Annotated in this window: 48 protein-coding genes (2 of these 48 running past the window's edge); 21 read left to right on the top strand and 27 right to left on the bottom strand. The window is 73.2% G+C overall.

The window, feature by feature from the left end; all coding sequences use genetic code 11:
• On the bottom strand, positions 1-1,429 hold the 5' portion of the coding sequence (locus tag DB32_RS01180; RefSeq protein ID WP_053230567.1) for a serine/threonine-protein kinase. The gene continues 212 nt to the left of window position 1, outside the view; the window shows 1,429 of its 1,641 coding nt (coding positions 1-1,429); its start codon is at positions 1,427-1,429; the stop codon falls past the left edge of the window.
• Positions 1,430-1,702: 273 nt separating this feature from the next.
• Between DB32_RS01180 and DB32_RS01175 the strand changes: the two genes are divergently transcribed.
• Entirely contained in the window at positions 1,703-2,794 is a 1,092-nt protein-coding gene (locus tag DB32_RS01175) for a trypsin-like serine protease (protein WP_169791288.1), read from the top strand.
• A gap of 68 nt (positions 2,795-2,862) precedes the next feature.
• Here DB32_RS01175 and DB32_RS01170 read toward each other — a convergent pair whose 3' ends face one another.
• Both DB32_RS01170 and DB32_RS01165 read right to left on the bottom strand, forming a co-directional pair.
• Positions 2,863-4,539 carry a putative metal-binding motif-containing protein gene (locus DB32_RS01170; RefSeq protein ID WP_169791287.1) on the bottom strand — a complete coding sequence of 559 codons (1,677 nt, stop codon included), beginning with the start codon at positions 4,537-4,539 and terminating at the stop codon, positions 2,863-2,865.
• Positions 4,540-4,598: 59 nt separating this feature from the next.
• Positions 4,599-4,970, bottom strand: coding sequence for a thioredoxin family protein (locus tag DB32_RS01165; RefSeq protein ID WP_053230564.1), 372 nt, complete (start codon positions 4,968-4,970; stop codon positions 4,599-4,601).
• Between the two features lie 119 nt (positions 4,971-5,089).
• Between DB32_RS01165 and DB32_RS01160 the strand changes: the two genes are divergently transcribed.
• Positions 5,090-6,511: an FAD-binding oxidoreductase gene (locus tag DB32_RS01160; protein ID WP_083458446.1), complete on the top strand. Its 1,422-nt coding sequence runs from the start codon at positions 5,090-5,092 to the stop codon at positions 6,509-6,511.
• A gap of 24 nt (positions 6,512-6,535) precedes the next feature.
• Here DB32_RS01160 and DB32_RS01155 read toward each other — a convergent pair whose 3' ends face one another.
• From DB32_RS01155 to DB32_RS01145, 3 genes are all read right to left on the bottom strand, one after another.
• Entirely contained in the window at positions 6,536-7,021 is a 486-nt protein-coding gene (locus tag DB32_RS01155; RefSeq protein WP_157068575.1) for a hypothetical protein, read from the bottom strand.
• A 122-nt stretch (positions 7,022-7,143) separates the two neighbouring features.
• Entirely contained in the window at positions 7,144-8,175 is a 1,032-nt protein-coding gene (locus tag DB32_RS01150) for a pirin family protein (RefSeq protein WP_157070402.1), read from the bottom strand.
• Between the two features lie 68 nt (positions 8,176-8,243).
• Entirely contained in the window at positions 8,244-9,341 is a 1,098-nt protein-coding gene (locus tag DB32_RS01145) for an NADPH:quinone oxidoreductase family protein (protein ID WP_053230561.1), read from the bottom strand.
• 65 nt (positions 9,342-9,406) lie between these two features.
• Between DB32_RS01145 and DB32_RS01140 the strand changes: the two genes are divergently transcribed.
• Positions 9,407-10,909, top strand: coding sequence for a DUF2254 family protein (locus DB32_RS01140; RefSeq protein ID WP_053230560.1), 1,503 nt, complete (start codon positions 9,407-9,409; stop codon positions 10,907-10,909).
• 4 nt (positions 10,910-10,913) lie between these two features.
• On the opposite strand, the gene DB32_RS01135 is transcribed toward DB32_RS01140, so the two are convergent.
• Both DB32_RS01135 and DB32_RS01130 read right to left on the bottom strand, forming a co-directional pair.
• Complete coding sequence (locus DB32_RS01135; RefSeq protein WP_053230559.1) at positions 10,914-12,854, bottom strand: hybrid sensor histidine kinase/response regulator; 1,941 nt, start codon at positions 12,852-12,854, stop codon at positions 10,914-10,916.
• 44 nt (positions 12,855-12,898) lie between these two features.
• A complete protein-coding gene (locus DB32_RS01130) occupies positions 12,899-13,423 on the bottom strand; it encodes a limonene-1,2-epoxide hydrolase family protein (protein ID WP_053230558.1) in 525 nt (174 codons plus the stop codon).
• 107 nt (positions 13,424-13,530) lie between these two features.
• Here DB32_RS01130 and DB32_RS01125 point away from each other — a divergent pair, with 107 nt between their 5' ends.
• Entirely contained in the window at positions 13,531-14,289 is a 759-nt protein-coding gene (locus DB32_RS01125) for a helix-turn-helix domain-containing protein (protein WP_157068574.1), read from the top strand.
• Positions 14,290-14,313: 24 nt separating this feature from the next.
• Positions 14,314-14,787 carry a DoxX family protein gene (locus DB32_RS01120; RefSeq protein WP_053230556.1) on the top strand — a complete coding sequence of 158 codons (474 nt, stop codon included), beginning with the start codon at positions 14,314-14,316 and terminating at the stop codon, positions 14,785-14,787.
• Position 14,788: 1 nt separating this feature from the next.
• Here DB32_RS01120 and DB32_RS01115 read toward each other — a convergent pair whose 3' ends face one another.
• Both DB32_RS01115 and DB32_RS46210 read right to left on the bottom strand, forming a co-directional pair.
• Entirely contained in the window at positions 14,789-16,057 is a 1,269-nt protein-coding gene (locus DB32_RS01115) for a serpin family protein (protein ID WP_053230555.1), read from the bottom strand.
• Between the two features lie 44 nt (positions 16,058-16,101).
• On the bottom strand, positions 16,102-16,812 hold the full coding sequence (locus DB32_RS46210; protein WP_053230554.1) for a hypothetical protein: 711 nt from the start codon (positions 16,810-16,812) through the stop codon (positions 16,102-16,104).
• A 20-nt stretch (positions 16,813-16,832) separates the two neighbouring features.
• Here DB32_RS46210 and DB32_RS01105 point away from each other — a divergent pair, with 20 nt between their 5' ends.
• The 4 genes from DB32_RS01105 to DB32_RS01090 all read left to right on the top strand — a co-directional run bounded on the left by DB32_RS01105 (position 16,833) and on the right by DB32_RS01090 (position 27,555).
• Positions 16,833-21,626 carry a sigma 54-interacting transcriptional regulator gene (locus tag DB32_RS01105; protein ID WP_169791286.1) on the top strand — a complete coding sequence of 1,598 codons (4,794 nt, stop codon included), beginning with the start codon at positions 16,833-16,835 and terminating at the stop codon, positions 21,624-21,626.
• Positions 21,627-21,992: 366 nt separating this feature from the next.
• Positions 21,993-23,750 (top strand): M66 family metalloprotease, encoded by a 1,758-nt coding sequence (locus DB32_RS01100; RefSeq protein WP_169791285.1) that lies wholly within the window; start codon positions 21,993-21,995, stop codon positions 23,748-23,750.
• Between the two features lie 202 nt (positions 23,751-23,952).
• On the top strand, positions 23,953-25,005 hold the full coding sequence (locus DB32_RS01095) for a hypothetical protein (RefSeq protein WP_053230551.1): 1,053 nt from the start codon (positions 23,953-23,955) through the stop codon (positions 25,003-25,005).
• Between the two features lie 66 nt (positions 25,006-25,071).
• Positions 25,072-27,555 carry a hybrid sensor histidine kinase/response regulator gene (locus DB32_RS01090; protein ID WP_053230550.1) on the top strand — a complete coding sequence of 828 codons (2,484 nt, stop codon included), beginning with the start codon at positions 25,072-25,074 and terminating at the stop codon, positions 27,553-27,555.
• Positions 27,556-27,559: 4 nt separating this feature from the next.
• Here DB32_RS01090 and DB32_RS01085 read toward each other — a convergent pair whose 3' ends face one another.
• The gene (locus tag DB32_RS01085; RefSeq protein ID WP_053230549.1) at positions 27,560-28,333 is read right to left on the bottom strand and encodes an SDR family oxidoreductase; all 774 of its coding nucleotides are present in this window, start codon (positions 28,331-28,333) and stop codon (positions 27,560-27,562) included.
• A 130-nt stretch (positions 28,334-28,463) separates the two neighbouring features.
• Between DB32_RS01085 and DB32_RS01080 the strand changes: the two genes are divergently transcribed.
• Positions 28,464-29,108, top strand: coding sequence for a hypothetical protein (locus DB32_RS01080; RefSeq protein WP_157068571.1), 645 nt, complete (start codon positions 28,464-28,466; stop codon positions 29,106-29,108).
• 118 nt (positions 29,109-29,226) lie between these two features.
• Positions 29,227-29,832: a hypothetical protein gene (locus tag DB32_RS01075; protein WP_157068570.1), complete on the top strand. Its 606-nt coding sequence runs from the start codon at positions 29,227-29,229 to the stop codon at positions 29,830-29,832.
• On the opposite strand, the gene fghA is transcribed toward DB32_RS01075, so the two are convergent.
• From fghA to DB32_RS01050, 5 genes are all read right to left on the bottom strand, one after another.
• A complete protein-coding gene (fghA, locus tag DB32_RS01070; RefSeq protein WP_053230546.1) occupies positions 29,833-30,687 on the bottom strand; it encodes an S-formylglutathione hydrolase in 855 nt (284 codons plus the stop codon).
• A 4-nt stretch (positions 30,688-30,691) separates the two neighbouring features.
• Positions 30,692-31,804, bottom strand: a complete 1,113-nt coding sequence (locus DB32_RS01065) for an S-(hydroxymethyl)glutathione dehydrogenase/class III alcohol dehydrogenase (protein ID WP_053230545.1) — start codon at positions 31,802-31,804, stop codon at positions 30,692-30,694.
• Between the two features lie 280 nt (positions 31,805-32,084).
• Positions 32,085-33,113: a vWA domain-containing protein gene (locus DB32_RS01060; RefSeq protein ID WP_053230544.1), complete on the bottom strand. Its 1,029-nt coding sequence runs from the start codon at positions 33,111-33,113 to the stop codon at positions 32,085-32,087.
• Positions 33,110-34,540, bottom strand: a complete 1,431-nt coding sequence (locus DB32_RS01055; RefSeq protein ID WP_053230543.1) for a DUF1552 domain-containing protein — start codon at positions 34,538-34,540, stop codon at positions 33,110-33,112. The genes DB32_RS01060 and DB32_RS01055 overlap by 4 nt, the downstream gene beginning before the upstream one ends.
• Before the next feature lie 3 nt (positions 34,541-34,543).
• Positions 34,544-36,190, bottom strand: a complete 1,647-nt coding sequence (locus DB32_RS01050) for a DUF1592 domain-containing protein (protein ID WP_053230542.1) — start codon at positions 36,188-36,190, stop codon at positions 34,544-34,546.
• 115 nt (positions 36,191-36,305) lie between these two features.
• Here DB32_RS01050 and DB32_RS01045 point away from each other — a divergent pair, with 115 nt between their 5' ends.
• The 4 genes from DB32_RS01045 (at position 36,306) to DB32_RS01030 (ending at position 40,329) form a co-directional block, all read left to right on the top strand.
• Complete coding sequence (locus DB32_RS01045; protein WP_053230541.1) at positions 36,306-36,509, top strand: hypothetical protein; 204 nt, start codon at positions 36,306-36,308, stop codon at positions 36,507-36,509.
• A gap of 110 nt (positions 36,510-36,619) precedes the next feature.
• Entirely contained in the window at positions 36,620-37,474 is an 855-nt protein-coding gene (locus DB32_RS01040; RefSeq protein WP_240481143.1) for a helix-turn-helix domain-containing protein, read from the top strand.
• Positions 37,475-37,504: 30 nt separating this feature from the next.
• Positions 37,505-37,966, top strand: coding sequence for a hypothetical protein (locus tag DB32_RS01035; protein WP_053230539.1), 462 nt, complete (start codon positions 37,505-37,507; stop codon positions 37,964-37,966).
• Positions 37,963-40,329 (top strand): helicase-related protein, encoded by a 2,367-nt coding sequence (locus tag DB32_RS01030; RefSeq protein WP_053230538.1) that lies wholly within the window; start codon positions 37,963-37,965, stop codon positions 40,327-40,329. The genes DB32_RS01035 and DB32_RS01030 overlap by 4 nt, the downstream gene beginning before the upstream one ends.
• A 1-nt stretch (position 40,330) precedes the next feature.
• Here the strand turns inward: DB32_RS01030 and DB32_RS01025 are convergent, their stop codons facing one another.
• Both DB32_RS01025 and DB32_RS01020 read right to left on the bottom strand, forming a co-directional pair.
• Entirely contained in the window at positions 40,331-40,726 is a 396-nt protein-coding gene (locus DB32_RS01025; RefSeq protein WP_083458445.1) for a DUF3703 domain-containing protein, read from the bottom strand.
• An 18-nt stretch (positions 40,727-40,744) separates the two neighbouring features.
• Entirely contained in the window at positions 40,745-41,506 is a 762-nt protein-coding gene (locus tag DB32_RS01020) for a helix-turn-helix transcriptional regulator (protein ID WP_053230536.1), read from the bottom strand.
• Between the two features lie 70 nt (positions 41,507-41,576).
• Here DB32_RS01020 and DB32_RS01015 point away from each other — a divergent pair, with 70 nt between their 5' ends.
• From DB32_RS01015 to DB32_RS01005, 3 genes are all read left to right on the top strand, one after another.
• The gene (locus tag DB32_RS01015; protein WP_083458444.1) at positions 41,577-42,476 is read left to right on the top strand and encodes a sterol desaturase family protein; all 900 of its coding nucleotides are present in this window, start codon (positions 41,577-41,579) and stop codon (positions 42,474-42,476) included.
• Complete coding sequence (locus DB32_RS01010; RefSeq protein ID WP_053230534.1) at positions 42,473-43,513, top strand: methyltransferase; 1,041 nt, start codon at positions 42,473-42,475, stop codon at positions 43,511-43,513. The genes DB32_RS01015 and DB32_RS01010 overlap by 4 nt, the downstream gene beginning before the upstream one ends.
• Before the next feature lie 153 nt (positions 43,514-43,666).
• Positions 43,667-44,434, top strand: coding sequence for a hypothetical protein (locus tag DB32_RS01005; RefSeq protein WP_169791284.1), 768 nt, complete (start codon positions 43,667-43,669; stop codon positions 44,432-44,434).
• A gap of 16 nt (positions 44,435-44,450) precedes the next feature.
• Here DB32_RS01005 and iolE read toward each other — a convergent pair whose 3' ends face one another.
• The 4 genes from iolE to DB32_RS00985 are packed head-to-tail and all read right to left on the bottom strand — an operon-like array spanning position 44,451 to position 49,228.
• Positions 44,451-45,458: a myo-inosose-2 dehydratase gene (gene iolE, locus DB32_RS01000; protein WP_075097421.1), complete on the bottom strand. Its 1,008-nt coding sequence runs from the start codon at positions 45,456-45,458 to the stop codon at positions 44,451-44,453.
• Between the two features lie 37 nt (positions 45,459-45,495).
• Positions 45,496-47,313 (bottom strand): 3D-(3,5/4)-trihydroxycyclohexane-1,2-dione acylhydrolase (decyclizing), encoded by a 1,818-nt coding sequence (gene iolD / locus DB32_RS00995; protein ID WP_053230532.1) that lies wholly within the window; start codon positions 47,311-47,313, stop codon positions 45,496-45,498.
• A 14-nt stretch (positions 47,314-47,327) separates the two neighbouring features.
• Entirely contained in the window at positions 47,328-48,425 is a 1,098-nt protein-coding gene (locus DB32_RS00990) for a transaldolase family protein (RefSeq protein ID WP_053230531.1), read from the bottom strand.
• Positions 48,422-49,228 (bottom strand): 5-deoxy-glucuronate isomerase, encoded by an 807-nt coding sequence (locus DB32_RS00985; protein WP_053230530.1) that lies wholly within the window; start codon positions 49,226-49,228, stop codon positions 48,422-48,424. Before DB32_RS00985 ends, DB32_RS00990 begins: the two co-directional genes overlap by 4 nt.
• Before the next feature lie 86 nt (positions 49,229-49,314).
• On the opposite strand from DB32_RS00985, the gene DB32_RS00980 reads away from it, so the two are divergent.
• Genes DB32_RS00980 through DB32_RS00970 form a run of 3 tightly spaced genes read left to right on the top strand, consistent with a single transcriptional unit; the run spans position 49,315 to position 52,704 of the window.
• Positions 49,315-50,217 (top strand): hypothetical protein, encoded by a 903-nt coding sequence (locus tag DB32_RS00980; protein ID WP_157068569.1) that lies wholly within the window; start codon positions 49,315-49,317, stop codon positions 50,215-50,217.
• Complete coding sequence (locus DB32_RS00975) at positions 50,214-50,981, top strand: class I SAM-dependent methyltransferase (RefSeq protein ID WP_053230528.1); 768 nt, start codon at positions 50,214-50,216, stop codon at positions 50,979-50,981. The genes DB32_RS00980 and DB32_RS00975 overlap by 4 nt, the downstream gene beginning before the upstream one ends.
• A 16-nt stretch (positions 50,982-50,997) precedes the next feature.
• Positions 50,998-52,704 (top strand): outer membrane protein assembly factor BamB family protein, encoded by a 1,707-nt coding sequence (locus DB32_RS00970; RefSeq protein ID WP_053230527.1) that lies wholly within the window; start codon positions 50,998-51,000, stop codon positions 52,702-52,704.
• Positions 52,705-52,738: 34 nt separating this feature from the next.
• On the opposite strand, the gene DB32_RS00965 is transcribed toward DB32_RS00970, so the two are convergent.
• The 5 genes from DB32_RS00965 to DB32_RS00945 form a co-directional block, all read right to left on the bottom strand.
• Positions 52,739-53,326, bottom strand: coding sequence for a hypothetical protein (locus tag DB32_RS00965; protein ID WP_157068568.1), 588 nt, complete (start codon positions 53,324-53,326; stop codon positions 52,739-52,741).
• Between the two features lie 46 nt (positions 53,327-53,372).
• Positions 53,373-54,134: a hypothetical protein gene (locus tag DB32_RS00960; RefSeq protein ID WP_157068567.1), complete on the bottom strand. Its 762-nt coding sequence runs from the start codon at positions 54,132-54,134 to the stop codon at positions 53,373-53,375.
• Positions 54,115-54,747, bottom strand: coding sequence for a hypothetical protein (locus tag DB32_RS00955; RefSeq protein ID WP_053230524.1), 633 nt, complete (start codon positions 54,745-54,747; stop codon positions 54,115-54,117). Before DB32_RS00955 ends, DB32_RS00960 begins: the two co-directional genes overlap by 20 nt.
• Complete coding sequence (locus DB32_RS00950; RefSeq protein WP_053230523.1) at positions 54,744-55,511, bottom strand: endonuclease/exonuclease/phosphatase family protein; 768 nt, start codon at positions 55,509-55,511, stop codon at positions 54,744-54,746. The genes DB32_RS00955 and DB32_RS00950 overlap by 4 nt, the downstream gene beginning before the upstream one ends.
• A gap of 63 nt (positions 55,512-55,574) precedes the next feature.
• Positions 55,575-56,949, bottom strand: partial view of a sensor histidine kinase gene (locus tag DB32_RS00945; RefSeq protein ID WP_157068566.1) — the 3' portion only. The gene runs 62 nt beyond the window's last position; 1,375 of the gene's 1,437 nt are visible here — the last part of the coding sequence; its start codon lies beyond the right edge, outside the window — the gene reads right to left on this strand; its stop codon occupies positions 55,575-55,577.

The following is a 56,949-nucleotide window of genomic DNA, read 5'->3' as shown; positions in this document are numbered from 1 at the left end:
ACGCGCGGTACGCGCGCTCGTAGCTCTGGATCGCCGCGGTGAGCGAGCGCTCCTGACGCTGCGAGTACGCGAGCAAGAGGTGCGGTCGCGCGTCCCACGGCTGCTCGCGGATCATGCGCGTCAGGGTGCGGCGCTCGGGCGCGCGCAGCGTCTCGCCGGCCGCGAGCTGCGTGCGGATCGCAGCGAGCTCGGGAGGAAGAGGCGGCGCCCACACGTCGCCGGGCGCCGGACGCTCGCCGGTGGGAGGACCGAGCAGCGGCGTGTCGTGCTCGATCTGGAACGAGGGCGCGGGCAACGTCGCGACCGGCGGCGGCTCGGGCTCGTCGTGCGAGCGCGACCACGCCCAGCCGGCGATCACGCCCGCGATCGTGATCAGCCCGAGCGCTGCGGCGCCGATCACCGCGGCGATGATCGGGAGGGACGGCATCGGCGGCGCGCGCCGCGCGGGCGGGCTCGGCGCGGGCGCAGCGCTCACGCGCGGCGCAGGAAGGAACGGCTCGAGCGCGCGCATCATCTCCAGCGCCGACTCGAAGCGCTGCGCGGGATCTTTCGCGAGCCCGCGCGCGAGGATCGGATCGAGCGCGGGCGCGAGCGGCAGATCGGGGCGTAGCGTGACGAGCGAGGGCGGCGGCTCGATCAGCGTCGCGCGCAGCTCGTGCACGGTGTCGGGGTCCTGGAACGGGCGTCGCCCCGCGAGCATCTCGAAGAGCAGCACGCTCGCCGCGTAGAGATCGACGCGGCCGTCGATCGTCGACGAGCCGAGCTGCTCGGGCGCGATGTAGCCCGCGGTGCCGAACGCGGTCCCGTGCGCGGTGAGCTCGTTGCCCGCTTTGTTCTCGAGCGCGCCGAAGAACTTCGCGAACCCGAAGTCGAGCAGCTTCGCGTGGTCGTCGTCGCCGAGGCGCTGCACCAGCACGTTCGCGGGCTTCAGATCGCGATGGACGATCCCGTGCTCGTGCGCGTACGCGAGCGCCTTGAGGATCTGCACCACGAGCGCGAGCGCGCGCTCCGCGGTGAGCTCGCGCTGATCGAGCATCGCGCGGAGGCTGCGCCCCTCGACGAGCTCCATCACGAGGTAGGGCACGCCCTCGCTCACGCCGAAGTCGGTGACCCCGACGATGTGCGGATGCGAGAGCGCGGCGAGCATCGACGACTCGCGATCGAAGCGCGCGCGCTCGACCGGGTCGGCATGGGCGGCGCTCTGCAGGATCTTCACCGCGACGTCGCGCCCGAGGATCAGGTGCTTCGCGCGGAAGACGAACCCGAAGCCGCCTTCGCCGATCGGCTCGGACAGTCGATATCGCGCGTCGAGCACGCGGCCGATCCACTCGCGCGGCTTCGCCTCGGCGTCCCGGATCTCCACCTCGCTCAGATCGTGGATCGCACGCGTGGGATCGGGCGCGCTGGTCGGGGGTACATCCTCGCCCATCGCGGTGAGGGTACCGCGATGCGACGCGCGATCGACGTCGATCCCACGCGCCGACGCGGGCGAGGTGCGCGCCGATCGCCGTGCATCTCACCTCGCGGCACTTGGCCGTTCATCGTGTCAGCGCAACGAAAGCGGACGTGTGCACGACGCGCGAGCGAATCGTTGCGAGCGAGCACGAATTCGCCTCGCACGAGTGATCGCTCCGGGCGCGACGCGCCCTCTTGTCCGCGGCACGAGCGAGGACGAGCGCGCGTGCTGATGGAGGTGGATGCGTTGATCCGGAAGCTTCTCTCGATGCTCGCGGTGACGACGGCGCTCGCTGGTTGCGCGCCCGCCGACGAGCCTGGCCTCGACTCCGATCTCGACACGAAGACCGACGCGATCGTCGGCGGCAGCGCGTTCAGCGGCGTGCCCGCGGTCGGCGCGCTCGCGTCCGGCGGCTCGCCGTTCTGCACCGGCACGCTGATCACGCCGACGCGCGTGGTCACGGCGGCCCACTGCGTCGCGGGCACGAGCGCGTCGCAGATCACGTTCATCACCGGCCCGTCGGCGTCGCAGGTCCAGACGCGCACGCGCGTGGTCCGCGCGGTCCCGCACCCCGGCTACAACTCGCGCGCGCTGACGAACGACATCGCCTATCTCGATCTCGCGTCGCAGCCCGCGGGCGTGCAGCCGATCGGCGTGCTGCCGGCGAACAGCATGACGTCGTCGTGGGTCGGTCGTGAGCTGCTGCACGTCGGCTACGGCGTGAGCGATGGCCGGACCCAGAGCGGGTCGGGCATCAAGCGCGCGGTGAACATCCCGATCACGCAGGTGTCGAGCACGCAGTTCCGCTACGGCGCGGCCGGTCGCAACACGTGCAACGGCGACTCGGGCGGTCCCGCGCTGCACCGCGACGCGAGCGGTGCGTACCTCGTCGCCGGCGTGACGTCGTACGGAGACGCGTACTGCACGCAGTACGGTGTCGACACGCGCGTCGACGCGTACCTCGACTTCCTCGGCGTGAGCGGCGGTGGTCCCGTCGATCCGCCGGACGACGGTGGTGGTGGTGGCGGCGCGGAGCCCGAGACGATCCGCCAGTCGGGCTCGCTCGCGCAGGGTCGCGCGCAGTTCTTCGACGCACTGCCGGTCGCGGCGGGCTCGCCGTTCCGCGCGGCGCTCAGCGGCACCGGCGATGCGGATCTCTACGTGCGCTTCGATGCGCGCCCGACGAGCTCCACCTACGCGTGCCGCCCTTACGCGGGCGACTCGAACGAGCTCTGCGAGCTCACCGTGCCCGCGGGCGCGACCGAGGCGTACGTGGCGGTCAACGGCTACACCGCGAGCGAGTTCACGCTGACGATCACGTACACGCCGGCGGAGTGATCACGGCGCGAGCGCGACGACGAGAACGGCGCGTCCTCTTCTCAAGAGAGGGCGCGCCGCTTCGTTCTTCACGGCGCCCAGACGTACCCGAGGCGCGCCGCGATCGTGCCTCCGCGCGCGCTGCATTCGCTCTCGCGCGTCGTGAGGAAGTAGTCGAGCCCACCGCTCGCCGGCGTCCACTCACACTCGACCAGCGCGAGCGGCGCGAGGCCCGGCGGCGCGATCGGAGTGGTCGCGACGAAGCCGAGATCGAGCGGCGCACCAGCGGTGTACCCGAGCGGCGGAGTCGACGTGGTGGTGTAGCGGTTGCGCGCGCTGCCCGGCTCGTTCCAGTGGTAGAGCCTCACGAGCGACGCGAGCGCGCCTTCCTGGCGGCGGTACGTCGTGAAGCACGCACCCGGCGTCGCGCACTCCGCGGTCCAACAGCTCGTTCCGCCGCACGTCGTGAGCGCGCAGCCGTTCGACGAGCAGCCCGCGGCGCGCGAGGAGGGCAGCGGCGCGCAGTACGGTCCCAGGTCCTCGATGTGGCTCGTCCAGTGGTGCTCGGTGCACTCGACGTAGCGCGCTGCACGCACGCGGCAGCCCTCGTCGACGGCGCCCGTGTCGCAGTCGTTGTCGACGAAGTCGCAGAGCTCGGGCGCGCCGGGGAACACGTCGGCGCGCGTGTCGTCGCAGTCGACGATCGCGCAGGTCGCGCCCACGCCCGCGCCGTCTCCGTCGGCGTCGGTGCAGCAGCTCGTCGGCGCGCTGCACGCGCCCCACGCGCATGCGGTGCTGCACGTCTCGACCCCGCTGCCGCACGCGCTCGCGCACGGTCGCGTCGCGCCGCGCACGCAGGTGAAGGTCTCGTCGCGTGCGCCGTCGCAGTCGTCGTCGGCACCGTTGCACGACTCCGCGGGCGGCGCGCACGTGCCGGGTCCACACGTCGCCTCGCACGTGGCGGTGCCCGTGGTGCCGCACGACGTGGTGCACGGCCCGGTCGTGCCCGGCGTACACGCCCCTTCGCCCTCGCACGCGCCGCTCGGCGACCACCCGCACGACGTCGTGCACTGCGCCGCGAGCGTCCCGCAGCGTCCGCACGCGACGCGCCCCGTGGTGCCCGGCGTGCACTCGCCCTCGTCGCCGCACGGCCCGTACGCCCACACGCGCTCGGCGGTGCAGAAGCGCTCGCGCGTGCCGCACGCGCCGCAGGGCACGTCCTCGCGCGCACCGGGCGTGGTGCACGGATCCGCTTCGCACTCGCCCGCCGGCTCGTAGGCACACGCGGCGCTGCACGCGAGCTCGCGGGTCTGACCGCTGGGGCAGTCGCTCGCCGCGCGAAGGATCGTGCCGGGCGTGCACTCGCCCTCGTCCTCGCACGCCGCGTCGGAGATCCACTCGCACGTCGCAGCGCAGCGCTCCACGCGCATGCCGCAGTCTCCGCACGTCGCGTCGCGTGACGTGCCGGGCGTGCACTCGCCTTCGTCCTCGCACGGACCGTAGGCCCACACGCGATCCGCGGTGCAGAAGCGATCCGTCGTGCCGCAGCGCCCGCATGCCACTTCCTCGATCGCGCCGGGGCTCTCGCATGGCTCGGGCACGTACGCGTCGGGCGCGCTCGCGTCGATCGCGCCCGCGTCGTCGGGTGACTCGCTCGCGTCGAAGAGATCCCCGGCGTCGACGACATCGTCGTCGGGCGACCCGCCGCACGCGAGCGCGAGGGATGCGAACCAGAGGATCGTGGAGATCGAGAGCGCGCGACGCATGGTTCGGACCTCGGCCGCAGCGACGTACGAGCGCACGCGAGCGCTTCTCCCTTCGGGCATCAGCCCCCCAGCTCGGCCTCGATCATCTGCTCGAACCACTCGACGGGCCGCCACCCGGTCTGCCGTCCGAGCTCCTCGCCGTCCTTCACGACGATCAGCGTCGGCGTCGCGCGCACGTCGAGCTTCGCGAGCAGGCGCGGATCGCAGTCCGCGGTGCCGATCTCCACGACGCGCACGCGATCGGCGTAGCGCGTCGCGACCTCGATCAGCACCGGCTCGAGCTTCTTGCACGGCGCGCACGTCGCGCTCCACACGTCGACGATCACCGGGCGCTCCGAGCGCACCACGAGCCGCTCGTACGCATCGACGTCGCGCACCCGCTCGGGGATCACCTTCTCGCGCGCACCGAAGAGCCGATCGAGGAGCCTCATGCGAGCGCCCGTGTACCGCGCTTCGTTCCTGCTCGCGAGGCGACTACGTCGTGCCGTGTGAGAGGGAGCGCGCGATGAAGAACGACGGACTCACGTTGGTGAGGCTCGAAGGGCGGCCGATGCGCGTGGATCGCCCCGCGATCGAGGCGCTCGCGAGCTCGATGCAGGGCTCGCTGATCGAGAAGGACGCACCGGGGTACGACGCCGCACGCCAGGTGTGGAACGCGATGGTCGATCGCCGTCCGGCGCTGATCGCGCGCTGCGCCACGCCCGACGACGTCGTCCGCTGCGTGGAGTTCGCGCGCCGGAACCGCGCGCTCACGTCGATCCGCGGCGGCGGGCACCACATCGCGGGCAACGCGCTGTGCGAGGGCGGGCTCACGATCGATCTGAGCGGGATGCGCGGCGTGCGCATGACGAGCGGGAGCACGCGCGTGGTGGTCGAAGCGGGCGCGACGCTCGCGGACCTGGACGCGATGACGCAGAAGCGCGCGCTCGCGGTGCCCGTCGGGATCAACTCGACGACCGGCGTCGCGGGCCTGACCCTCGGCGCCGGGTTCGGGTGGATCTCGCGCAAGCACGGGCTGACCGTCGATCGTCTGGTGTCGGCCGAGGTCGTCACCGCGAGCGGCGATCGAGTGCACGCGAGCGAGCGCGAGAACGCGGATCTCTTCTGGGCGCTGCGCGGCGGCGGTGGGAACTTCGGCGTGGTCACGTCGTTCGAGTTCGACGCGGTGCCGCTCGGGCCGGAGGTGATCGCGGGGCTGATCGTGCACCCGCTCGAGCACGGCGACGACGTGCTCGACTTCTACTCGCGGGTGACCCAGAGCGCGCCCGACGAGCTCACGGTCTGGGCGGTGCTGCGCGGCGCGCCGCCGCTGCCGTTCCTGCCCGCCGAGGTGCACGGCAAGCCGTCGATCATCCTCGCGGTGTGCTGGGTCGGCGATCCGAAGGACGGTGAAGCGGTGATCGCGCCGCTGCGCGAGCACGGTCGCCCCTACGGCGTGCACGTCGGGCCGATGCCGTACGTCGCGTGGCAGCAAGCGTTCGATCCGCTGCTCACGCCGGGCGCGAGGAATTACTGGAAGACGCACTACTTCCAGGCGCTCTCGCGCGGGCTCTGGGACGTGCTCGTCGATCACGCGAAGCGCATGCCCTCGCCGCTCTGCGAGGTGTTCGTCGGTCAGCTCGGCGGCGCGGTCGCGCGCATCCCGAAGGACGCGACGGCGTACGCGTATCGCTCGGTCGGGTACGCGATGAACGTGCACACGCGCTGGGAGCGCGCGGAGGACGACGCGCGGTGCATCGCGTGGGCGCGCAGCCTGTTCCAGGGCGCGGCGCCGTTCGCCACGGGCGGCGGGTACCTCAACTTCATGCCGGAGGACGACATGGGCCGCGTGAGCGCGGCGTATGGCGAGCACCTCCCGCGGCTCGCGCAGATCAAGGCGAAGTACGATCCCGAGAACCTCTTCCGGGTGAACGTGAACATCACGCCCGCGAAGACGGCACGGCGCGAGGCCGCACCGCCGCCCCGTCCGTGATCGAGCGGAGCACACGGCGCGCGATCACTCGTCGTCGTCGTCGCGCCGTGCTCGGCGCGCGGACTCCACCGCGTCGTCGATCTCCGACTGCGCCTTGCCGTCGCGCGGCCGGTCGCGGGTGAACACGCCGAGACGCGGGTCGCTGCCCGCGAGCCACCGATCCCAACGCGGCCCCGGCTTCGTCTCGGGCGGCGCGGTCCTGCCGTCGCCGTCGTCGATCGCGTTGAGCAGCACGACCTGTCGCACCGGCACGACGCGCGCGGCTGCGTCGAAGAGCGTCGGCGCCATCTCGTCGAAGAGCTGGCGATCGTCGTGCTCGATCGGCGCGACCGCCCACTCCTTCCACCAGAGCCATGGGCTCCACGACATGCGCGCGCCCGAGTCGCCGAGCTCCGCCTCGGCCGCCTCGACGATCGCGAGGCGCTCGGCGGGAGTGGGGGCACGCTCGAAGAGGATCTCGAACGCGTGCTCGCGGTCTTCACAGTCGCCCATCAAGAACAGCGTCTTCACGCGCGCGAGCATGCCACGAGCGCGATCCGCGGCCGCGAAATCCGTGCTCTGAGCACACATCTGCCGACCGTCATCGCCACGAGCAGGGCCACACGGTTCCAGCGATTCCCGGTGCTCGACGATCAGGTGCGCGGCCGCTCGACGCGGCCGTCCGCGTGTCGCGCGAAGCGTCCTTCTTCGCGCGCATGCACCGGCGCTTCGCTCGGCCAGGGCCAGCCGCCGAACCGCGTGCGCTGATAGTCCTCGAACGCCTTCACCAGCTCGTCGCGACGGTTCATCACGAACGGACCGTGCTGCGCGACCGGCTCGCCGATCGGGCGCCCCTGGAGCATCAGCACCTCGCAGCGCTCGGCGCCCGCCTCGAGACGCACCTCGCGATCGCTGCGCACGACCAGCGCGGCCGCGCCGCGCTGCAGGTGATCGTCGACGCGCAGCACGTCGCCGCGGAAGAAGTAGAGGACGCGGTTCGTGCGCGCCCCGTGCGCGCGCGGCAGCGTGCACGACGCGCCGGGCTCGAGATCGATCGTCCAGATCGCGACGTCGGCGTCGGCGCGCGCGGCCCACGAGTGCGGCGGAGGCGGCTGCGGGCGGTGCTCGCCGAGCGCGCCCGCGACGATCGTGATCTCCGCGGCGCGACCCTGCGCGTCGACCTCGCGCGCCCGCGGCACCTGCTCGCTCCACGACATCGAGAAGTGCGGCGGCGCCATCTTCTCGGTGCTCGGCAGGTTCAGCCAGATCTGGAAGAGCTCGAGCGGGTTCGGCGCGTCGGGCCTCACCAGCGGGAACATCTCGGAGTGCACGATGCCCGCGCCCGCGGTGAGCCACTGCACGTCGCCCGCGCCGAAGCGCGCGGCGGCGCCGAGCGAGTCCGAGTGATCGATCAGGCCGCGGCGCACGATCGTGACCGTCTCGAACCCGCGGTGCGGATGACCAGGAAAACCGGGCACCACGTCGCCGTGGTACATGCGCCAGCCGTCCTTGCCGGCGAAGTCCTGACCGATGTCGCGCCCTGCGAGCGACGCCGCGGGGCCGAGCTGATCGTTGCCCGCGGGATAGGCATCGAGGTGGTGGACGCAGAAGAGGAACGGGTCCGCGGTCACCCACGGGAACCCGAGCGGCGCGACTTGGAGGACGGTCTGGCTCACGCGCGCGATCCTGGGGCTTCGCGCGTGAGGCGTCGATGGGTCGCGCCCTGAGCGGGCGAGCCGACTTGGACACTCGCTCAGGGGCGCAGCACGCAGCCGCCGATCACCTCGCCGCGCCACTTGGCGCGCATCGCGGTCTGCACCTCCGCGAGCGCGAAGCCGTGCGAGACGTGCGGGCGCATCTTCCCCTCGCGCGCCCACGCGAGGATCTGCGCGAGGCGCGGCGGGCGGATCGACGGATCGTGCGCGGTCGTGATCGCGGTCGGGCACCCGAGCACGTCGAGGCCCTTCATCATGATCAGGTTCGTCGGCAGCACGTTCGCGTTGGGCGCGCCGCGACCGCCCTTCCCCTTCGCGACGTCGGGCGTCGAGGCCCAGCCGACGATCAGGAACCGCGCGCCGAACTTCACGCAGCGCAGGCTCTCGATCGAGATCTCGCCGCCGACTCCGTCGTACACGACATCGACGCCCCGCCCGTTCGTCAGCTCCTTCACGCGATCGCGCAGCGTGCCGGGCTCGACGGAGATCACGTGATCGGCGCCCTGCGCCTTCACCGCGTCGAGCTTCGCGCGCGAGCGTCCGGTCGCGATCACGGTCGCGCCGAGCAGCTTCGCGAGGTGCACCGCGGCGAGCCCCGTCGAGCCCGAGGCGCCGTGGATCAGCACGGTCTCGCCCTCGCGCAGGCGACCGCGCGCGACGAGGCAGTGGTACGCGGTCTCGTAGTTGCCGAGGAGGTTGCACGCCTCGTCGAACGAGAGCCCGCCGGGGATCCGGATCACCGCGCCTTCGGGCGCGACCGCGTAGCTCGCCCAACCACCCCAGCGCTGGTAGCTGCCCAGCGATCGCGGGCCCGCGAGGAACGGATCGACGAGCACCGCGTCGCCGAGCGCGACGTGATCGCCGACCTCGCTGCCCTTCCACGCGACGACGCCGGCGTACTCGAGGCCCGGCGTGTACGGCGGCTTCGGCATGTGCTGGTACTGCCCGCTCGTCATCAGCAGATCGACCCAGCCCACCGACGCGCTCTTCACCGCGATCACGACGTCGCGCGGCGAGAGCGACGCGACGTCGGGTGGATCCATCGCGACGAGCGAGACGTGCTTCTCGATCGCGTCGGTCGGCGACTCGGCGAGCTCGGAGACGACGACGCGATGACCGGGCGCGAGGGTGCTCATGCGGCGGGGATCATAGACGTGACGGACCGGCGACGCGCGCGTGTCGTGCGTACTAGGATCGCGGCGTGCACCGGACGTTCTTCCGCACCCTCGCGCTCGTCGTCGTCGGATCCGCGATCTTCTTCGCCGCAGAGCTCGCGTTCGAGTGGTGGCGGCTCGGCATGCCCGGCCACGACGCGACGAGCTGGGAGGGCGTGAACAACGCGAAGCTCGTCGACCTGATGAGCCCGCTCGCGCGCGCCTACAACAACATCCTCGCGATGCTGATCGCGACGATCGGCCTCGCGATCCCGCTCACGGCGAACATGCACACGCCGAAGCTGATCGACATGTTCCTGCGCGATCGGCTGAACCAGGCGGTGCTCTTCCTGATGGCGTTCTCCGCGGCGAACACGCTGTGGGTCGCGTACATGGTCGGGCCCGAGTTCGCGCCGATGTGGGCGGTGCGCTTCGCGGTGTTCGGTGCGCTGCTCGGCTGGGCGATCCTGGTGCCGTACTTCTTCTACGTGGTGCGCTTCCTCGATCCGTCGAACATCCTCGCGCGCCTCGAGAAGGACGTGGAGGACGCGATCGAGCGGGTGCGCACCGGCGCGCTCGATCCCGACGCGGGCCAGACGATCGTGCACGAGCGGCTGCACCAGATCGGCACGATCGTGATCAAGTCGCTCGACCGCACCGATCGCGGCGTCGCGCTCGAGGGGATCTGGTTCCTGAAGCGCCTCCTCGACTTCCACGGGCAGCGCAAGAAGGACATGCCGGCGCGCTGGTTCGTCGTCGATCGCGCGGACTTCGTCGGGCTCAGCGCGGAGGCGATCGCGCTCGTCCAGGACGAGAAGCTCTTCTTCGAGCGAAAGGTGCTGCACCAGCTCTACCTCTCGTACCAGCACGCGGTGAGCAAGGCGTCGGACGTGGTGTCGAGCATCAGCGACGCGAACCGCGTGGTCGCGATCGCGGCGGCGCAGCGCGGCGACGAGGCCGCGCTCCAGCTCTCGATCCGCTACTTCAACAACTTCCTCCGCGAGTCGGTGAAGTCGAAGCACGTCCACAGCATCTACGACGTGTTCCATCAGTACCGACTGCTCGCGACCGCGCTCACCGGGCGCTCCGACGTGGTGCGCGACGTGACCGGCTACCTGCTCGGCTACGCGGAGGCCGCGCGCGCGGCGGGGCTCGCGTTCGTGCCCTGCTTCGCGGCGTTCGATCTCGCGTCGATCGCGCTCGAGGCGCGGCGCGCGAACGAGCCCGCGGCGCGCGAGATCGTGCAGCGCGTGCTCTCGCTCCCGCATCGACGCAGCGGCACGATCGAGATGATGGTCCTCGAGGCGAAGCTGAAGCTCGGCGCGTCGCTCGCCGCCGACGGCGCCGAGGAAGCGTCGCTGGTGCGCGAGGCGATCGCCGATTGCAGCGCCGACGAGGTCCGGAGCGCGCGCGACGGGCTCCTGCGCGCGCCGCGCACGTTCCACGAGGTCACCGATCGTCAGGTCGACTTCCGCTGGGTGCCGGCGGAGCAACGTCCGGCGCTCGAGTCGTTCGTCGCGTCGATCGTGCCGTCCTCCGCGGCGGCGTGATCGTTCACGGCGCGGGCGCGGCGAGCGCGGCGTCGACGGCGGCGAGGAGCTCGCTCGACGTCGACGGCTTCGGCAGGAACGACACCGTCTTGCCGCGCATCCCCTCGAGCACCTCGCGCACGTCGAAGCCGCTCGTGAGCAGCACGCGCACGTGGGGCTCGATCGCGCGGATCGCGGTGAACGCCTCGCGACCGTCGAGCTTCGGCATGTGCAGATCGAGCAGCACGAGCGCGACGACGTCGGCGTGGCGCTGGAACACGTCGACGGCCTCCGCGCCGTCGGCGGCCTCGAGCACGCGGTAGCCCGCGGACACCAGCACGCCGCGCGTCGCGCGACGCAGCGCCGGCTCGTCGTCGGCGATCAGCACGACCGCGCCCTCGCGACGCGGCGCGGGCGCGACCGACGGCGGCCGCGCGGGCCCTTCGATGCGATCGGCGACCGGGAAGTACACGCGGAACGTCGTGCCCGCGCCGGGCGCGGTGGTGATCGCGAGCCCGGCGCCGTGGCTGCGCAGGATGCCGAGCATCGCCGAGAGGCCGAGGCCGCGCCCGTGCGCCTTCGTCGAGAAGAACGGATCGAACATGCGGGCGCGCGTGCTCTCGTCCATGCCGCAGCCGGTGTCGCGCACCTCGAGCTCGAGGTAGCGGCCCGCGGGCAGCGTCGCCTGCGTCGTCGCGGCGTCGACCGCGCCCGCCGCGAGCTCGACCGCGCGCGTGCGCACCGCGATCGTGCCCGGCTCGTCGCCGATCGCCTCGCTCGCGTTGGTGAGCAGGTTCAGCACGAGCTGCTCGATCTGCGAGCGATCGGCCGCGAGCTGCGGGAGCTCTCCCGCGAGCGAGAGCTCGAGCGCGACCTTCTTCGAGAACGAGCTCGACGCGAGCTGCGCGATGCCGCGCACCACCTCGTCGAGCGAGAGCGGCGCGATCATGCGCGCGCTGCGTCCCGAGTAGACGAGCATCTGGCGCGTGAGATCCGCCGCGCGCCGCGACGCGTGCTCGACCTCGCGCAGCGCGCCGTACGCGGGCGACTCGGGATCGATGTGCCGCTGCGCGACCCCGGTGAACGCGAGCACGATCGCGAGCAGGTTGTTGAAGTCGTGCGCGATGCCGCCCGCGAGCACGCCGAGGCTCTCGAGCTTCTGCGCGTGCAGGAGCGCGCTCTCCGCCTCGCGCAGCGCGGCCTCGGTGCGCTTGCGCTCGGTCAGATCGCGCACCGCGGTGACGCGCACGATGCGGCCCTCGAAGGGGATCGGCTTGCCGAGCACCTCCATCGGGAACGTCGTGCCGTCGGCGCGCCTGCCGACCGCCTCGTACGGCAGCTCGTACTGCCTCGCGATGTTGTCGCGCAGCAGCGCGCGCGAGGACTCGTCGGCGAACTCCATCGCGTTGCGCCCGAGCATCTGCTCGCGCGTGGTCGCGAACATCGGCGGGATCACGTCGTTGACGTCGAGGATGACGCCGCCGTCGTGCACGAAGAGCCCCTCGAAGCTCGCCTCGGCGAGGCGTCGCGCGCGCTCCTCGCTGTCGCGTAGCGCGTCGACGAGCTGGCAGCTCTGCGTGATGTCGACGACGTAGACGAGCGCGAGATCGTGGCGCGCAGGATGACGCGTCCCGGTCAGCCACACGCGCCGGCCGGTGCCGTCGCGACGCGAGACGGTGAGCTCGAACGGCGTGAAGCGCCCCGACGCCGCGACCTCCGCGAGCGCGGTCGCGAGCACCGGTCGGCTCTCCTGCGCGATCGGCGTCGCGAGCTCGAGCGGCGCGCGCGCGAGCTCCTCGCGCGAGATCCCCAGCAGCGCGAGCAGCGCTTCGTTCGCTTGCACGACGCGACACGAGCGCAGATCGACGAGCACGACCCCGAGCGACGGCACGTCGGGAACGGGCAGGTCGATCGCGCTCGCGACAGGCGTCTCCTCGTAGGGCACGAGGAGGTGAGGATAGGACAACCGGGCGGCGTGGAGCACGAGAGAACACCGCCCGGTGCGGCGCGTCAGGCGCTCGCGCGCTGCGGTGCGCCGGCGGGCGCGTGCGACTCGCGCGGGCTGCCCGCGGTCGCGCCGTCACCCGGACGGCCGAGCACACCGAGCTGTCGCGCGACGCGGCGCAGCGGGCTGGTCAGCAGCTGCAGCGTGACCTCGGCGGTGTCGAAGCGATCACGCCAGAGGACGATCTTCCCGTCGCGCACCTCGAACGTGCCGCAGCACCAGAACGCGAGATCGAGCGCGGGCCCGCGGATCAGATCGGTGCGCTCGGTGAGCACGACGCCGTCGTTCTCGGCGATGTGGTGGACGCGGATCTCGAGCTCGCGCGCGACGCGCCCGAAGAGGCGGAGCGTGCGCTCGACCTGCGCGCGACCACGATCGGGCGGGAGCGGCACGTTCTGGTAGACGACGTCGTCGCTCATCATCGAGAGCGCGCGATCGATGTCGAACGCCGTGAGCGCGTCGATGAAGGACTGCACGACGCGGATGTTCGCGTTGGAGCCGGAGCTCGTCTGGGTCTTGGGAGCAGCCATGCGCCGAACCATAGACGAGCCAATGCTCGCCACAATCACAGCGCGCGGACGTCGTCGTACGGGATCGTCCCGTTGACCGTTCACGCGATGCGATGCATGGAGCGCGCATGCTCTTGCCGCGCGCGAGCACGCGGCGCGCACCGCTCGCGCGCGCATGGGACGAGGCGCTCCTGGTGCGCGGCGAGGGCGGGCGCTCCACGCGTCACGCGCACCACTGGTGGCACCTCGTGATCGGCCTCGACGCGCCGCTGCGCGCGAGCGGTCCCGACGGCGTCGAGCTCGAAGCGCGCGCGATCCTCACGCCGCCCGACGTCGCGCACGCGATCACCGCGTCCGGCGAGATCGCGCTGCTCTACGTCGAGCCCGAGGGCCGCATCGCCGCGTGCTTGCGCGCCGCGTGCCCCGACGTGCGCGTGCTCTCCGATCGCGAGGCGGAGCCGCTCGTCGACGCGCTCGATCGCGAGCCGACCGAGGCGGTGATGGCGCTGCTGCTCGAGGTGCTCGGCGCGCCCGAGCCCGCGCCGATCCGCGCCCACCCGGCGATCGCGAAGGTCCTGCGCCACCTCGAGCAGGCACCGTCCGACGCCGACGTCTCGCTCGACACGCTCGCCGCGCTCGCAGGGCTCTCGTCGAGCCGCTTCCTGCACGCGTTCACCGAGCACGTCGGGCTGCCGCTGCGGCCCTACGTGCGGTGGCTGCGGGTGCGTCGCGCCGCGGGGATGCTGCTCGGTGGCGCGCCGGCGAGCGAGGCCGCGCACGGCGCGGGGTTCGCCGACGCCGCGCACATGTCGCGGACGTTCCGCGAGATGTTCGGCGTGACGCCCTCGGAGATCGCGCGGCGCAGCCAGTCCGTTCAATCGGGTTGAGGTCGCGCGGATCACGTTCCGCGCATGGCACCGCTCATCGTTCTCGTCGGTACGTTCGCGATCCTCGGCTTGGTCGGTCGCGGGCGTTGGCCTTGGTACGTCTCGCTGCGGATCGCGCTCGCCGCGATGTTCTTCCTGACGGGATGGGCTCACTTCGCGTTCTTGCGCGACGACATGATCCGGATGGTCCCGCCGGTCTTCCCGCGCCCCGATCTGATGGTGACGCTCACCGGGATCGCGGAGCTCGCGGGCGCGGTCGGGCTCCTGATCCCGCGCACCGCGAAGTGGGCCGCGGCATGTCTCGTCGTGCTGATGCTCGCGATGTTCCCCGCGAACGTGTACGCCGCGCTGAACGGGATCACGTTCGACGGCGAGCCGCCCGCTCCGCTCGCGTTCCGCACCCTCGAGGAAGTGATCTTCCTGTCGGCGGGGATCGCGGCGGCGATCCCCGATCGCGTCGCCGCGATGCTGCGCACGGCGCGACCGGGGCGTGCGTGACTCACGCGCTGGGATCGGCGACGCGCCCGACGAAGAGCAGCGCGCCGGTCGCGCGATCGCGGATGAAGAAGAGGAACGGGCGATCGAGCGAGACGCGCGGGCGCGGCGGCGTGGCGCGCTCGCCGACGACGACCGCGGTCGCGGCGGACGCCTCGGTGCCCGCCTCGCTGACGTCGATCGTCGCGGAGTGCAGCGCGGCCGAGACGTAGAGGCCGCGGCCGGGCGCGATGCCGTCGAGCTCGGCGAGCCCGCTGTCGAACACGTTGGGCATGCCCGCTTCGCGCAGCGGGTCGACGAGATCGACGTCGCTGCCGAACGCGAAGCGCGGCATCGTGACGTCGATGGTCTCGGTCGCGAGCGACGCGACGATCGCGTCGAGCCCGGTCGCGTCGAGCGCGCCCTCGAGCGCATCGAGCGTGCCGCTCGTCGGCACCACGACGAGCATCGCGAGCTCGTCGCCCGCGTAGGCGAGCTCGGCCGCGGCCCAGCCCTCGCCCGCCGCGTGCGGCGCGTCGAGCGCGAGGTGCATCAGCGGCACGGTCACGTCACCGCCGCTCTCGCGATGGAACGCTCCGTCGCGCGTGTCGTCGGGATCGAACTCGGTGTCCCACGCCGCGTCGAAGTGCACCGCGTTGACCAGCACGAGCCGCGTGGTGCCGTCGATCACGCCGACGGGGATCAGCTCGGGGATGTTGCCGTCGGTGCGCTCGTCGACCCAGCCGTTGATCACGACGCGGCTGCCCTCGGTGTCGCCCGCGAAGTCGAGCAGCGACACGCCCGCGCCGAAGTGCGTGGCGATCGCGTCGAGGTACGGGGCCTCGAACGGGAAGCCGATCTGTCCGAACGACTGGTTCGCGATCGCGAGGCGCACGCCGTCGCGCGGCCGCGACGCGAGCTCGAGATCGAGCGCGTTCATCGCGCGGTAGGTGGGCTCGCCCGGATTCGCCCAGCCCATGACCGCGTCGATCTGCGAGGCGGTCTCGCCGACCGCGCCGGGGCGCAGCATGCCGAACGCGACCTGGATCGAGTGCGGCGAGATCACCGAGTTGCCCGCGCCCGCGACGCGACGGTGCAGGTCGAGCGCGAAGTCGGTGGCGCCTTCGCGCAGCGACGCCGCCTCCTCGGCGGAGACGATCGGTGTGCTCTCGCGCGCGAGCGACGAGCGCGCGACGTCTCCCGGCGGCGGAGCGCTCGGGGCGGGATCGGCGCTGCAGCCACCGAGCGCGGCGGCGAGCGCGAGGATCGTGATCGGACGGTGGGACGAAGGCATCGGCGGTCTCCTTTCGATCGACTCGAAGCAAGCGCGAGCGCGCGTCACCGGACCTCGGCGGCCACGATCACCGCGCGACGATCGCGCTCGGTGTCGCCCGCCACGGTGACGAGCAGGACGTCCTCGACGAGGCCCGCGGGCGCGCTCTCGTCGGGCAGGAAGCGCAGCTCGATCGCCGCGCTCGCACCGGCGGCGACGCTCGTCGGCGCGGCCTCGATCTCGACGCCGGAGACCGGCGCGCGGAGGGCCACGGACTCGACGGTCACGTCCTCGTCGCACTCGTTGACGAGCGTGATCACCTCGCGCGCTCCGCTGCCCGCGCCGGTGCCGAGCACCACGAGATCGTGAGGCTCGACGCGCAGGCAGAGCAGCGCACGGACGGCGGGCGCGAGGCCGAGCGGATCGGCGAGCACGTCGACCGGCGCGGAGCGCTCGCCGTCGGCGCCGCGCACCCAGATGCGCAGCTCGTCGATCGCGAGCGTCGTGAGCTCGATCGAGAAGCTGCCGTCCGCCGCGACCGGCGCGATGCGCACCGGCATCGCCGGGGCGTCGAGGTTCGCGACGAGCACCTCGGCGGGCGCGCTCGCGATTGCCGCGCCGGGATCGCCGATCAGCAGGAACGAGCCGCCGCGCTCGCCGCCCATCACCCGGAGGCGCTCGGGCGCGAGGTTCGGCGGGTCGGGCTGCGGGGTGCCGACGCAGCCGGCGAGCGCCAGCAGCGCGACGAGCCCGAGGGCGCGGAGGAGCGCGGTCACGCGGCGATCCTGAGCAGCGTGTGTGCCGAGCGGATTCCCGCGGAAAACGCGCGATCCGACTGTTCCATGTTGTTCCATTCGTGCCTTCGTCCGTGCCAGTGGAACATGTTGGTACACTCGCGTCCGTGGTCTCGCCGGGGGTCGTGATCGCGTCTCGGTTCCGCGTCGTCGCGCCGCTCGGCCAGGGCGGGCAGGGGCGCGTGGTGCGCGCGCTCGATCTCGCGCGCGGCCGCGAGGTCGCGCTCAAGATCGTGGCGGCGCACGCGCTCGACGCGGTCGTCGCGGAGCTCGAGGTCGCGACGCGGCTCGTGCACCCATCGCTCGCGAGGATCGCCGATGTCGGGCGCACGCGGGTCGGCGATCGCGAGATCGCGTGGATCGCGAGCGAGCTGATCGAGGGCGTGTCGCTCGCGCGCTTCGCGGTCGGAGCGCGGTGGGCGTCGATGGAGCGCGCGATCGTGTCGGCGCTCGAGGGGCTCGCGGCGCTGCACGGCGCAGGGCTGCGGCATGGCGACGCGCGCGCCGAGAACGTGCTCGTCGCAGCGGACGGACGCGCGGTGTGGGTCGACCTCGGGCTCGCGGGCGCGCTCGGGAGCGCGCTGCGCGGCGCGACGCCGGGGCTCGTCGCGCCCGAGCTGGTGCGCGGCGCACGCGACGTCGACGGACGCGGCGATCTCTACGCGCTCGCGAGCGCGGTGCGCGCGCTGCTGCCCGCGCTCGCCGACCCGGTGCCTTACGCCGCGCGCGCGGTGATCGACGCGCTCGCTCACGACGATCCCGCGCGACGACCGGATGCGGCGGAAGCGCTCGCGAAGCTCGGGGCGCGCGCCCACGCGGTGGACACGTGGCCGTCCGCGCTCGTCGGGCGCGACGCGGAGCTCGACACGCTCGACGCGCTGGTGGCGCGGGTGAGCGAAGGCGCGGCCGGCGCGCGGGTGGTGCGCATCGTCGGGCCGAGCGGGAGCGGGCGCACCGCGCTCCTGTCGCGCTTCCGGTGGCGCTGCGGCCTGCGCGCCGAGATCGTCGAGCCGATCGCCGGCGCGCTCGGAGACGCGATCGCGCGCGCGGCGGGTCGTGAAGGCGCGGTGCGCGGCGTGGCCGACGCGCTCGCTGCGATCGATCGCGCGAGCGGCCGGGGCCGCGCGTGCGTGATCGTGATCGACGACGCCGATCGGCTCGCCGCCGATGCGCGCTCGTTGCTCGACGCGATCACGCGTGCCCTCGATCCGCGCGGGCCGCTCGCGATCGCGATCGCGACCAGCGAGGGTGACGGTCTCGCGCTCGCGCCGCTCGGTGCGCGCGAGGTCGGGTCGTGGTTGGGATCGCGGCTCGAGCCCGACGCGATCGACGCGCTCACGCGCGCCAGCGACGGCCTGCCCGGGCGCATCGTCGCGATCCTCGACGCGCTGCGCGGCGCGCACGTGGATCGCGCGGCGATCGCGGAGAGCGCGCGCCGGATCGCGCGGAGCGGGGTGCCCCTCGACGCGAGCACGGCCGAGCGCGCGAGCGCGATGTCGATCGCGGCCGCGGGCGGTCTGCTCGACGACGGCGAGGCCGATGCGCTCGGGCTCGACGCGGCGCGCATCGCGGCGCTGGTGGCGCGCGGATGGGCGCGTCGGGAGCGCGCGTCGACGCGGCTCGTCGTGCCGGCGGAGGACGTGCTCGCATCGGCGCGCCCGGCCGAGCGGCGCGCCGCGTTCCTCGCGCTCGCGGCGACGGCGGCGCGCGATCCGTCACCGCAACGCGCGATCGTCGAGCGAGCGCGCAGGCTCGCGGAGGCGGGCGAGCTCGAGGAGGCGAGCGCGCTCTTGCTCGGGCATCCCGACGCGCCGTGGGATCGCGAGCGCGCGGCGATCGTCGCGCGCGCGAGCGGGCGCGCCGACGTGCTGCTCGTCTTGGCGCGCATCGAGGAGCGCACCGGGCGGCCCGATCTCGCGCTCGGCACGATCGCGCGCGCGCTGCGGACGCGGCCCGACGCCGCGATGCGCGCGAAGGCGCGCGAGGCCGCCGCGTCGGCGTATCTGCGACGCGGTGACGGCGCGCGGGCGCTGCGCGTGCTGGCGCGCGCGGCCGGCCGTGACGGGCGGCATGCCGACCTCGTCGCGCGCGCGTCGATCCAGGTCGGCCGCTACGACGAGGCGCGGCGGATCGCGGAGGACGCGCTGCGCCTCGATGCGCTCGACGACACGACGCGCGCCGAGCTGCTCGAGGACGTCGGGGTCGCCGCGGGTTATCTCGGGGATCGTGTCGTCGCGGAGCGCGCGCTCGCCGAGGCCGAGCCGATGCGCCGGCACGACGATCCGCGGGCGCGGGTGCGCGTCGCGAGCTACCGCGCGATCCACGCATACCGCGCCGGTGAGCTCGAGGCCGCGGCGGCCAGGTACCGCGAGGCGCTCGCCATCGCCGAGGAGCACGCGCTCGACGATCAGCTCGCGAGCGCGGCGCTCAACCTCGGCACGACCGAGCACCAGCGAGGTGAGCTCGGCGGGGCGCGCGAGGCGTACGAGCGGGCGCTGCGGCTCGCGCACGCGCTCGGGCGGGTGCGCACCCACGCGGTCGCGCTCTTCGATCGCGCGCAGCTCCTCGCGGACGCCGGCGCGAGCGCGCGCGCCGAGATCGAGGCGTCCGCCGCGCTCGATGCGGCGCGGAGCGGAGGGCTCGACGCGATGGTCGCGTGCTGCCTCGAGCTGCGCGGCACGCTCGCCCTCGGACGCGGCGATCTCGACGAAGCGGCGCGCCTCGCGGGCGAGGCGATCGCGATCGCCGACCGTGTCGGCGCGACGCGCGAGCGCGCGGAGCTCGCGATCCTGGAGGCGGAGATCGCGCTCGCGCGCGGCGCGCTCGACGAGGCGACGTCGCACGTCGAGCGCGCACGCCAGAGCGCCGCGGACGCGCGCGATCTCGTCGCGAAGTCGTGCGCGACCGCAGCGCGGATCGAGCTCGCGCGAGAGCGCCCCGAGCGTGCGCTCGGCGCCGCGGAAGAAGGGCTCGCGGCGCTCGGCGCGAGCGGCGCGCGCGACGTCGAGGCCGAGCTCGCCGCGCTCGCCGCACGGGCCGCGGAAGGCGCCGGCGCGCCCGCGACCGCGCGCCCGTTCCGGGAGCGAGCCCGCGCGATCTGGGAGCGCGCCGCGCTCACGCTGCCCGCCTCCGAGCGCGCCGCGTTCTGGGCCGCGCCGAAGCGACGCGAGCTCGGCGCGATCGAGCGAGCCGTGACGGCCGCGAGCGCGCGCGAGCGATGGCTCGAGCGCCTCCTCGCGGTCAACGCGCGGCTCACGTCGAGCCTGCGCGCGACCGACGTGCTCGAGGTCGCGATGGACGCCGCGATCGAGCTCACCGGCGGCGAGCGCGGGTTCGTGCTGCTCGCGGACCGCGAGGGTGGAGAGCTCCGGGTCGCGGCGGCGCGCCACGTCGATCGTCGCCGCGTCGATCGCGCGTGGCTCGAGTGGAGCCGATCGATCGCGGAGCGCGTGATCGCGAGCGGTGAGCCGATCCTGAGCGCGGAGGCGACCGAGGACGCGCGCTTCGCGGAGCAGCGCTCGGTGCGCGCGCTCGGCCTGCGCTCGGTGCTCGCGGTGCCGATCCGCGGACGTGGTGGCGCGCTCGGCGCGCTGTATCTCGATCATCGCTTCGCGCGCGGGAGCTTCGCCGAGGGCGGCGTCGGGATCCTGGTCGCGTTCGCCGATCAGGTCGCCATCGCGCTCGAGAACGCGCGGCTGCACGAGGAGCTCGCCGCGCGCACGCGCGAGCTCGAGCGCGAGCGGCGCCGCATCGCGAGCTCGCTCGACGAGAAGGGCCGCGAGATCGAGCGCCTCGAGGACACGATCCGCACGATGCGGGGCGCCGGTCCCGACGCGCGCTACGAGGAGCTCGGGCTCATCGGGCGCAGCGAGGCGATCCGCGCGCTGCTCGCGCGCGTCGATCGCGTCGCGCCCGCGGGGCTGCCGGTGTTGATCACCGGCGAGAGCGGCACCGGCAAGGAGCTCGTCGCGCGCGCGCTGCACCGCTTCGGGCCGACGCCCGAGGGTCCGATGATCTCGATCAACTGCGCCGCGCTCCCCGCGACGCTGCTCGAGAGCGAGCTCTTCGGGCACGCGCGCGGCGCGTTCACCGGCGCGGATCGCGATCGCGTCGGGCTCTTCGTGCGCGCCAGCGGCGGCACGCTCTTCCTCGACGAGATCGGCGAGCTCCCGCTCGCGCTCCAGGCGAAGCTGCTGCGCGCGCTGCAGGAGCGCGAGGTGCGACCGCTCGGCGCGTCGCGCAGCGTCGCGTTCTCCGCGCGCGTGATCGCCGCGACGCATCGCGATCTGCGCGCCGACGTCGCGGCGCAGCGCTTCCGCGAGGACCTCTTCTATCGGCTCGCGGTGGTCGAGGTCGCGGTGCCTCCGCTGCGCGAGCGGCTCGAAGATCTCCCGCTGCTCGCGGCGCACGTGATCGCGCGGCTCGCGCGCGAGACCCGGCGTGAGCCCGCGCCGCGCCCGACGCCCGCGGCGCTGCGCGCGCTGTCTCGTCACGCGTGGCCCGGCAACGTGCGCGAGCTCGAGAACGTGCTCGCGAGCGCGATGGTGCAGAGCGAGGGTCCGCGCATCGACGCGCGCGATCTCGCGCTCGACGGAGGTCGCACGACCGCGCCCTCGTCGCGACGCGTCTCGCGCCGCGACGTCGACGATCGCGAAGCCGCGCGCGTCGCGTCGGCGCTCGAGGCGAGCGGCTTCAACGTGTCCGAGGTCTGCCGCACGCTCGGCATCCCGCGCACCACGCTCTACCGGAAGCTGAAGCGCTGGGGCATCGAGCCGGGGCCGCGACCCCTGCGTTGATGGAGCGCGGAGCGCTCCGCGCACCACGCGAAACGCGCTGTTTTCCTCGCGATCACGCGCGGTACGCAGGTTGCTGAACGGAGGGCGATGCGACCGCGCCGCACCTCTTCGCATGCTCGATCGGGCAGTGGTGACTCGCGTCTCCACGGGCTACGCCGAGCCGCGACGCGGTCCCCGCAGTCCTCCAGCCTCCACCCTTCGCCACCCCGAGATCGATCGCCCTCCGCGCGATCGCACCGGAGGAACGTGCCGCACTCGATCGCGCTGCACGCGGCTCGCGCCGCGCTCGTCGCCCTCGCCCTCACGGGCTGCGTCGGAATCATCGGAGGCGACCCCTCCATCTCGCCCGGCGACGGACCTCCGGACGTGCCGCCCGGGACCGACGGCGGCGTCTGGAACGAGACGCCCGACGCGTGGGCCCCGCCCGGCGCGATCTATCCGTTCGCGACCGTGGGCACGCGCTGCGAGAGCGGCGCGACGCGCGAGTACCTCGTGCTCTCGTCGCAGCCGCCCGACTGCAGCGCGCACGCGGCCGCGTTCACCACCGACGATCCCGCGCGCTTCGTGCGCATCGCGCTGCCGGGCACGCCGAGCTTCCAGGCGAGCGCGACGCTCTGCGCCGACGGCGCGTGCGCGCCCAGCACCCTGAGCGTCAACGTCAGCTCCGGCGACGCCGGCGCGACCGGCGACTGGATCGCGGTCGTCGGAGGACGCCAGCGCGGCGGCACGATCGAAGCGACGCGCTGCGACTACGACGCGTTCCTCCCGTCCGTGGAGGACGCGCCGGTGGGCGACGTCGCGCTGCGCGAGATCGCGCTGTACCAGGGCGTGAAGGTGACGATCGCGCGCGACGGCCAGGCGGTCACGCCGAACGCGCCCATCGTCGCGAACCGCGGTGGCCTGCTGCGCGTCTTCATCGCGCCGCGCTCGGGCTACGTCCCGCGCGAGCTCGTCGCGCGCGTGCAGCTCGGTGACGCACCGCCGATCGAGGCGCGCGCGAGGCTCGTCGACTTCTCGCGCGACGACTCGCTCGAGTCGACGTTCAACCTCTCGATCCCGCCCGCCGCGCTCACGCCCGACGTGCCGATCTCGGTCGGCGTCTACGACCCCGCCGCGCGCTGCGGCGGCGGCTCGCCCGACGTCGCGCCCGCGCGCTTCCCGGCGGCCGGCACCGCGCTCCTGCCCGCGCGCTCGATGGGCGGCACGTTCCGCATCGTGCTCGTGCCGGTGCGCTACACCGCCGACGGCTCGGGGCGCCTGCCCGACACCAGCGCGACCAACGTGCAGCGCTTCGCGGACGAGGTCATGCGGCTCTTCCCGGTGGAAGGCGTCGACGTGACGGTGCGCGCGCGCGCGCTCGACTGGCCCAACACGATCGGCGCGGACGGCAGCGGGTGGTCCGCGCTGCTCAACGAGTGCGGCAACCAGCGCGCGGCCGACGGCGCGCCGTCCGACACCTACTACTACTGCCTGTTCTCGCCGTCGGGATCGTTCGGCGACTTCTGCGGGCGCGGCTGCGTCGCGGGGCTCGGCTTCGTGCCGGGGCCGCAGGACGATCGCGCGCGCGTCAGCATCGGCCTCGGGTACTCGGGCACCCAGGGCACGTTCGTGCACGAGGTCGGGCACACCCTCGGTCGACCGCACGCGCCGTGCGGCGGCGTCGCGGGGCCGGATCCGTCGTTCCCCTACGCGGGCGGCAGCATCGGCAGCTGGGGCTACGACATCCTCAGCGGTCAGCTGAAGGATCCCGCGCAGCACGCGGACATCCTCGGCTACTGCGATCCCACGTGGATCAGCGACTACAACTACGGTCAGATCTTCGATCGCATCCGCGCGGTGCGCGGCACGCGCGCGATCGTCGCGGGGCAGCCGCAGACCTACGCGACGATCGTCGTCGACGTCGACGGCAGCCTCTCGTGGGGCAGCGAGGTGGAGCTGCAGCTGTCGCCGCAGGGCGATGCGCTGCGCGCGACGTGGAGCGACGCGAGCGGCGCGAGCGAGAGCGTCGACGCGGTGTTCGCGCAGGTCGATCACGTCGACGGCGGCATCGTCTACGTGCCGCTGCCGAGCGCGGCCGCGACGCGCGTCACGCTGCCCGGGCTCGGCGCCCTCGACGTTCGCTGACGACGACGTCGCCGTCCGCTCCCCGATCGTCGTCGCGACGTCGGGGAGCGCCCGTCCGCGGCTCGCGCGCCGAGGACGACGACATCGATGATCTCCCTCCGGAGGGCCACGGCGCGGCGTCGGCGTCCGAGGAGACGCGCCGCAGCGCCAGGCGCCGCGCCCGCGGCACGCGCTCTCTCGCCGGAGACGTTCGCTCTCGACGATGGACGCGCGCGACCACGACGTCGGGACGCGCGGCGCTTCGTCACGTCACGCGCGTGCGATCCGCGCGAGGCGCGTCGTTGTGATCACCGGAGCGGGCGCTATTCGGTCGAGCACGGGGGGCGGCGACGACGTGCGCATCGACGAGATCACGCTCACCGACTGGCTCGCGCGCGCCGACACGCTGCTCTGCCGCGCCGAGGGCCGCGAGGCGCTGCAAGCTCGCGCGCTGATGGATCGGCCGAGCTCGGTCCACGCGGCACCGCTCGACGTCGTGCTCCGTGCGCGCGTCGAGGCGCTCCGCGCGGCGCAGTCGTCCGCCGACGAGCGTCCGTCGATCGCGCAGGTGCTCCGCGCCGAGCGCAGGCGCGTCGAGGTCTCGCGCGACGAGGTGCGGACCGCGATGCGCGCGCCGCCGGCGACCGACGGGGCAGGCGCGCTCTACGGCGGTCTGCTGGTCCTCGCGACCCAGATCGCGTCGATGCTCGAGCTGCGCGTGCTCGCGGAGCGCGAGATCGCGCCCGGCGAGGCCGAGCTTCTCGATGCGGAGCGGCGACACTGGGCGGGCGTCGCGCGCACAGTGCTCGAGGCGGTGCTCGACGCGCAGCGCCGCGATCTCGACGCGAAGCCGCTCGCGCGACGCGTGGTGCTCGTCGCGGCGACCAGCCTCGCGACGATCGCGCAGCTGCACGACATGCTCGAGCACGCCGGCGCGACCACGCTGCTCGCGACCTCGCCCGCGAGCGCCGAGTCGCTGCTGCGGTGGTTCCACGTGGACGCGGTCCTGTGCTTCCTGGCGGGCGCCGACGATCCGATCGCCTCGGTCGCGCGCGACGCGCGCGCCCAGTTGCGAGGCCCGCAGAGCCCGCTCCTGCTCGCGCTGCTGGCGAGCGACGGCGTCCTCTCACCCGATCACACCGCGGAGCTCGGTTTCGACGCCGGAATCCCCATCGTCTTCGCGCCCCGCGACGCGCTCACGGTCGCGATGGCGCTCGCGATGCGGGCACGCGGAGCGGTGGGCTCGGGCGCGCGGATCCCGTGCTGGCCGCCGTAGGGGTGCCGTTCTGACGAGCCCGCCCTATACCCACACCCGCCACGCCGCCGGTGGGGCGCCCCCCACATGCAGCTGCACTCGATCTTCGACGCCTCGCCCAACGCGTACATGGTGCTCGACCGCGAGCTCCGCTTCGTGGCAGCGAACGAGGCGTACCTCCGAGTGACCGCGAGCCGCCTCGAGGATCTGATCGGGCGCGTGATCTTCGAGGTGTTCCCGCACGACCCCGAGGATCCCGACAACGACAACGCGCGCCTCCTGCGCGCGTCGCTCGAGCGCACGCTGCGATCCAAGCGCCGCGATCACCTCGCGCTCATCCGCTATCGCGTGCCGCGCGAGACGCCGAACGGCGTCGTCGTCGCAGAGCGCTTCTGGAGCGCCACCCACACGCCGATCCTCGACGAGCGCGGCGAGGTCGCCTACGTGCTGCAGCACACGAGCGACGTGACCGAGCTCGAGCGCCTGCGCGCCGCCGCGAGAGACGCGACCGGCGAGCGGCAGCACCAGCTCGAGGCGGACGTGCTCGCGCGCGCGAGCGCGGTGCAGGACACGAACTCGGCGCTCGAGGCCGAGCGGCGCCGCATGCAGCAGCTCTTCCGCCAGGCGCCCGGCTTCATGTGCGTGCTCGGCGGTCCCGACCACGTGTTCGAGCTCGCGAACCAGGCGTACCTCGAGCTCGTCGGCGCGCGCGACGTGATCGGGAGACCGGTGCGCGAAGCGCTGCCCGAGGTCGCGGAGCAGGGCTTCATCGAGCTCCTCGATCGCGTGCGGAAGAGCGGCGAGCCCTTCGTCGGCCGCGCCATCCCCGTCGCGCTCGAGCGCGGAGGCCACGTCGAGACGCGCTACCTCGACTTCGTGTACCAGCCGGTCATCGAGGCCGACGGAACGACCTCCGGGCTCTTCGTGCAGGGCCACGACGTCACCGAGGAGCGCCGCGCGCGGGACGAGGTCGCGCGCTACCGCGACCACCTCGAGGACCTCGTCGCGGAGCGAACGCGCGCGCTCGAGCAGAGCGAGTCCGCGCTGCGCCATGCGCAGAAGATGGAGGCGGTGGGCAGCCTCACCGGCGGCGTGGCCCACGACTTCAACAACCTGTTGCAGGTGATCGCCGGCAACCTCGCGCTGATCGCGCCCGACGTCGCGGGCGACCCGCAGGCGACGCGCCGGCTGCGCGAGGCGACCAGCGCGGTGGAGCGCGGCGCGAAGCTCTCGTCGCAGCTCCTCGCGTTCGCGCGGCGCCAGGAGCTCGATCCCGAGGTCGTCGAGCTCGATCGCCTCACGCGCGACGTCGAGCCCCTGCTGCGCCGCGCCGTCGGCGAGCAGATCGAGATCGCGCGCGACGTCGAGCCGGGTCTCTGGAGGACGTTCGTCGATCGCAACCAGCTCGACAACGTGCTGCTCAACCTCGCGATCAACGCGCGGGACGCGATGAACGGCGCGGGCCGTCTCGTGATCGCGGCGCGCAACGTCACGCTCGACGCGGAGCGCGCGGCGAGACACCCCGAGGCGACGGCGGGCGATCACGTGCTGCTCTCGGTGTCGGACACCGGGTGCGGCATGACGCGCGAGGTCATCGAGCGCGCGTTCGAGCCGTTCTTCACGACGAAGGGCGAGGGCCGCGGCACCGGGCTCGGGCTGAGCATGGTCTACGGGTTCGTGCGTCAGACCGGCGGGCACGTCGCGATCACGAGCGAGCCCGGCCGCGGCACGACGATCGAGGTCTACCTGCCGCGCACCCATCGGGTCGCCGACGCGGACACCGAGGCGACCGCGGCGGGCGCCCGCGGAGGATCGGAGACGATCCTCGTGCTCGAGGACGACGTCGCGGTGCGCGCGACCGTGGTCGATCTGCTGCGCGATCTCGGATATCGCGTGATCGAGGCCGACAGCGGCGCGAGCGCGATGGCCATCCTCGAGAGCGGCGCGGCGATCGACCTGCTCTTCGTCGACGTGGTGGTGCCCGGCGCGCTGCGCAGCCACGAGATCGCGGCGCGCGCCGAGGCGGCACGGCCCGAGCTCGCGGTGCTCTTCACGTCCGGCTACAGCGAGGACGCGGTCGCGCACGAAGCGCTGCTCGGACGCCGCGCGCGCCTCCTCCGCAAGCCGTACTCGCGCGACGAGCTCGCGCGCCGGGTGCGCGAGGTGCTCGATGCGCGCGCGCGATCGTGCGACGCGGCGGTGAGCTCGATGCGCGTGCTGATCGTCGAGGACGACGACGACTCGCGCGAGCTCGCGGGCGAGATGCTCTCCGCGCTCGGGCACGACGTGCAGATCGCGGCCAGCGGCGCGCAAGCACGCGAGGCGCTGCAGCGCGCGCGCTTCGACGTGCTCTTCACCGACGTCGGGCTGCCCGACGTGTCGGGGGTCGAGCTCGCGCGCGGCGCGATGCGCGACGACGCGCACATGGGCGTGGTGCTCGCATCGGGCTACGGCGAGAGCGCGCGCTCCGCGGACGACACCGAGCTCGCACGCGCCGTGGTGCTCGAGAAGCCGTACCTCCCCGCGCAGCTCGAGTCCGCGCTGCGCGCCGCGGCGCGCCCGCGCTCGTGAGCGCTCAGAGCGTCTTCGTCGCGCCTCCGTCGACGTCGACGATCGCGCCCTGCAGGTAGCTCGCGCTCGGCGATGCGAGGAACGCGACGGCGCGCGCGATGTCCTCGGGCTCGCCGAACCGCGGGATCCCCATCGCGGCGACCATACGCCGCGCGGCCTCGTCCTCCGAGACTCCGTCGTGCGCCGCGGCGGTGCGGATGCGCGTGCGGAGGCGCTCGGTCGCGATCGCGCCGGGGTTGATCGCGTTCACGCGCACGCCGCGCGTCGCGCCGCGATCCGCGAGCACCTTCGTGAGGTTCGAGAGCGCCGCGTTGACGGCACCGCCGATCGCGAACTCCGCGGTGCCGGTGCGCCCGCCGATGCCGATCACGTTGACGATCGCGCCGCGGCTCGCCTCGAGGTGCGGCCACGCGGCGCGGCACAGGCGCATCGCGCCGAAGAGCTTGAGCGCGAAGCCGTCCGCCCACTCGTCGTCGGTCAGCGCGAGGAAGTCGCCGCGCTTCGTCGCGCCCGCGTTGTTCACGACGACGTCGATCGCGCCGAACCGCGCGTGCGTCGCATCGACCACGCGCTGCGGTGCATCGGGCGCGCGCAGATCGATGGCGAGCGCGAGGCTCTCCGTCCCGAGCTCGCGCGCGACCGCGTCGAGGAGCTCCTGCGAGCGCGCGACGAGCACGAGCTTCGCGCCCTCGTGCGCGAGGGTCTGCGCGATCGCGCGGCCGATGCCGCGGCTCGCGCCGGTGACGATCGCGATCTTGCCCGTGAGCTGCAGATCCATGGCGCGAGAGGTAGCGCGGATCGGCGCCGAGGTCTGCGGTCTCCACGCGCTCGCGCGGCGCGTCCCTTGCTGTTGCGATGCGCGGTGTCGGACGTCGGCGCGCGTCGCGCGCGCTGCGGGAGGTCGCGCGATGATGTCGGGCAAGAGGAGGAGCGATCTCGCGATCGCGTGCGCGCTCGGGCTCGCGCTCACGGGATGCGTCGGCGTGATCAGCGGACCGCTCGGCGAGGGCCAGCCACCGCCGTCGGGCGCGGGGGATGCGGGGCGAGCGCCGTGGGACGCGGGCTCGCGACCGCCGCCGGCGGAGTGGGACGCGGGCGCGCCGCCGATCGACGACGTCGATGCGGGCATCGACGATCTCGAGCCCGATGGTGGCGTGGCGGTCGATCCCGAGCCCGACGCGGGCCCGCCCGATCCCGGCGAGGACGCAGGCCCTCCGCCCGATCCCGGCGACGTCGCGTTCTCCGAGATCGTCTCGATCCTGAACGGCGGTCGCTGCGGCCCCTGCCACACCTCGAACGAAGCGGGTGGCCTCCGCATCTCGACCGACCCCGCGGCGCTGCACCGCGAGCTCACGGGCGACGCGCGCGCGAGCAGCGAGTGCTCGTCGGCCGACGCCCGCGTCGTCGCGGGCGAGCCCGCGCAGTCCGCGCTCTACCTGCGGCTCGTGGGCAGCGGCTGCGGGCTCATGCCGCCGTCGGGCGGTGCGCTCTCCGCGGCCGCGGTCTCGACCGTGCGCGCGTGGATCGAAGAGGGCGCGCCCGGGCCCGACTGAACAGAACGTCGAGCGCGCCGTGCGCCTCGTGCCAGCGGGGCGCACGGCGCGCCGTCGGAGCGGCGCGTGCTCCGCGCCGACCATCGCGATGGCGATGGGGACTCGCGAGGAGGCCGCAGTGGTTCGACGGCGCTGGATCGCGGAGCTCGTGTCGATGATCGCGCTCGTGGGCAGCGCAGCGATGCCGCGCGCGCTGCACGCCGCGCCGCCACCGCGCACGTTCGCGCTGCGCGTCCACGTGCCTCCGTCGAGCGTCGACGATGCGTTCGTCGATGCGCGCGTCGCGATCGCGAACGCGCTCTTCGCGCCGGCGCGCGTGCAGTTCGCCGTCGACGCGCGCGTCGTGCTCCAGCCGTCGCGCGCGATCGTGCGCAGCGCGCTCGACGTCGTGCAGCTCGCGGAGATCGTCGACGCGACACGCATCGACGTGATCGTGGTGCGCGACCTCCGCATCCGCGAAGGCGACGGCACGGTGGGCTTCTGCGTGCCGCGCGTCGGGCGGATCGATCCCTTCGTGCTGATCACCGAGCACGCCGGCGAAGAGACGCTCGCGCACGAGCTCGGGCACTACTTCGGCAACGGGCACTCCTCGACGCCGGGCAACGTGATGTGGCCCTACGTCGGCCGCGGCATCGGCGCGCAATTCTTCGATGGATCGCAGATCGCGATCATCGACGCGCGCGCACGACGCTTCGCGGCCGACGGACGCCCCGCGGCGCGATGATCACGCACCGAGGATCGCAGCGTGATGGCGGAGGTGATCCGCCATGAACGTCGCGATGAAGTAGTAGCTGTGGTCGTAGCCGTCGTGACGTCGCAGGCGCAGCCTCTGGCCCGCCGCCGCGCACGCCGCCTCGAAGCGCTCGGGCTGGAGCTCGCGCTCGAGGAATTTGTCGGCCATGCCCTGGTCCACGAGGATCTCGCTCGCGAGCTGCGTGCTCTTCACCAGCTCGGTCGCGTCGTGCTCGCGCCACGTCGCGCGATCCGCGCCGAGGTAGTGGGTGAACGCCTTCACGCCCCACGGCACCTCGCTGGGCGCGACGATCGGCGCGAGCGCCGACACGCTGCGATATCGATCGGGATGACGCAGCGCGAGCGTGAGCGCGCCGTGCCCGCCCATCGAGTGCCCGAAGATGCCGCGCGCGTCGCTGCGCACCGGGAAGTGACGCTCGACCCACGAGGGCAGCTCGGAGACGACGTGCGTCTCCATGCGATAGCTCGCGGACCACGGCGGCTGCGTCGCGTCGAGGTAGAACCCCGCCGCGATGCCGAAGTCCCACGCCGCGTCATCGCCGGGATAACGCGTCGCGCGCGGGCTCGTGTCGCACGCGACGAGCGCGAGGCCGAGCTCCGCCGCGACCGCGTGCGCCTGGCCCTTCGTGGGCAGGTGCTCTTCGTTGCAGGTGAGCCCGGCGAGGTAGTAGAGCGCGGGCACGCGCTCGCCGCGTAGCGCCGCGGGCGGCAGGTACACCGAGAACCGCATCGGCGACGCGCACGCGGCGCTCGGGTGCTCGTAGAAGCCCTGCCGTCCGCCGAAGCACGCGTGCTCGGAGCGGACCACGAGATCGCTTTCGCTCATACGATCACGAGTACTCGATGACGGTGCGGATCGACGTGCCCGCGTGCATCAGGTCGAACGCCTCGTTGATGCGCTCGAGCGGCAGGCGATGCGTGATCAGCGGATCGATCACGATCTTCCGGTCCATGTACCAGTCGACGATCTTCGGGACGTCGGTGCGCCCGCGCGCGCCGCCGAACGCGCTGCCCTTCCACACGCGGCCCGTGACGAGCTGGAACGGACGCGTCGAGATCTCCTGCCCCGCGCCCGCGACGCCGATGATCACGCTCACGCCCCAGCCGCGATGGCAGCACTCGAGCGCCTGTCGCATCAGCTGCACGTTGCCGACGCACTCGAAGCTGTAGTCCGCGCCGCCGCCCGTGAGCTCGACGAGGTGCGCGACGAGATCGCCCTTCACGTCCTTCGGATTGACGAAGTGAGTCATGCCGAGCGAGCGACCGAGCGCCTCGCGCGCCGGGTTGATGTCGACACCGACGATCTTGTCGGCGCCGACCATCCTCGCGCCCTGGATCACGTTGAGACCGATGCCGCCGAGCCCGAAGACGACCACGTTCGCGCCGGGCTCGACCTTCGCGGTGAAGAGCACCGCGCCGATGCCGGTCGTGACGCCGCAGCCGACGTAGCAGATGGTGTCGAACGGCGCGTCGTTCCGGACCTTCGCGACGGCGATGTCGGGCAGCACCGTGTACTGCGAGAACGTCGAGCAGCCCATGTAGTGGTAGATGGGCTTGCCGTTCTTCGAGAAGCGGCTGGTGCCGTCGGGCATCAGGCCCTTGCCCTGGGTCGCGCGGATCGCGGTGCAGAGGTTCGTCTTGCGGCTGAGGCACGACTTGCACTGCCGACACTCGGGTGTGTAGAGCAGCACGACGTGATCGCCGGGCGCGACGCTGGTCACGCCGGGCCCGACCTCGCGCACGATGCCCGCGCCCTCGTGCCCGAAGATGACCGGGAAGATGCCCTCGGGGTCGGCGCCCGAGCGCGTGAATTCGTCGGTGTGGCAGACGCCGGTGGCCTTGAGCTCGACGAGCACCTCGCCGGCCTTGGGGCCTTCGAGATCGACTTCTTCGACGACGAGAGGCTTGCCCGCCTCGTACGCGACCGCAGCACGTGTCTTCATGCGGCGCAGCCTACCGAAGCCGCGCGACGATGGACACCGCTCCGATCGAGGAAGGCCCCGCCGAGGAGCGAGCCGAGGAAAGGAGTCGCTGAGAAGAGCAGGAGCGCTTCGCGGAGGAGAGCAGGAGTTCGTGCCGCTGAGGAGAGCAGGAGTTGCAGGAGCCGAATTCCACTCTTGCCATCGAATGGACCCCCAGAGCGCGCATGTGACCACGTTTTCGCCTAGTTCCGTGGTCTTCCTAACCCTCCTGCTCTCCTTGGAAATTCGCCCCAATTCCTCGTCAGAAGAGCGGCGGCTGACAATACGACTCGACGACCACGTCGCTGATCGTCGCCGCGAGGCTCAGCGAGCCGGACTGCACCATCGCGAGATCGAAGTTGCGCCCATCCGTCGAGTCGGGGATCGGCGCAGCGCCGTTGTACGGAGCGCTCCATCCGTTCGTGATCTGCGACCACTCGAGCCGGCGGTCGGTGCCACACCGGCTCAGGAATCCCGGCGGCGACAGGCGCGTGAACGAGAACACGCGCGCTCGCGCCGCGCGCACCGCCGCGATCGTCTGTGCCATCGAGTGCAGCGCGGGATAGTTCCCCTCGCGCGGGTAGTCGGTGCTCGTCCAGTCGCCGTCGTGATCGCGATCGCCGTAGTTGTCGGTCGGCTCGATGAACGTGTCGTCGGTCGCGATGATGATCACGCGCGTCGCGTTGGGCCTCCACGGGAACTCGGCCGCGGCCGCGTGGAGCGCGTCGAGCGCGTTCTCCTCGCAGATCGGGTTCTGCGTCGTCGGTCCGCCCGGGCCGTCGCCGGGGTTGCGGTTCGGGTTCGTGTACGTCGTGAGGAACTGGCGGAACGCGCTCTGCAGCGTCGACGCCTGCGTGTGCACGCGGCCGCCCTCGAGCGCGCCGTTCGTCGCGAACGCGTGGTTGTCGACGTAGCCGATGAAGCCGAAGTGCGGGTCGGGCGCGAGCTCGGTCGCGGCGTCGACCACCATGCCGACGTCGTCCTCGAGCTGCTCGAGCACGAAGTTCATCGAGCTCGAGACGTCGATCACGAACACGACGTCGACGCTGTCGGTGCACACGCCCGCGTCGATGCGCTGCACGTCGGGGTACCCGCCCGCGTCGTGCGGTGTGACGGTCTGCCCGGCGTCGAACGAGCCTGCGTCGCCGACGGGAGGACGGAACGAGTCACCGCCGCGCTCCGTGCAGGCTGCGAGCGAGAGGACCAGAAGGAAGAAGTGCCCCGGCTTCATGCAGCGAGCGTAGACGAGGAATCCGAGCTTTCCGTGCGGATCGACACAGGCGCGGGTCACGCCTCGAACATCGCGTCGAGGCTCGAGCTCACCTCGCCGAGCCCACCGTCGACGCCGACCGCGTTCATCGCCGCGACCGCGACGCGCGCAGGGTGAGCGCCCGCCGCCGCGATGTGACGCCCCGGGCGCAGCCCACCGACGCGCCCCGCGAACAGCGCCGCCATGTTCTCCGACGAGTGCGACTTGCCCGCCTCGCCGCTCTCGGGATCGTGCCCGTGCCCGCCCTCGAAGAGCAGCACGAGCGCGGTGCGATCGAGCAACGACGCGTCCTCGTCGGGCGTGTCGCGCAGCGTCTTGGTGAGATACGAGAACGAGTCGACGTGCCACGCGATGGCGCGCGACATCTCCTCGATCGATCCCGCGCCGTGCCCGAGCTCGTGCACGTCGATGTTGCGGCCCTCGAGCCCCGGCAGCGCGACCACGTTCATGAACGACTGCGCGCACGTGATCATCAGGCTGACCGAGCGCGTCAGATCGCACGCGAGCGCCATCCTCACGAGATCGCACATCACGCGCGCGCGCTCCTTCTCGTGCGCGTAGCCGATCTCGCGCGAGCCGCCCTCCTCGGTGGTCACGTCGATCGGCGCGTCGCGGCCGGGATCGGCCGGGACCTCGCACGCGCCGGTGGTGGGGATCTCGTCGATCGCGCGCTCGATCGCGCGCAGCTCGTCGAAGTGACGCTCGAGGCGGCGACGATCGGCTGCGCCCACCCGTCCCATGAGCCGCGAGATGCGGTCGCCCACCGAGTCGAGCACGCTGCGTCGCTGCTGGAGGCGCAGCGCGCGCGCGGCCGCGTCCTCGTCGCTCGTGGGCGCGCCGCCGCTGAACAGCGTGTCGAACGCCAGCCGCGGCGAGATCACCGGCGGCACCGCGACGATGCGCCCCGAGCCGTCTCGTCGATACGACATGCGCGACTTGTTCGAGTCACCGCCGCGATAGGTGCTCGCCTGGACGCGCAGCTCGAGCGAGCGGAAGCGCGTCTCGCCGCCGATCGCCTGCGCGACGATCTGATCGGAGGTCGGACCGCGCGCACCGGCGTCGCGTCCGTTCGCGCGCATGCCCGAGAGCAGCGGCCCGACCGTGCTCGAGTGGAACTCGACCGGGCGTCCGCCGGGCGGCACCTCGCTGCCGGTCTGCCACGGGATGCGCAGCCCGGTGACCACGCCGACGTCGCTCTGCACGCCGTGCGCGCCGATCGGCGCGAGCGCCATCGTGAGCGGATAGTCGGCGCCGGTCGCGCCCGGGACGAACATGTTGCGGCTGGTGCCGAGCGACGTGCCCGCGAAGCACACGACGTAGCGCGAGGGCGACGTCGTCTGGGCGCGCGCGCGTGCCGGCGCCATCGCTTCGAGGAACGGCAGCGCGATCGTGGTGCCGAAGGACCCGATCAGCGCGGTGCGGCGCGAGAGCAACGGCCTCTTCGTCATGGCTCAGCCCTCCTCGTCGTCAGCGGGAACCATCCGGTGGCGGAACGCGTCGCTCGCCACGAGATCGATCAAGAGCGCGTGCAGGTGACCGCCCTCGCGATCGAAGCGCGAGACGAGCCCGTCGAGCGTCCGTGCGCCGAGCTCGGGGTGCGCCTCGCCGAGCGCGAATCGAAGCACCTGCTCGACCGCGCAGCGCTGCGCGCGATCGCTCGACGCCACCAGCGCGCCGAGCTCGCCGGGGCCCGAGAATTCGCCCTCCCCGACGAGCTCGCCGCGCCCGTCGAGGGTGCACTCGGCGAGGCCCTCGTCGTGCTCGCGGAACCGACCCGCGACGTCGTAGCGCTCGAGCCCGAACCCGATCGGATCGACCTGCTCGTGACAGTGCGCGCACGCGCCGCTCGCGTGCGCCGCATAGCGATCGGTCTTGCACGGGCTGCCGCGATCGGGCGGCGGCTCGTCGACGCTCGCGCCCGCCATGCGCAGGAGCTCGGGCGACGGCGGCGGGATGTGCGTGCAGAAGAGGCGCTCCTGCACCAGCACGCCGCGCTGGGTGGGGCTGGTGTCGCCCCACTTCGACGCCGCGGAGAGAAAGGTGCCGTGCGAGAGGATGCCCGCGCGCTCCGAGCCGTCCGGGTACCGCACCCACGCGGGTCCCTCGCCGTCAGGCGGATCGATCTCGTAGTGCTCGGCGAGCGCGCGATCGACGTACGTCTCGTCCGACGTGAACACGTCGAGCCAGGGGCGTCGCTCGTCGAGCACCACGCGCGCCAGCAGCGCCCCGGTCTCGCGCGAGAGCGACGACGCGAGCGCGGCGGGATGCGGCAGGCGCCGGTACCCGAGCCACATCGCGTGGAAGCGCGCGAGCTGCTCGGCGGCGCGAGGATCGCGCAGCATGTCCTCGGCGACCGCGCGCACGCCCTCGGGACGATCGAGCTCGCCGCGATCGACACGATCGAGCAGGTCGTCGTCCGGTGTCGTTCCCCAGAGCAGGAACGAGAGGCGCGACGCCAATTCGTTCGAGCTCAAACGAACGACGCCGGGCGAGACCTCCTCGCCGATCTCCACGCGATACACGAGCTCGGGGTCCTGCAGCAGCGCGCGCAGCACGATCGAGATCGCCTGCTCGACGTCCTCGGCGCCCGCCGCGCGCGGCAGCGCGACGAATCCATCGACCTCGTCGTCCGCGAGCGGACGGCGCAGCGCGCGGCGCCCGAACCGCGCGACGAAGGTGCGCATGCACGCGTCGTCGATCGCGGTGGGCTCGCAGCCGACGACGCGCGCGCGCAGGGCCGCGTCGCCGAGCACGCGCGCCGCGACGGTCTCCGCGATGCGCTCGATGCCGAGGACCAGCGGGCCCGACGCGATCTGCAGCGACGCGTCGTTGTCGAACGGGGTCTCGGGATCTTCGGGCAGCAGCTCGAGCTCGACGCGCACGTCGACGCCGGTGAGGTCGCGGACGACGTGTCCCAGCTCGTCGCGGGTGAGGCGCCGGAGCGCGACCGGTCCGAGCTCGCGCGGTGTCGTCAGCGGCTCGGTCGGCGTGCTCGGCGTCGTGCGTGGACCGCCGAGCGGACCGCTCGGACCGTTCTCGACGAACCCGGTGCACCCGATCGCCAGCGTGGCGACGAGCGCAGAGAGCGCGGCTCGCATGGGACCCTCCTCGTGCTCCCGAGCAGCGTGCGAGGCGCCACGGCGCGCGGCAGTTACGCACGCTGCGTCGAAACGTTGGCGCGGTTCGCGCTACGTCGGACGCGAGGAGGACATCATGCGTCGCGTGGTGATCGCGCTCGGGATCGTGCTCACGGGCTGTGCGGGCGCATGGGAGCCGCGGCGGTATCTCGCGGACTCGGCGGGCGACACCTGCAGCGCGTGGGACCTCGAGTGCTCACGCGCCGCGCACGGCACCTACGGATGTGGTCCGAGCGGATGCGGCACGCCGGTGCGACAGCCGACGCGCACGGCGAAGTGACGCCGCGGCACGACGCACCACGCGTGGATCGACGCTACGCTCTGCATCAGCGTCCGCACCGCGCTCGTGCAGCTTGGACTCTCGGCCCGCTCGCGCTGACAATGGACGCGATGCGTCGCATCGCGCAGGTCGTGCGAGGAGAGCTCGGCGGGAGCCGCTGGGAGCTCGCGGTGCGCGCGCCCTCGCCGCGCATCGCGCCGTACACGGGCTCGCTGATGGGCTACGACGAGCGCACCGCGTCGCCGCTGCGACGGCGCGAGCTGCCCGGGCCGCGTGTGGTGCTCATCTTCGAGCTCGGGGCGCCGATCCGCGTGATCTCGCGTCCCGGGGGCGGCGATCGGTTCGCCGGAGGCTTCGCCGCCGGCCTCCACGACGCGCACACGCTCTGCGATCACGACGGGCACCAGCGCGGGATCCAGGTGGATCTGACGCCGCTCGGCGCGCGAAAGCTCTTCGGACGTCCGATGTCCGAGCTCACCTCGCGCGCGGTGTCGCTCCGCGATCTGCTCCCGCGCGAGCACGCGAGCCTGTGCGAGCGACTGGCCGAGCTGAAGACCTGGGACGCGCGGCTCGACGCCGTCGAGGCGCTGCTGGCGGCGCGCATCGAGTCGTCGTCGATCGATCTGCGCACCACCGCGTGGGCGCTGCGGCGCATCGAGGAGCGTGGCGGCGCGGTCGACGTGCGCGCGCTCGCGCGCGAGCTCGGCTACAGCCACGAGCACGTGATCCGCACGTTCCGCGATCACGTCGGGATCCCGCCCAAGCTCTTCGCGCGCATCGTGCGCTTCGATCGACTGGTGAAGCGGATCAAGGCGGGCGGCGACGTGCGCTGGCCGGCGCTCGCGCAGGATCTCGGCTTCTACGACCAGTCCCACCTGGTGCGCGACGTGAAGCAGTTCACCGGGCTCACGCCGACCGAAGCGCGCGGAGAGATCGTCGACCTCGCGGCGCTCGTCTCGACGTGACAGGGTCCCGGCCCGAGAGAGACAGCTCCGTTGACGCTCAAGGTCCTCTTCACGATCGCGGTGATCGCGTTCCTGCTCGGCCCGCAGATCGTCGCGCTGGTGCGCAACGTGCGCGACGCGGTGCGCGCGCGGGTGCGCGTCGGGCAGCAGACGATCGTGTATCGCGAGGATCGCGTGCGGCTGCGCTACACGTCGCTCGCGTGGTGGTCGCTCGCGCTCGGATGGCAGACGGTCGACGTGGTGATCGGCAAGCGCGACGCGTTCCTCTTCGCGCGGCCGCTCTTCGGGATCGTGCCGCGGCCGGTGTATCGCCTGGTGCGTGACGCGGACCCGCGCGGGAAGGATGTGCCCGGCATCGTGCTCGCAGTGACGAGCGTCGGCGTCGAGAAGGGACGCGTCGCGATCCGAGCGCATGGCTGGCGCGGGATCGAGAAGATCGTCGTGCGCCTCTCGTCGCGCTCGCCGGACGCGCTCGCGCGGGCGCTCCGATGAGCGACGCGCTGCCGATCCACGCAGCGCGCGCCGCGTTCGAGAGGGCGATCGCGCGCGGTCCCGTCGTGCTCTCGGCGCCCACCGGATCCGGCAAGTCGACCGAGGTGCCGCGCTGGTGCGAGGGCCCGGTGCTCGTGATCGAGCCGCGGCGCGTCGCGTGCCGCAGCCTCGCCGCGCGCGTGGCGCAGCTCGAGGGCACGCGGCTCGGTGACTCCGTCGGCTACGTCGTGCGCGACGACCGCGCGGCGCACGACGCGACGCGCATCGTGTTCGCGACGCCGGGCATCGCGCTCCGTGATCGCGCGATGGTCGAGCGCGCGCGCACCCTCGTGATCGACGAGATGCACGAGCGCAGCCTCGAGGTGGATCTGCTCCTCGCGCTCGTGCTCCGCGGGGCGCGCGCCGATCGATCGCTCGTCGTGATGTCGGCGACGCTCGACGCGGAGCGCGTGGCCGCGCGCGTGGGCGGCGCGCACGTCGCGGCGGAGGGGCGCGCGTTCCCGGTCGACGTCCGATATCTGCCCGGGCCCTCGGTGCTGCCCGACGCGACCGAGCTCCCGGCGCGGGTTCGCCACGCGATCGACGTCGCGGCGCGCGATCCCGGAGACGTGCTGGTGTTCCTGCCCGGCAAGGCGGAGATCGACGCGTGCGCGCGCGCGCTCGCGGCGAATCGAGAGCTCTCGATCGTCCCGCTGCACGGCGGGCTCTCGCTCGACGAGCAGCGGCTCGCGTTCGAGCGCACGCCGAAGCGCAAGGTGATCCTCGCGACCAACGTCGCCGAGACGTCGCTGACGATCCCGGGCGTCGGCGTGGTGATCGACAGCGGGCTCGTGCGGCAGACGCGCTATCACGAAGGGCGCGGCTATCTCGCGCTCGTGCCGATCGCGGAGGACAGCGCCGCGCAGCGCGCAGGGCGCGCCGGTCGCACCGCGGCGGGCGTCTGCCATCGACTGTGGAGCCCGGCGGCGCGGCTCGCGCCGACGACGCTGCCCGAGATCCACCGCGAGTCGCTGGTGCCGCTGGTGATGGGCGCCGCCGCGTGGGGCACGCGGCCCGAAGATCTGCCGCTGCTCGACGCGCCCAAGCCGCACGCGCTCGATGCCGCGCGCCGCGATCTCGAGGCGTGGGGCGCGCTCGACGGCGAGTCGTCGCTGAGCGAGGCGGGGCGCGGGCTGCACGCGCTGCCGCTCGATCCGCCGCACGCACGGTTGCTGGTCGCGGCGCGCGATCACGGCTGTCTCGACGACGCGATCGATCTCGTCGCGGTGCTCTCGGTCGGGCGTCCGCTCTTCACGAGCGCGGCAGGCGAGCGCGCCGACGTCGACGATCCGCGCGCCGATGGATGTGACGCGATCGCGTTCGTCCGCGCGCTGCGCGCCGAGCGCGCCGACGACGTCGGTGCATCGCCCTTCGTCGTGCACGAAGCGCGGCAGGCACGCGCCCGGATCCGCCGTGCGCTCGCGCTCTCCGACGCGGCACCGAGCTCCGATCGCGCGATCGATCGCGACGCGCTGGTGCGCGCGGCCCTCGCCGCCGACGCACGATCGGCCCACGTGGCGCGCGCGCGCGGCCGCGATCTCTTCTTCGGCAACGGCGGCACCGAGCTCGAGCTCTCACGCGAGAGCGCGGTGCGGCACCTGAAGAGCGTCGAGGCGCTCGTGGTGCTCGGGACGCGCGCCCTCGGCGCGGGCCGCGACGCGCGCGTGCTGGTCACGTGCGGCATGGCGATCCCGCTCGCCGCGATCGCGCGCGCCGGGCTCGGCACCGAGCGCACCGGCGAGGTGCGCATCGAAGGCGCCCGCGTGATCGCGGTGATCGAGCGGATCTACGCGGGCAAGGTCATCGCGACGCGCGAGGACGTGCCGCAGGGCGCGCTCGCGCGCGACGCGATCGCGACGTTGCTCCTGCGCGGGAGCCTGTTCCGCGAGGCGGTGGCGACGTCGCGGGAGCGGCTCGCGCGGCTCGCGCTCGCGGCGCAGCTCGCGGCGCGTGGCCATCCCGCGGGCGTGCCCAGCGCGACGCCGGTGGGCTCGATCGACGCGTGGCTGCGCGCGCGCATCGACGCGCTCGGCGTCGAGAGCGGCGAGGATCTCGCGCTGCTCTCCGCGGAGGACTTCCTCGCGCCCGAGCTCGACTACGAGGCGCGCGTGATGCTCGATCGCGAGCTGCCCGCGACGGTGAGCGTCGGCGACGCGGTGTACCGCGCCGAGTACGATCTCGAGCGCGGGCAGGTGCTGCTGCAGATGGTGAAGGGCAGCCGCCGCGAGCCGCCGCCGCTCGCGTACCTGCCGCGCTTCGAAGGGCTCCGCGTGTGCGTCGCGGGGCCGCGGGGCGTCGCGGTGCTGCGCGAGAAGGGGCGCTGACTCAGCGCCGCGCGCGACCGGCGATCGTCACGCCCTCGATGTCGATCCCGAGCGACGCGAAGATGCGCTGCGCCTCGGCGGGCACCGGCATCGGCGCGGTGATCGACACCCGTGCTCGGCCGCTGTTGCCCGCGGGGAACCGACCGAGCGCCGAGCCGAGGCCCGCGCCCGCGACGCGCACGATTTGTCCAGCGATTTCGCGCAGATCGCGGACGCGCGCGCCGAGCACCAGCATGCGGACGTGCACCTTCGTGTGCAGTCGCGCGGAGGGCTGGGAGAGGACGTGGGCGAGCTCGAGCGCGGACCACGCGCGGGGCCAGTCGCGCTCGGCAGCGTGCGCGCGGCTGCGCGCGAGGAGCGCGTCGACGTGAGGAGAGAGCGCGCGGGTGCTCGGCATCGCGAGCATCGTGCGCGGTCAGCGCGGCGCTCGCTTGAACGATGCGGCGACGTCCGAGATCTCCGCGGCCTGCAGCAAGAACGAAGGCGGCAGGCCGAACATCCGGCGGAACGTGCGCGAGAGGTGCGCCGAGTCGCTGAAACCCGCCGCGATCGCCGCTTCGGTGAGGCTCGCGCCGCGGCGCACCTCGTCGACCGCGCGCTTGGCGCGCGCCCAGAGCACGAAGCGACGGAACGGGATGCCCATCTCCGCGCTGAACGTGTGCGTGAGGTGCGACGGCGACACGCCGGCGGCGCGCGCCGCGCCCTCGAGCCGAGGGCGACCGACGAGCTCGCGCGCCACGTAGTCGAGCGACGCGCGCACCACGTCGGAGAGCGCGTCCGCGACGGGCGCGCGATCGAGCAGCGGCGCGATCAGCGCGCGCGTCCAGTCGACGAGCTCGCTCGGCGTCGCGTCGCTGCGCGGCTCGTCGATCACGAGCTCCGACGCGACGTCACGCCCGAGCCACTGCCGCGCCACACGATCGAGCTGCGCGCCGTGCTGCGCCTCGCGATCGACGAGGAGGAGCGCGATGCGACGGCCGCTCGCCGAGAAGCGATGCGGCACCTCGGACGGCACGAGGGCCGCGCGCGCGACGTGCTCGCGCCCCGCGATCTCGACGACGACCTCACCATCGAACGACAGGACGAGCTGCACCGCGTGGTGCGCGTGCGTGTCCGCCTCGAAGCCGGGCCCGAGGATGAGCACCGAGCCGAGGTCGAGGATCAGCCGAGGTCGCATCGTCGTCGCGATCGTACTCGAACGCCGATTCGTTCAAGCCGCGCGCGCTCGCGATCGACATCGTCGGGTGATGCTGCTCGCCTACTCGATCTATCCGCTGCTCTGGGGTGGAAGCGTCGTGACGCTGGTCGTCGCGATGAGCGCCGGTGTCCCGTACCCGTGGATCGGCCCGCCGCTCCTGATCGGCGTCGCGCTCGCGGTCGCGGCGCTCGAGCGTCTGCAGCCGCACGCGCGCGAGTGGCTCCGCGATCGCGGCGATCGCCGCACCGACGTCGCGCACTTCGTCGCGAACGTCGCCGTCAGCCAGGGCTCGCTCGCGCTCCTCGCCGCGCTGGCCCCCGTGCGCGCGATGCTCCCGAGCGCGTGGCCCGGCGCGTGGCCGCTCGCGCTGCAGGTGGTGATCGCCACGCTCGTCGTCGATCTCGGGCTCTACGCGATCCATCGCGCGAGCCACGTCGTGCCGGCGCTGTGGCGGCTGCACGCGATCCACCACAGCGCCGAGCGGATCTACTGGGTCAACGGCCAGCGCCGGCACGTGGTGCACGAGCTGCTCGAGGGCGCGCCCGGGCTGCTCCTGCTCTTCGCGCTCGGCGCGCCGGTGTCGATCATCGCGGCCGCGATCGCGGTCGTCACGCTGCACCTCTTCTTCCAGCACGCGAACGTGGAGTACCGGCTCGGACCGCTGCGACACGTCTTCGCCGTCGCGGAGGTGCATCGCTGGCACCACCAGCGCCGCTACGAGGACGTTCAGGGCAACTACGCCGCCGTCTTCGCGCTCTGGGATCACCTCTTCGGCACCGCGCTCCCGAAGCAGGGCGATGCGCCGCTCGACGTGGGGCTCGAAGAGCACGTGCCGCGCGACTTCGTCGGACAGCTGCGCTGGCCCTTCCGTGTCGATTCTTTCCAAGACCCGTCCCGCGCCGCTCGGCATGAACACGTCGACCTTCCGAACAGGAGCGAGACGAGATGAACGACACCATGCCGGCGCACTTGCGCCTCTCGCAGATGATCCTCGCGCTCTGGGTGCCCCAGGCGATCCACGCCGCGGCCGAGCTCGGCATCGCGGACACGCTCTCCGCGGGACCGCAGCGCGCCCGGGAGCTCGCGGCGCGCATCGGCGCCGATCGCGACGCGACCGAGCGCCTGCTCCGCGCGCTCGCCGTGCTCGGCGTGCTCGAGCTGCAGGGCGATCGGTTTGCGCTCACCGAGATCGGGCGCTGCCTCGAGACCGACTCGCCCTCGTCGCGTCGCGCGTGGTCGCGCCTGATGGGCGGGCGCGAGGTGTGGGAGCGCTGGGGGCGCCTCGTCGACTGCGTGCGCACCGGGCGCATGGCGGCGCGCATCGACGACGAGGGCGTCTCGGCCTCCGAGCACTTCGACGAGATGGGGATGGATCCCGCGTCGGCCGCGGTCTTCCATCGCGCGATGGTCGAGATGACGCGCACGTCGGCGCCCGACATCGTGCGCGCGATCGACCTCGCGGGCGCACGCACGATCGTCGACGTCGGCGGGGGCTCGGGCGCGCTGCTCGCCGCGCTGCTCGAGGCGCACCCTGCGCTGCGCGGCAGCGTGCTCGACCTCGCGCACGCACGCGAAGGCGCGCTCGCGCTGTTCGCCGAGCGGGGGCTCGCGGATCGCGCGTCGTTCGTCGCCGGTGACTTCTTCAGCGAAGCACCGCCGCGCGCCGACGTGCTGGTGATCAAGAGCGTCATCCACGACTGGGACGACGAGCGAGCGCTGCGCATCCTCGCGCGCTGCCGCGAGGCGATGGACGCGCAGACCCGCCTCGTGCTGATCGAGCCGCCCTCGCCCGACGCGCCGAGCACGACCTCGCCGCTCGCGTGGATCACCGCGTTCAGCGACCTGAACATGCTGGTGAACACCGGTGGCCGAGAGCGCACGCACCGCGAGTACGTCGCGCTGCTCGAGCGCGCGGAGCTGCGCGTCGCACGCGTCGGCGACGCAGGGTTCTGGAAGACGTACGAAGCCGTTCGCGCGCGAGCCTGAGCGGTCGACGCGCGACCCCGCGCCACGCGCCGATCGCGGAGCGAGGCAGAGCGCCGCCGCGTCGTGCTCGCGAGCGCGCATCGCGGGGTGCCGCGTGTCGACGAACGCGTCTTGCAGGCTACGTCGCGGAGGAGACCCGAGATGCAGCCGAGCATGACCCGAGAGTCGCGCGCACCGCGCGCGCCCGAGCACGGGATCGCGGAGGAGCTCGGGGCCTTGCGCGCGCACGTCGGACCGAGCCCGCTCGCAGGCTACGAGCACGTGAGCGGGTTCGGTGTCTACGCGCTGCCGTTCGACTCCGGGCACGTGCTCGCGCTGCGCGTGTTCCCGGACAACGACTTCGCGCCGTACGTGACGGTGTGGCACCGGACGCCCGAAGGCGGCTGGCGCATCTACTACGACGCGCCGCGCGCAGACATCGCGTGCCCGCGGTACTACGGCGCGGCGGCCGAGCACGTCGCGCCCGCGGACATCGTGCTGCAGTGGACCAGCCCGATGGAGCTCCACGTGGCGATGCGCGCGCCGCGCCTCGACTGGACGATCGACGTCGGCGCACCGCTGCGCGCGCGCGTGCTCGGCGCGATCGCGTCGCGGGTCCCCGAGCGCGCGTGGCGCTCGGGCGCGGTGCAGCGCGTGCTCGCGCGCGTGGGAGACGCTGCGTTCGGGATCGGCGACGTGACGCTCTCGGGCCGCGTGCCCAACGGCCAGCGCGCGTTCCTGATGCCGAAGCGGATGTTCCCGATCGTCGAGTCCACCGCGCTGCTCGAGGGACGCAGCCTCGGTCGTCCGACGCGCCTCGACGAGAGCCCGCGCATCGGCGACATGCGGCTGCCCGCGAGCCCGGTGCTTGCGATCGGCGAGGCGTACTTCTCGATCGACGATCCCGACGAGCACCGCCGCACGGTCGCAGCGATGCGCTAGCTCGCGGACCAGAGCGCTACACGCGCGAGCGACGCGCGCGAGCGTGCCCGGCGCGGCCCGATCGCGCCCCGACGCGCGCTCGACGCGTGGTGGCGCGCACGATCGGCGCGCGCATCCGCCGCGCGCCCCGCGCCCACGACGCGACCCAGCGCGCCGCGTTCGCGAACCCGAGCTTCGCGTACGTGAGCGGGTGCGCGATCGCGGGGTCCTGCTCCGCCTCGACCACCCACCATCCGCGATAACGGCGGCGCGCGAGGCCCGCGATCGCCGGCTCGAGCGCGAGCGCGCCGTCGCCCGGCACCGTGAACACGCCGGCGCACACCGCGTCGAGGAAGGGCTCGTCGCGCTCGATCGCGCGCGCGAGCACCTCCTCGCGGACGTCCTTCAGATGCACGTGCGCGACGCGCTCGCCGTGGCGCGCGATGCACGTGCGGATCGCCGCGTCCCCATCGCGCACGCTCGCGGCGGCGTACGCGAAGTGCCCGGTGTCGAGCAGCAGACCGACGTGCTCCGAGGTCTCGCGCATCAGCCGATCGACCTCCTCGGGCGTCTGCACCACGGTGCCGACGTGCGGGTGGTACGCGACGCGGATCCCCTGCGCGCGCACCCGCTCGGCGAGGCGCTCGAGCTCGCGCACGAACATCTGCCAGGTGGCGCCGTCGAGCACCGGCCGCTGCGAGAGCGGTCGCGCTTCGCGATGCACGGCGCCGGTCGTCTCCGCGAGCACCAGCGTGTCGCAGCGCATCGCGCGCAGCAGCTCGAGGTGCGGCCCGAGCAGCGCGAGCTCGCGCTCCGCGCCGCGCTCGACGAGCTGCGCCGAGTACCACCCCGAGATCAGCGAGAGCCGGTGTCGCGCGAGGAGCGGGCGCAGCTCGCGCACCGTGCGTGGGAACCGATGTCCGAGCTCGATGCCCGCGTAGCCCACGGCGCGCGCTTCGGAGAGACAGCGCTCGAGCGGCACGTCGGCGCCGAGCTCGGGTTTGTCGTCGTTGATCCAGATGAGGGGATTGACGCCGATCCGCACAGCTGGACCTCACCTTCGAATGGGATCCTCCGCGAGCTCAACGACGACGCAGTGCGTCCTCGTAGGCGTGCCGCGCGGCGCGCACGGTGTCGCGCTCCGACACCTCGGGGATCGCGACGTCCCACCACGCACCGCCGATGCCCGAGCTCGCGTCGGGATCGGTCTCGATGACGACCACGTAGGTCCGCGATGCGACGCGCGCACGCGCGAGCGCGCCGCGCAGCGCGTCGAGGTCCGCGACCTTCTCGGCGCGCGCGCCGAGCGAGGATGCGTGCGCGACGAAGTCGACGACGCGCGCGTGCTCGCCGAGCAGGTTCGAGAACGGCGCGCCGCCGCAGGCGCGCTGCAGCCGGTGGATGCACCCGAAGCCACCGTTGTCGAGCACGACGATCACGAGCTTGCGATCGAGCGCGACCGACTCCGCGATCGCGGTGTTGAGCATCAGATAGCTGCCGTCGCCGACCATCACGACGACCTGCGCGTCGGGGCGCGCCAGCTTCACGCCGAGCCCGCCCGCGATCTCGTAGCCCATGCACGAGAACCCGTACTCGACGTGGTAGTCGCCGGGCGCGCGCGAGCGCCAGAGGCGGTGCAGCTCACCGGGAAGACCGCCCGCGGCGCACACCACGACGTCGCCGGCGCGCGCCTGCTCGTTCACCACCGCGATCACCTGCGCGTCGATCGGCAGCCCACCGCTGCGAGGCGATTGCGCGCGCTCGACCTCGGCGTGCCAGCGGTCGATCAGCGAGCGCGCGCGCTCGGTCCACGCGCTCGCAGCGCGCCACGATCCCAGCGCGCCATCGAGCTGCGCCAGGCCGAGCTTCGCGTCGCCGACCAGCGGCACCCCGCCGTGCTTGCGCGCGTCGAACGCGCTCGCGTTCAGGTGCACGAGGCGCGCGCGCGGGAACAGCGTGCGCGACGCGGTCGTGAAGTCGGAGAGGCGCGTGCCGATCGCGAGCACCACGTCGGCCTCGGCGGCGAGCGTGTTCGCCGCCGCGCTGCCGGTCACGCCGATCGCGCCGGCGCTCGAGGGATCGTTCCACGCGAGCGCGCCCTTGCCCGCCTGGGTCTCCGCGACCGGCACGCCGTGGTGCGACGCGAACGCCGCGAGCTCCGCGGTCGCCTCGCCGTAGTGCACGCCGCCGCCCGCGACGATCAACGGGCGCTCGCTCGACGCGAGGATCTCGATCGCGCGCGCGAGCTCGCTCGGATCGGGCGACGCGCGTCGCGGCGCGTGCACCCGCCGCTCGAAGAACGCGACCGGATAGTCGTGCGCCATCGTCTGCACGTCTTGCGGCAGGCAGAGCGTCGCGGGGCCACAGCGCGCGGGATCGGTGAGCACCTCGAGCGCGGCGGGCAGCGCGACGAGGAGCTGCTCGGGCCGCGTGATCCGATCGAAGTAGCGCGACACCGGGCGCAAGCAGTCGTTCACGGTGATGCTCGGGTCGCGCTCGTCCTCGAGCTGCTGCAGCACCGGATCCGGCGCGCGGCTCGCGAACACGTCGCCCGGCAGGAGCAGCAGCGGCAGCCGATCGACGTGCGCGGTCGCCGCCGCGGTCACGAGGTTCGTCGCGCCCGGGCCGATCGACGTCGTGCACGCCATCATCCGCCGCCGGCGCGACGCCTTCGCGAACGCGATCGCGGTGTGCGCCATCGACTGCTCGTTGTGCGAGCGGAACGTCGGCAGCGCGTCCTCGCTCGCCGCGAGCGCCTCGCCGATGCCCGCGACGTTGCCGTGCCCGAAGATCGCGAAGACGCCCGCGAACATCGGCATCTCCGTGCCCGCGATCACGACGCGCTGCGCCGCGAGCCAGCGCACCAGCGCCTGCGCCATCGTCAGCCGCACCGTCTGCATGCGCGCCTCCTTCGTCAGGTCGTGGGCAGCATCACGTCGCGCACGTACGCGACCAGCCGATCGAGCGCGCCGAGGAACTGGCGCAGCGTCTTGATGCTCGCGCCGAACGACTCGAATTCGCCGGGGTGCATCCCGTCGGGCTCGTACGCGCGCACGAAGTCGGGCAGCTGCCGCGCGAGCTCCTCGACGATCGCGGGATCGACTTGGTCGTCGATCCGCGATCGCACCTCGACGCCCGAGTCGTCGAACGCGTCCTGCCACTCGGGCGGGATCGTGATCACCAGCTCGCCGCCGATGAACTCCGACCAGTGGTGATGGCTGCGCATCGCGGCCACGAGCAGCGTCGCGCGGTGGCCCCGCTCGCGGAACAGACGGTACGCGCGGCGCACGATCGCCGTCGACGCGTGCCGCACGAGGTCCACGTCGAGCTCGATCTCGGGCGTCTTCCCCGCGCCGCGCTTCGTGACGAGATCGCGCAGGTGATCGTCGATGCGCCCCGCCATGATCGTGATCCACGGCGTGATCAGCTCGTGATCGACCCGCGGATCGAGCCGCGCGAGGCCGCGATCCACCGCGGATGCGGCGGCGAGCGCTTGCGCCACCGAGAACGAGACCGTCGCGTTGATCACCACGCCGCGCGCGGTCAGCTCCTCCATCGCGACGAGCCCCGCCGCGGTCGTCGGCAGCTTCACCGCGACGTTCGGCGCGATCTGCGCGAGCTGCATCGCCTGCCCGATCATGCGCGACGCATCGCGGTACACCCGCGGGCTCGCCTGCACGCAGAGCCGGCCGCGCGTCCCGCCGTGGCGCTCGAACGTGGGCCACAAGAGCATCGCGCCCTCGCTCGCCGCGAGCGCGACGAGCCGCCACGCGATCGACTCCTCGTCGTCGCTCGGATGATCGCGCACCAGCGCGCGCGTGATCTCGTCCCAGCGCGGCCGATCGGCCTCGATCGCCTGCATCACGATCACCGGGTTCGTGGTCGCGCCGGTCGCGCCGCGCGCGATGGCGCGCTCGAGCGCGCGTGGCTCGCACGAGTCCACCCAGAGCTCGGTCGGGGTCTCGCGCGTCATCTGGCGCAAGAGCGACGAGCGCATCGAGATCGCGTTCATTCGACGCCCTCCGGCCACCAGGTGCGCGCACCGGGCTCCATCACCCACGCGTGCTCGGCGTCGAACGTCGGACGGATGTACGGCGCGCCCGGCAAGTGCCGGATCACCCACGCGTAGTACATGCCGTAGCCCGGCGCCGCGACCTGCGCGTGCACGTGGCCCGCGGGGATCTTCACGGTGTCGTAGCCGCGCACCTTCACCACCGCGTCGCCGAGCTCGGCGTGCCCGTAGCCCTGCGGGTGCGTGAACCGATAGTGGTAGATCTCGGGCTGCGCGTGGTGGTGCGGCGGATAGCTCGACCACCGCCCCGGCAGCGTGATCACCTCGCCGAGCACGAGCTCCGCGGCCTCGTCGGCGTTGTCGCGATCGAAGACCGTGCGCACCACGCGATGACACGCGCCGCGCACCTGGCCCCAGCCGCGATGCTCCTCGCGCACGTCGTCGGGCGCGTAGAGCGACGCCGCGAAGCGGCGCGTGCTCGCGGTCTCGTAGCGCGTGAGCTCGACCGCGCGCTGCGCCTCGAAGGTCACCTCCGCGCCCGCCGCGACGTGCACGCAGCTCGGCGCTTCGTCCCAGAGCGATCGGCGCGACCACCGCGCGCGACGTGGACCGACGTGCACGTCGACCTCGCCGTCCATCAGCAGCCACGCGGTCTCGTGCGTGGTCACCGTGGAGAGCCGCTCGCCCGGCGCGAGCTTGACGACGGCGAGCCCGATGCCGGTGCCGTCCGCGTCGTCGACCTTCACGATCTCGGTCGTTCCGAGAGAGAGCCCGGCGCGGTGCTCGGTGAGGTGCAGAGCCACGCACCGACATCTCGCCCCGACACGCCTCGCCTCAAGTGCGCGCTGCGTTGCACGGCGAAGATCCGCGTGCGAGCGTCGCGCGCCTCATGCGACGTCTGCACACGATCACCTTCGCTTGTCTCCTCGCTGCCTGCGGAGGCGCCGCGACATCCACGCGCGCCGAGCCCGCAGGGACGGGGCCGACTTATCCCATCCGCTTCGACCGTCCGCTCGCGGCCGGCGCGTCGTGGGTCGAGCACGTCGAGCTGCGCAGCTCGCAGCGCGAGTCGACGCGCATCGGCGCGCAGAACGTCGCGGACGATCGCACTTCGCTCGCGATCGATCTCGACGCGCGCTTCACCGCGCACGAGGTCGACGCGCGCGGTCGTCCGACCCGTCTCGCCGTCACGGTGCAGCGCTTCGTGGTCGACGCCGGCCAGGGCCCCGTCACGCCGGCGATCCCCGGCGAGCTGATCGTCACGCGCAGCGGCGACGGCGCGATCACGTCGGCCGCAGGCGCGCTCGATCCGCAGACGATCGAGTGGCTGGGCGAGGTGCTCACGATCTCCGAGCCGCACGGCACCGGCGACGATCCGGTGTTCGGCACGAGCGAGCCGCAGCACGTCGGCGCGACGTGGGGCATCGACACCGCGCTCGCCGCGAGCGGCCTCGCCGCGATCGGCGTCGTCGTGCGCCACGATCACCTCGGCGGGCAGACGCGCCTCGTCGAGCGCGCGCAGGTGCGCGGCGTCGATTGCCTGGTGCTGCGCGCCGAGCTCTCGGCGCGGCAGCTCGAGATGCCGGGCCTGCCGCCGGGCGCGCGCGTCGAGCGTGCCGACATGCGCGCTGCGGTGGAGACGGCGCTCCCGCTCGACCTCGAGCGCCCCTCGCAGCGCCAGCGCACCGAGCTCCGCATGCGCATCGAGCTCTCCGTGCCCACCGAGGCGGGCACGGCGACGGTGCGGCTCGACGGCGAGCAGCTGGAGACGCGCGAGCGCATCGACGGATGAGCGTCGACCGGCACGCGCTCTACGAGCGCGCGGTGCAGAGCCCGGAGCGCGACGTCGACGTGCTCTCGGCGCTCTTCCGCGCGCGAGCGGGGCGCGACGCGCTCACGCTGCGCGAGGACTTCGCGGGCACGGCGCGGCTCGCGATCGCGTGGGTCGGATCGGACGACGAGCGCGAGGCGGTCGCGATCGATCTCGATCGCGGCGCGCTGGCGCGGGCGCGGCGCATCGCGCGCGAGGTGCTCGACGAGGACGAGCGCGAGCGCCTCGCGCTGGTGCGCGGGGACGTGCGCGCGCCCAGCGATCGCACGTTCGATCTGGTGATCGCGCCGAACTTCTCGTGGGCGATCTTCCACGCCGCCGACGACCTCGCGCGCTACTTCGACGCCGCGCGCGGCGCGCTCGAGGACGACGGGATGCTCGCGCTCGAGCTCTTCGGCGGCGCCGATCTGCGCCGGCCGCTCACGCATCGTCATCGCCACGAGGGCTTCACGTACGTCTGGGAGCACCGCGGGTACGACGCCGCGCGCGAGGTGCTGGACGCGCGCATCCACTTCGAGCTCGACGACGGAACGGTGATGGAAGATGCCTTCTCCTATTCGTTTCGTTTGTGGCCCCTCGCGACGCTCCGCGCGCTCCTCGCGGCGGCGGGCTTCGAGCGCGTCGCGCTGGTGATCGAGGACGCGAAGGGCGCGCTGCGCACGAGCGCGCGCGAGCCCGCGCGCGCGTCGTGGAACGGATATCTCGTCGCGCGCCCGCGGCGATAGCGCACAATCCGCGCGCATGCGCCGTCTGCTCCTCTCGCTCCCGATCCTCCTCTCGCTCGGCTGCGAGCCCGAGCCAGCACCGCCGATGCCCGGCGACGTCACGCTCACGCGCGCGTGGCAGAGCGAGACGTTCGCCGGATGCGTGCTCGCCTCGCCGCTCGAGCACGACGGGCACGTGATCGTGAGCACCGGCGATGGGCGCGTCGTCGCGCTCGATCCCGACGACGGAACGATCGTGTGGGAGCTCGTCCTGCCCGAGCCCGAGGGGACGCTCGCGCACGTGATCGCGACGCCGGTGATCGTCGGCGATCGGCTCGTGCTCACCTGGCAGGTCGTCGACGCCACGGCGCGCGATCCCGCGGCCGGTCCGCGCAGCGCGCACCACGTCGCCGTCGTCGACCTCGTCCGCGGCGAGCTCGATCCCGCGTTCCCGATCGTGACGCTCGCGGCGTCGCGGCCGTCCGCCGACGGCTCGGGCGAGGTCGTCTTCCGCGCGAGCAACGCGCTCTCGCGCTCGCGCCTCGTGCACGCGACGACGGCCGATCACGAGCTCGGCCTCGTCTACGTCTCGTTCGGCAACGCGCGCGACATCCAGCCCTGGCACGGGTGGATCTTCGAGCTCGATCTCGACGCGTGGCGCGCGCGCGGCGCGGAGAGCGCGATCGCGTCCGTGCTGCTGACGAGCCCGAGCAACGAGTGCGGCATCGACGGCGAGAGCGGATCCGACGACATGATCTGCGGCGCCGGCGTGTGGTCGCCCGCAGGCCCGCTGCTGGTGCCCGACGACGAGCACGGCTTCGCGCTGATCGTGCCGACCGGCAACGGCGCGCTCGATCTCGCGACGCGCTCGTACGCGCACACCCTCATGCGGGTGCGCGGCCCCGGGCTCTCGTTCGATCCGCGCTGCGACGCGAGCGCGTGCGCGGAGTTCGACGTGCTCGATCCCGCGCCCGCGTGCATCGCGTCGTGCGAGGACCTCTTCGTCCCGCGCCTCTCGCCCGAGGATCCGCCGTTCGACGCGCCGGGGTGCGAGGAGCTGACGTTCTTCGAGTGCTACGCCGCGCTCGACTGGGACCTCGGCGCGAACACACCGGCGCGCGTGGAGCTCGCGTCGGGGCGCGTCGTGTACGTGCTGCCCGCGAAGGACGGCGGCGTGTACCTGCTCGACGACGAGCACCTCGGAACGCTCCACGATCGCGTGCAGGTCGTCGCAGCGTGCGGCGCGGGAGGCGTGCCCTGCGAGGCGAATTGGGCGGGCACGATGGTCACGCAGCCGCTGATCGCCGACGTCGACGGGACGCCGCTCGCGATCATCGCGACGTTCATGCCCGACGCGGTGCATCCCGCGGGGCTCGTCGCGCTGCGCGTGATCGAGGACGAAGGCGGCGCGCACCTCGAGCCCGCGTGGACGTGGCCGAGCTTCGACGGCCAGGAGGCACGCGAGCGCTTCCGACGACATCCCTCGGGGCTGCGCCTCGTGACGATCGAAGGCGAAGATCACGTCGCGATCGTCGAGCAGGGAAGGCTCGGCAGCGAGCCCGGCGTGCTGCACCTCGTCCGAGCGCGCGACGGCGCGCACGCCGAGCGCGTCGCGCTCGACGGACCGGGACAGCGCTACGCGGTGCCGCTCGCGCTCGGGACGCGACTGATCGTGCCGAGCTGCGATCAGGGCAACGCGGGCCCCGGCCACGTCGAGGCGTGGGACGCCGTCGTCGTGCGATGAGCCGACGAGCGGCGGACCGCCGCGAAACACCGAGTCAGTTGTCGTCCGCGCCCTCGTCGATCCACGCAGCGACGAGCGCTTGCTCCTCCTCCGAGAGCGGCGGGCCGACGAGCGGCATGCGCGAGCCGCAGTCCGGCGGGGACTCCGAGATCTTGATGTAGAGCAGGCTCTCCTCGGAGTTACCGGGCACCACGCGGGTGAGCCCGCTGTCGCCGCATGCCGGTCCCATCGCCTCGACGTCGACGAGGTTCGCGTAGGCGAGATCGCGGGTGCTCATGTCGAGCGACGTCGTCGCGGCGCCCTGGTGGCACGCCGCGGTGGTCGCGCAGCGATCGTCGATCACGGCCTCGTAGATCGCGGTGAACGACGCAGCCTCGCCCGCGTCGTCGTCGTCGCCCGCGTCGTCGTCGTCGCCCGCGTCGTCGTCGTCTCCCGCGTCGCCACCGCCGCCGTCCATCCCGCCGCCGGCATCGGCGCCACCGCCCGCGTCCATCGTCCCGCCGCCGGAGTCGGCGCGCATTCCCGAATCGCGATCACCATCGTCGCCGTCGTCGTCACCGCAGCCCACCAGGAGCGCGCCGAGCAGCGCCAGCGCGAGCGTGACCGTCCTCGTCATCTCCATCGAAGTCCCCCCCTCGTCTCGCTCACCGAGACGACCGGGCGGACTCCTAGACACCCGGAGCATCACGCGAAGCGCCGCGCGGTGAGCCGCGATCGCGGCCCTCCTCCCGTGCGAGCGTCCGGAACCGGCTCTCGATCACCGCATCCGCGCGCTCGATCTGCGCGCGCGCCGCGAGCCTGCGATAGCCGATCGCGCCTGCGATCACGCCCGCTCCGAGGACGAGCCAGCCGATCCACAGCAGCGATCCGCGCCGCTCCTCGGCGCGCACCAGCTCACCGCGCACGTCGTCCCACGAGAGCGCGCGGACGTACGTCGGCACGCCGCGCCCGCGCGAGCCGCACCACGCGTCGAGGTGCGCCCGCGTCGGGTCGTCGATGCCGGTCGAGCTGTGGTGCCCGACGTGGCGCTCGATCGGTCCGTCGAGCGCCGGCGCGAACGAGACACGATCTCCGTCGCGCGCCGCGATCACGATGCGCTGCGCCGAGGTGACGAGCGGCGGGCGCAGCACCAGCACGTCGTCGCGAGCGTCGATCGATTGCCGCGTGATCAGCACGACCTCGCGCGCGCCGGGCGTGGCCTCGATGCGATCGCGCTCGGGCGAGAGCGCGCCGCCCTCGATCGACACCACGCTCACGTCGGGCGGCAGCGGGCCCACCAGCGACGCACTGCCCACCATCGTGGTGCGCCAGGTGATCGCGTCGCCGTCCACGTCGCCGCGGTGGCAGATCTGCGCGCTGGCGGGGCTCGCGCAGAAGATGGCACTCAGTGCCAGAATTCCGAGCGGCGCCTCACGGCTGGACGAGCGCATCGTCGATGCCTCCGCGGAAGGGCGTGCTCTCGGGGAGGATCGGCGCGAAGAGCGCGACGACCTGCCAGAGCGTCGCGACGAACGCGAGCATCAGCACGACACCGGGCACGACGGGGCGCCAGTCCGAGCCCTCTTCGCGCTCGCCCTCGCGCAGCCGCGCGCGCACGACGCGCACGAACGTCGCGCACCCGACGAGCAGCCCGAGCAGCACCGTGCCCATCGCGAAGAGCGGTCCCGCGGCGGTGCTCGACAGGTAGTAGAGCGCGACGAGCGGCGCGAGCACGAGCAGCACCGCGCACCCGAGGAACACGCTGAGCGCGTAGCCGTGGAGCAGCTCGCGCGCCTTCTGGCGCACGCCGACGATCTTCCACGCGAGCATCCCGACCGGCACCGCGCCGATCGCGGCGAGCACCAGCATCAGCGGCAGCTTGTACGCGTTGTGCGCGGCGAGCGCGGGCACGCTGCTGCCCGCGGCGACGCCCCAGATCGCCGCCATCGCGAGCGACGTCGCGATCGCGAGGATGCCGAGCTGCGCGCGACGCGCGGGGGTCTGGTCCTCCTCCGCGAGCACGCCGCCGGTCGAGAGATGGAAGAGGTGGATCAGCGGCTTCATCGATCGAGGCTCCTTCCTTCGGTGGTGCGCACGCGGACGTCGGCGACGATCGCGCGATGATCGGAGAGACCGGGCGGCATCACGTGGTGCAGCGCGATCTCGAGCTCGGGCGACGCGAGCACCCAGTCGAGGCGCAGTCGCAGCCCGAGATCGGTGTAGGTCGGCGTCTCGTGATCGCGCGTGTGCAGCCCGAGGTGATCGGCGAGCTCGCGCGCGCTGCCGTCGAAGTCGTCGTTGAGGTCGCCGAGCACGACGAGCGGGCGCGCGCCGCGGCGGGCACGCTCCTCACGGATCGCGTCCACGAACGCAGCGATCTGTCGGGAGCGCACGTGTCGCGAGAGCGCGTGGAGGTGGATCGACGCGACGTCGATCTCGTGGCCGCGCGAGGTGCGGGCGCGCGCGAGCACGAAGCCCTTCGCGTCGGCGCGCCGCGCGGTGAAGCGCTCTTCGCGCAGCACGGCGAGCGGAGCCCGCCCGGCGAGCGTCGCGCCGTGCGACGACGGCGTGATCACGACGGGGAGCCCGGCGCGCCGCGCGATCTCGCGGGTGCGCTCGAAGCGCCGATCGCCGTCGGCCTCCTGCAGCGCGAGCACGTCGACGTGGGCGGCGCGCGCCGCGTGCGCGATCCGCGCGAGGCGCCGCAGCACGAACGTTCGCGGGAAGAGCGCGGAGGGCAGTGAGATGCGGGTGCCGTGCACGATGTTGAGCGTCATCGCGCGCAGCACGTCGGGCGCCGGTGGAGCGAGCTCGGTGGACGTCGTCATCGCCGCACAAGCTGGCGGAGCGATGCGGACACGCGACGGAGCGCGATGTGAAACGGGTGTGAATCAGCGCGCGGGCAGGCGCAGCGCGAAGGTGGTGCCTTCGCCCGATCGCGAGCGCACGTCGACGGTGCCGCCGTGGGCCTCGACCGTCGCGCGCACGATCGCGAGCCCGAGCCCGGTGCCGCGTCCGTCCTGGCGCGCGGTGTAGAACCGATCGAACACGCGCGGCAGGTCGTCGGCGGCGATGCCCGGGCCGTCGTCGTGGACCTCGAGGACGAGCGTCGCGTCCTCGCGCACGACTCGCACCCGCACCTCGGCGCGCGCGAACGCGATCGCGTTGTCGATGACGTTGCGCAGCGCGGACTCGAGGCGCGCCGGGACTCCGTCGACCTCGTGGACGCCCTCGGCGTCGATCACGAGGCGTCGATCGTCGGGCACCGTCGTGGTGCTCGCGACGCCGTGCGCGAGCGCGACGAGATCGACACGCTCGCGCGCGTCGCGCGGCAGGCCGGCCTCGGCGCGCGCGAGCTCGAGGAACTGTCCGATCAGCCGATCGAGGCGCGCCGCGCTCGCGGTGATCGAGCGCGACAGACGCGCGCGCCGCTCGGGATCGGCGCTCGACGCGGCCTCGAGCGACTCCGCCGCCGCGGCGATCGCGGCGACCGGGTTCTTCATCTCGTGGGCGAGATCGGCGAGGAACGCCTCGTTCTGCGCGTCGGCGCGGGCGAGCGTGTCGCGCAGCCGATTGAACGCGGCCGCGACCTCCGCGAGCTCGCGCGGGCGCTCCTCGTCGAGGCGCCCGTCGCGCGACGCCGCGAGCGACTCCACGTCGCGTGCGAGGTCGCGCACCGTGCCGGTCACCCGCCGCAACAGCCACGCGACCAGCGCGAACGCGAGCACTGCGCCGAACGCGAGCATGCCCGCGAGCTCGCGGCGCTGCGCGTAGCGCGACACCCGCGCGCTGCGCGAGCTGCCGATCACGTGCACCACCGCGCGCGCGCCGTCCGACGTGCGCGTCGCGCGCAGCGCGCCGCTGCAGATGCGCAGGTTCGCGTCGGCGCGCAGCGTGCACACCATTCCGTCGCCCGCCTCGCGCGCGCTGCGCGTCTCGGCACGCTCGGGCAGCGGAGCCCACGTGCGCTCGAGCGTGCGCAGCGCGTCGCTGCGCTCCGGCCCGTAGAAGACGTCTCCCACCAGATCGTCGAAGCTCGTCGACACGAGATGGTCCGCGACGTCGTGCACCGCGTCGCCCTCGACCACGCGCACCCGCAGGTGATGGCGACGGCACGACGACTCCGCGGCCTCGGCGAGCGACGCTCCGTCGCGCCAGGCATGCGCGACCACGCGCGCGCACGCCTCGACGCGCTGCTCGGTGCTCCGCGCGAGCGCGCCCTCGATCGACGCGCTCGCGACCACGAACCCCAGCGGCGCGAGGAAA

The sequence above is a fragment of the Sandaracinus amylolyticus genome, from assembly GCF_000737325.1.
Classification (GTDB): domain Bacteria; phylum Myxococcota_A; class Polyangia; order Polyangiales; family Sandaracinaceae; genus Sandaracinus; species Sandaracinus amylolyticus.
The sequence above is the reverse complement of the archived record's forward strand: the minus strand, read 5'-3'. Positions and strand labels throughout refer to the sequence as shown.

Excerpts from the sequence above, each read along its gene's own strand:
- DB32_RS01170 (WP_169791287.1), bottom strand. The coding sequence starts at position 4,539 with ATGCGTCGCGCGCTCTCGATCTCCACGATCCTCTGGTTCGCATCCCTC.
- DB32_RS00970 (WP_053230527.1), top strand. The coding sequence starts at position 50,998 with ATGCGCCGTCTGCTCCTCTCGCTCCCGATCCTCCTCTCGCTCGGCTGC.
- DB32_RS00950 (WP_053230523.1), bottom strand. The coding sequence starts at position 55,511 with ATGACGACGTCCACCGAGCTCGCTCCACCGGCGCCCGACGTGCTGCGC.
- DB32_RS01040 (WP_240481143.1), top strand. The coding sequence starts at position 36,620 with ATGCGTCGCATCGCGCAGGTCGTGCGAGGAGAGCTCGGCGGGAGCCGC.
- DB32_RS01055 (WP_053230543.1), bottom strand. The coding sequence starts at position 34,540 with ATGACGAAGAGGCCGTTGCTCTCGCGCCGCACCGCGCTGATCGGGTCC.
- DB32_RS00980 (WP_157068569.1), top strand. The coding sequence starts at position 49,315 with ATGCGACGTCTGCACACGATCACCTTCGCTTGTCTCCTCGCTGCCTGC.
- DB32_RS00965 (WP_157068568.1), bottom strand. The coding sequence starts at position 53,326 with ATGGAGATGACGAGGACGGTCACGCTCGCGCTGGCGCTGCTCGGCGCG.
- DB32_RS01145 (WP_053230561.1), bottom strand. The coding sequence starts at position 9,341 with ATGAGCACCCTCGCGCCCGGTCATCGCGTCGTCGTCTCCGAGCTCGCC.
- DB32_RS01010 (WP_053230534.1), top strand. The coding sequence starts at position 42,473 with ATGAACGACACCATGCCGGCGCACTTGCGCCTCTCGCAGATGATCCTC.
- DB32_RS01095 (WP_053230551.1), top strand. The coding sequence starts at position 23,953 with ATGGACGCGCGCGACCACGACGTCGGGACGCGCGGCGCTTCGTCACGT.
- DB32_RS00975 (WP_053230528.1), top strand. The coding sequence starts at position 50,214 with ATGAGCGTCGACCGGCACGCGCTCTACGAGCGCGCGGTGCAGAGCCCG.
- DB32_RS01160 (WP_083458446.1), top strand. The coding sequence starts at position 5,090 with ATGCGCGTGGATCGCCCCGCGATCGAGGCGCTCGCGAGCTCGATGCAG.
- DB32_RS01165 (WP_053230564.1), bottom strand. The coding sequence starts at position 4,970 with ATGAGGCTCCTCGATCGGCTCTTCGGTGCGCGCGAGAAGGTGATCCCC.
- DB32_RS00955 (WP_053230524.1), bottom strand. The coding sequence starts at position 54,747 with ATGAAGCCGCTGATCCACCTCTTCCATCTCTCGACCGGCGGCGTGCTC.
- DB32_RS01115 (WP_053230555.1), bottom strand. The coding sequence starts at position 16,057 with ATGCCTTCGTCCCACCGTCCGATCACGATCCTCGCGCTCGCCGCCGCG.
- DB32_RS01130 (WP_053230558.1), bottom strand. The coding sequence starts at position 13,423 with ATGGCTGCTCCCAAGACCCAGACGAGCTCCGGCTCCAACGCGAACATC.
- fghA (WP_053230546.1), bottom strand. The coding sequence starts at position 30,687 with ATGAGCGAAAGCGATCTCGTGGTCCGCTCCGAGCACGCGTGCTTCGGC.
- DB32_RS00960 (WP_157068567.1), bottom strand. The coding sequence starts at position 54,134 with ATGCGCTCGTCCAGCCGTGAGGCGCCGCTCGGAATTCTGGCACTGAGT.
- DB32_RS01065 (WP_053230545.1), bottom strand. The coding sequence starts at position 31,804 with ATGAAGACACGTGCTGCGGTCGCGTACGAGGCGGGCAAGCCTCTCGTC.
- DB32_RS01050 (WP_053230542.1), bottom strand. The coding sequence starts at position 36,190 with ATGCGAGCCGCGCTCTCTGCGCTCGTCGCCACGCTGGCGATCGGGTGC.
- DB32_RS01120 (WP_053230556.1), top strand. The coding sequence starts at position 14,314 with ATGGCACCGCTCATCGTTCTCGTCGGTACGTTCGCGATCCTCGGCTTG.
- DB32_RS00990 (WP_053230531.1), bottom strand. The coding sequence starts at position 48,425 with ATGAACGCGATCTCGATGCGCTCGTCGCTCTTGCGCCAGATGACGCGC.
- DB32_RS01045 (WP_053230541.1), top strand. The coding sequence starts at position 36,306 with ATGCGTCGCGTGGTGATCGCGCTCGGGATCGTGCTCACGGGCTGTGCG.
- DB32_RS01015 (WP_083458444.1), top strand. The coding sequence starts at position 41,577 with ATGCTGCTCGCCTACTCGATCTATCCGCTGCTCTGGGGTGGAAGCGTC.
- iolD (WP_053230532.1), bottom strand. The coding sequence starts at position 47,313 with ATGCAGACGGTGCGGCTGACGATGGCGCAGGCGCTGGTGCGCTGGCTC.
- DB32_RS01080 (WP_157068571.1), top strand. The coding sequence starts at position 28,464 with ATGATGTCGGGCAAGAGGAGGAGCGATCTCGCGATCGCGTGCGCGCTC.
- DB32_RS01085 (WP_053230549.1), bottom strand. The coding sequence starts at position 28,333 with ATGGATCTGCAGCTCACGGGCAAGATCGCGATCGTCACCGGCGCGAGC.
- DB32_RS01020 (WP_053230536.1), bottom strand. The coding sequence starts at position 41,506 with ATGCGACCTCGGCTGATCCTCGACCTCGGCTCGGTGCTCATCCTCGGG.
- DB32_RS01090 (WP_053230550.1), top strand. The coding sequence starts at position 25,072 with ATGCAGCTGCACTCGATCTTCGACGCCTCGCCCAACGCGTACATGGTG.
- DB32_RS01125 (WP_157068574.1), top strand. The coding sequence starts at position 13,531 with ATGCTCTTGCCGCGCGCGAGCACGCGGCGCGCACCGCTCGCGCGCGCA.
- DB32_RS01025 (WP_083458445.1), bottom strand. The coding sequence starts at position 40,726 with ATGCCGAGCACCCGCGCGCTCTCTCCTCACGTCGACGCGCTCCTCGCG.
- DB32_RS01005 (WP_169791284.1), top strand. The coding sequence starts at position 43,667 with ATGACCCGAGAGTCGCGCGCACCGCGCGCGCCCGAGCACGGGATCGCG.
- DB32_RS01030 (WP_053230538.1), top strand. The coding sequence starts at position 37,963 with ATGAGCGACGCGCTGCCGATCCACGCAGCGCGCGCCGCGTTCGAGAGG.